Below are 57,671 nucleotides of genomic sequence, written 5' to 3'. Positions count from 1 at the left end.
CCTGGCCGCCGTCCCCGCCGACCGGCCGCTGACCGCCGTGGTCCACGCCGCCGGCGTCCTCGACGACGGCCTGGTCACCTCCCTCACCGCCGACCGGCTGGAGGCCGTCCTGCGCCCCAAGGTGGACGCCGCGCTCCACCTGCACGAACTGACCCGGGACGCGGACCTGTCGGCCTTCGTGCTGTTCTCCTCGGTCGCCGCGACCCTGGGCAGCGCGGGCCAGGGCAACTACGCCGCCGCCAACGCCTTCCTCGACGCGCTCGCCCAGCGCCGCGCCGCGGCCGGCCTGCCCGCCGCCTCCCTGGCCTGGGGCCCCTGGGCCGACAGCGGTATGGCCTCGGGCATGGACGCGTCCGGGCAGGAGCGGATGGCCCGCTCCGGGCTGGTCCCGTTCCGCGCGGCGGAGGGCCTCGCCCTCTTCGACGCGGCCCGGACCGGCGAGCAGGCCGTCGCCGTACCCGTCCGCTTCGCCACCGCGGCCCCGGCCGCCGCGGACCCCGACGCGGGGCGGTCCGTACCGGCGGTGCTGCGGGGCCTGCTGCGGCCGGCCGCCCGGCGGACGGTGCGGGAGCCCGTGCCCGGCGGCGGGCCGGAGGCCCTGCGCGAGCGGCTGGCCCGGCTGTCCGGGCCCGAACGGGACGCCGCCGTACTGGACCTGGTGCGCACCCAGGTGGCGGCCGTCCTCGGTCTCGGCGGCCCGCGCGAGGTGGACCGCGACCGGGAGTTCAAGCTGCTGGGCTTCGACTCCCTCACCTCGGTGGAGCTGCGCAACCGGCTGAACTCCGCCACCGGGCTGCGGCTCCCGGCCACCCTCGTCTTCGACTGCCCCACGTCCGTGGCGCTCGCCGCCCGCATCGGCGCCGACCTCGCCCCCGAGCCGGCACCGGCCCCGTCGGCCATGTCGGTCTTCGGGGAACTCGACCGGCTGGAGCGGGTCCTGGCCGCCGTCGGGGCCGACGACGACCTCGTCCGCTCGCGGATCCGGACCCGCCTGCAGGGCGTGCTCGCGGCCTTCTCCGAAGGCCCCGCCCCCACCGCCGCCCGGCCGGGCGGACCCACCCCCGACGAGACGTCCGACGAGCGGCTCCGGAGCGCCACCGTCGACGACATCTTCGCGCTCATCGACCAGGAGCTCGACGGCTCCTGAGCACCCCCGGAAGAGCCCGGACCAGCAGGTGCACACCACCGCGGCCGCACCACCGCACCCTTTCCTGACACTTCTTGACGGGTGAAGAAACATGCAGAACGAGCAGAACGAGAACGAACAGAAGCTGCTGGACTACCTCAAGCGCGTGACGGCGGACCTCAAGCAGACCCGGCGCCGCCTCCACGAGGTCGAGGCGAAGGACCAGGAGCCGATCGCCATCGTCGCGACGAGCTGCCGCTACCCCGGCGGCGTCGACAGCCCCGAGGCCCTGTGGCGGCTGGTCGACAGCGGATCCGACGCGGTCACCGGCTTCCCCGACAACCGCGGCTGGGACCTGGAGGGGCTCTACGACCCCGACCCGGGCGTCCCCGGGAAGTGCTACACCCGCGAGGGCGGCTTCCTCCACGACGCGGGCCGGTTCGACCCGGGCCTGTTCGGCATGTCCCCCCGCGAGGCCCTGGCCACCGACCCGCAGCAGCGGCTGCTCCTCGAAGTCGCCTGGGAGGCCTTCGAACGGGCCGGGATCGCCCCCACCTCCGTCAAGGGCAGCCGCACCGGCGTGTTCGTCGGCCTCGCCTACCAGGGGTACGCGGGCAGCGGCGACACCCGCGAGGAGCTGGAGGGCTTCCTGCTGACGGGCACCGCCCCCAGCGTCGCCTCCGGCCGCCTCTCCTACACCTTCGGGCTCGAAGGCCCCTCGCTGACCGTCGACACGGCCTGCTCCTCCTCCCTCGTCGCCCTGCACCTGGCCGTCCAGGCCCTGCGCCGCGGCGAGTGCACCATGGCCCTGGCCGGCGGCGCCGCGATCATGGCCGCCACCGGCATGTTCACCGAGTTCAGCCGCCAGCAGGGCCTGGCCGTCGACGGCCGCTGCAAGTCCTTCGCAGCCGGAGCCGACGGCACCGGCTGGGGCGAGGGCGTCGGCATGCTGCTCGTCGAGAGGCTCTCGGACGCCCTGCGCAACGGCCACCCGGTCCTCGCCGTGGTCCGGGGGAGCGCCGTCAACCAGGACGGCGCCTCCAACGGCCTCACCGCCCCCAACGGCCCCGCCCAGCAGCGGGTGATCGAGCAGGCCCTCGCCGGCGCCGGGCTCTCCGCGGCCGACGTGGACGTGGTCGAGGCGCACGGCACCGGCACCACCCTCGGCGATCCGATCGAGGCGCAGGCGCTGCTGGCGACGTACGGCCGGGACCGGGACGCGGAGCGGCCGCTGTGGCTGGGGTCCCTGAAGTCGAACATCGGGCACACCCAGGCCGCGGCCGGCGTGGGCGGGATCATCAAGATGGTCGAGGCGATGCGCCACGGCGTCCTGCCCCGGACCCTGCACGCCGAAGAGCCCTCCCCGCACGTCGACTGGACCTCCGGCGCCGTGCGCCTGCTCACCGAGCCCGTGGAATGGGCGGAGGACGGCCGGCTGCGCCGGGCAGCCGTCTCCTCCTTCGGGGTGAGCGGCACCAACGCCCACACCATCATCGAGCAGGCCCCGCCGGTCCCGGACGCCCCGGAGCAGCCCGCCACGGCCGGCGCACCCGCCGGCCCGCTGCCGGTGGCCTGGACCCTCTCGGGCCGCGACACCACGGCCCTGCGCGAACAGGCCGAACGCCTCCTGCGGCACGTCCTGGGCCTCGGCGACGTCAGCCCCGTCGACGTGGCGCACTCCCTGGCCACCTCCCGGGCCGTCCTGGAGCACCGGGCGGCCGTGGTCGGCACCGAGCTGCCCGAACTCGTCGCCGGGGTCGCGGCCCTGGCCGCCGCAGAGCCCGCCGCCCAGCTCGTCGAGGGCGCCGGCGGGCGCGAGAGCGCCACCGCGTTCCTGTTCTCGGGCCAGGGCAGCCAGCGCCTGGGCATGGGGCGTGAACTGTACGCGGCCCAGCCGGTGTTCACCGAGGCCTTCGACGCGGTGTGCGCCGCCCTCGACGCGCACCTCGAACGCCCCCTGCGCGAGGTGGTGTTCGGGCAGGACGCGGACCTGCTGGAGCGCACCGGGTACACCCAGCCGGCGCTGTTCGCCGTCGAAGTGGCCCTGTTCCGGCTGCTGGAGTCCTGGGGGGTGCGCCCCGACTTCCTGGCCGGGCACTCCGTCGGCGAGTACGCGGTCGCCCACGCGGCCGGAGTGCTCTCGCTCCAGGACGCGGCGAAGCTCGTGGCCCTGCGGGGCCGGCTGATGCAGGCGCTCCCGGCCGGCGGGGTGATGGTCGCCGTCCAGGCCTCCGAGGCGGAGGTGCGGGAGCTGCTGGCGGGCCTGGAGGACCGGGCGGGCATCGCCGCCGTCAACGGGCCCGCATCCGTGGTCGTCTCGGGCGCCGCCGACGCCGTGTCCGCGGTCGTCGACCGGCTCTGCGCCCAGGGCCGCAAGACCAAGGGCCTCGCCGTCTCCCACGCCTTCCACTCGCCCCTGATGGACCCGGTGCTGGCCGGGTTCCGGGCGGCCGTCGAATCCGTCGCCTTCGCACCCCCGAGGCTGCCGGTCGTCTCCGCCCTCACCGGCGGCCCGGTCACCGCCGAGGAGTTCTGCTCGCCGGACTACTGGGTCCGCCACGTCCGCGAGGCGGTCCGCTTCGCCGACGCCGTGGACCACCTCGCCGCCGAAGGCGTCGGCACCTTCCTGGAGGTGGGCCCCGGCGGCGTGCTGACCGCCCTCGCCCAGCACCTCCTCGACGACACCCGCGTCCTCGTCCCCCTGCTGCGCGGCGACCGCCCCGAGCACCTGGCCGTCACCACCGCCCTCGCCCGCCTCCACGTCCACGGCACTCCCGTCGACTGGGCCGCCGTCCACGCCGGCCGCGGCGCCCGCCGCATCGACCTGCCCACGTACGCCTTCCAGCGCCAGGACTACTGGCTCGAACCCGCCGCCCCCGCCGTCCGCCGGCCCGCGATCGAGGACTGGCAGTACGAGACCACCTGGAAGCCGCTGCCCGTCCCCGCCGCCGGTTCCGCCGACGGGCACTGGCTGCTGCTGGAGCCCGCCGCCGGCGCCGACCCCGCCGCCGCGGAGCTCGCCGGCGCGCTGCGGGAGGCGCTCGCCGCCCGCGGGGCCCGCACCTCCACCCTCACCGCGGACCCCGCCGAGGACCGCGGGGCCCTCGCGGCCCGGCTGCGAGAGGCCGCGGCCGGTGCCGCACCCCGTGCCGTCGTCTCCCTGCTGGCCCTGGACGAGCGCCCCGCCGCGGGCCTGGCCGCCCTCGGCGCCGGGGACGCCGCCACCCTCACCCTGATCCAGGCCCTCGGCGACGCCGGCGTGGAGGCCCCCCTGTGGTGCGCCACCCGCGGCGCCGTCACCACCTCGCCCCAGGACCCGCCGACCGCCCCCGCCCAGGCCCGGATCTGGGGGCTCGGCCGGGTCGCCGCACTGGAACACGCCGGCCGCTGGGGCGGCCTCGTCGACCTGCCGGCGCACTGCGACGCCACCGCCCTGGACCGGCTGCTCGGCGTGCTCACCGCCGACGGCCCCGAGGACCAGCTCGCCGTACGCCCGGACGGGGTGTACGCCCGCCGCCTCACCCGCACCCCCGACACCGAGGCGCGGCGCGCCGCCGAGTGGCGGCCCCGCGGCACGGTCCTGATCACCGGCGGGACCGGCGCCCTGGGCGGGCACGTCGCCCGGCTCCTGGCCGCCCGCGGCGCCGCCCACCTCGTCCTGGCCGGCCGCCGCGGCCCCGCCGCCGGGGGCGCCGCGGAACTGACCGCCGAACTGGAGGCGCTGGGGGCCCGGGTGACCGTCGCCGCCTGCGACGTCGCCGACCGGGACGCCCTCGCCCGGCTCCTGGGCGACCTGACCGGCCCGGACGCCGAACAGCCCCTCACCGCCGTCGTGCACACCGCCGGCGTCGACACCCCCGGACTGCTGGCCGACACCGACCCGGCCGCCTTCGACGCCGTCCTGGCCGCGAAGGCCGCGGGCGCCGTCCATCTCGACGCGCTCCTGCGGGACCTGCCCGAGGGCCACCCGCTCGACGCGTTCGTGCTGTTCTCCTCCATCGCCGGGGTGTGGGGCGCGGGCGGGCAGGCCGCGTACAGCGCCGCCAACGCCCACCTCGACGCGCTCGCCGCCGCCCGCCGCTGCGACGGCCTGCCCGCCACCGCCCTGGCCTGGGGCCCGTGGGCCGGCTCCGGCATGGCCGCCACCCCCGCGATCGCCGAGAGCCTGCGCAAGCGCGGCCTGGAACCCCTGCCCGCCGAGGCGGCGCTCACCGTCCTCGACCGGGCGGTCGGCCGCGGTGCGACCACCGTGACCGTCGCCGACGTCGACTGGGCCCGCTTCGCCCCGACCTTCACCATCGGCCGCCCCAGCCCCCTCCTCGCCGGCCTGCCCGAGGTCCGCGACGCCGCCAAGGTCCCCGGCACGGGCTCCGGTGCGGGCGACGACACCGCCCCGGCCCTGCGCCGCACCCTCGCCCAGGCCGACCCCGCCGACCGGGACCGCACCCTCGTGGAACTCGTCCGCACCGAGGCCGCCGCCGTACTCGGCCACCCCGGCCCCGAGGCCGTCGAACCCGGACGGGCCTTCCGCGACCTGGGCTTCGACTCCCTGACCGCCGTGGAACTGAGGGGCCGGCTGGTCCGCGCCACCGGACTGGACCTGCCCACCACCCTCGTCTTCGACTACCCCTGCGCCCTGGACCTCGCCGGCCGGCTCCTCGTCGAACTCCTCGGCACCCAGGAGCCGTCCGAGGCCTGCGCCACCCGGACAGCCGCCGACGGGGAACCCGTCGCGATCGTCGCGATGAGCTGCCGCTACCCGGGCGGCGTCCGCTCGCCCGAGGAGCTGTGGCGGCTGGTCGACGAGGGCACCGACGCCATGTCGGTCTTCCCCGACGACCGCGGCTGGGACCTCGACGCGCTCTACCACCCGGACCCCGACCACCCCGGCACCACCTACGCCCGCGCCGGCGGCTTCCTCTACGACCTGGCCGACTTCGACGCCGCGTTCTTCGGAATCTCGCCCCGCGAGGCCACCGCCATGGACCCCCAGCAGCGGCTGCTCCTGGAAACCTCCTGGGAGGCCTTCGAACGGGCCGGCATGGACCCGGCGGCCGCACGCGGCAGCCGCACCGGCGTGTTCGTCGGCTCCGGCTACCAGGACTACCTGCGGCGCGGCCTGGCCGTCCCCGAAGGCGTCGAGGGCTACCTCGGCACCGGCAACGCCGCCAGCGTGGCCTCCGGACGCATCGCCTACACCCTCGGGCTCGAAGGCCCCGCCGTGACCGTGGACACGGCCTGCTCCTCCTCCCTCGTCGCCCTGCACATGGCGGCCCAGGCCCTGCGCCAGGGCGAATGCGACCTGGCCCTCGCCGGCGGCGTCACCGTCATGTCCAGCTCCGGCGCCTTCGTCGAGTTCAGCCGCCAGCGGGCCCTGTCCGCCGACGGCCGCTGCAAGGCCTACTCGGCCGACGCCGACGGCACCGGCTGGGGCGAGGGCGTCGGCATGCTGCTGGTGGAGCGGCTCTCCGACGCCCGCCGCAACGGCCACCCCGTCCTCGCCGTCATCCGCGGCTCCGCCGTCAACCAGGACGGCGCCTCCAACGGCCTCACCGCGCCCAGCGGCCGGGCCCAGCAGCTCGTCATCCGCCAGGCCCTCGCCAACGCCGGCCTGTCCGGCGCCGACGTCGACGCCGTCGAGGGACACGGCACCGGCACCCGCCTCGGCGACCCCATCGAAGCCTCCGCCCTGCTCGCCACCTACGGGCAGGAGCGCGACGCCGACCGGCCCCTGTGGCTGGGCTCCCTGAAGTCGAACATCGGCCACACCCAGGCCGCCGCCGGAGCCGGCGGCATCATCAAGATGGTGCAGGCGCTGCGGCACGGCCTGCTCCCCAGGACCCTGCACGCCGACGAGCCCACCCCGCACGTCGACTGGACCGCCGGCGCCGTCCGGCTGCTCACCGCACCCGTCGCCTGGGAGCCGGACGCCGACGGCCGGCCGCGCCGCGCCGGCGTGTCCTCCTTCGGCATGAGCGGCACCAACGCCCACGTCATCATCGAGGAGGCACCCCGCCCCGACCCCGCCCCCGCGGCGGAAACCGCACCGGCCACCGTGCCCGCGCTCCGGCCCCTGCGGTCGGCGGCCACCGCGCTGCCGCTCGCCGCCCGTACCGTCCCCGCCCTGGAGGAGCACGCGGCCCGCGTCGCCGCCCTCCTGCGCGAGGACCCCGCCGCCGACCCGCGCGCAACCGGCCACGCGCTCGCCACCACCCGCACCCCCTTCGCCGAACGCGCCGTGGTCGTCGGCGAGGACCGCGAGGAGCTGATCGCCGCCCTCGACGCGCTCGCCTCCGGCGCCTCCCACGCCGGGGCCGTCCGCGGCACCGCCGCCGCCCCCGCCCAGCCCGTGTTCGTCTTCCCCGGCCAGGGCTCCCAGTGGCCCGGCATGGCCGTCGGACTCCTCGACACCTCCGAGGTCTTCCGCGGCCGGATCGCCGACTGCGGCCGCGCCCTGGCCCCCCACGTGCCCTGGGACCTCGAAGACGTCCTGCGCGGCGCGGACGGCGCCCCGGCACTGGAGACCCCCGACGTCGTCCAGCCCGTGCTCTGGGCCGTGATGGTCTCCCTCGCCGAACTCTGGCGCTCCTGCGGGGTCCGCCCCGCCGCCGTCGTCGGCCACTCGCAGGGCGAGATCGCCGCCGCCGTCGTCGCCGGATCCCTCACCCTGGAGGACGGCGCCCGCCTCGTCGCCCGCCGCAGCGCCCTCCTCCTGCGCCTGTCCGGACAGGGCGGCATGGTCTCCCTCCCGCTGTCGGAGACCGAAGCCGGGGAACGCATCGCCCCCTGGGACGGCCGTCTCGCCGTGGCCGCCGTCAACGGCCCCCGCACCGTGGTCGTCGCCGGGGAACGCGAGGCCCTGGCCGGACTCCTCGAAGCCTGCGCCGCCGACGGCGTACGCGCCAAGCGGGTCCGCGTCGACCTCGCCTCGCACTGCCCCCAGGTCGAATCCCTGCGCGAGGACCTCGCCGCGGAACTCGCCGCCCTGGCGCCCGCCGCCCCCGCGGTCCCGTTCTACTCGACGGTCACGGGCGAACCCCTCGACACCCCGCCGGACGCCGCCTACTGGTACGGCAACCTGCGCCGCACCGTCCGCTTCGAGCAGACCGCCCGCAGGCTGCTGGCCGACGGGCACCGGGTGTTCATCGAGATCAGCCCGCACCCCGTGCTGGTCTACGGGCTCCAGGACACCGTCGACGACACCCCCGCCGAGACCCCGGCCGCCGTCCTGACGACCCTGTCCCGATCCGAGGGCGGCGCCCGCCGCTTCCTCACCTCCCTCGGCGACGCCCACGCGCACGGGGTCCCGGTCGACTGGACGACCGTGCTGGACGGGGGCGCACCCGGCGGCGGCCCGGCCGCCGCCCTGCCCACCTACCCCTTCCAGCGCCGGCGGTACTGGCTCGACGCACCCGACGCGGCCGCCGACGCGCCGGCCACCGCCGCCGGATCCGCCGACGCCGGGTTCTGGGCGGCCGTGGAAGGCGAGGACCTCACCACCCTCGCCCGGGAACTGGGCATCGACGAGGACGCCAGCCTGCGCAGCGCCCTCCCGGCCCTGAACGCCTGGCACCGGGGCCGCAGCGACGAGGCCGCCGCACAGGCCTGGCGCTACCGCATCGCCTGGAAGCCCGTGGCGGACCCGGCACCCGCCGCCCCCGCCGGGGTCTGGCTCGCCGCCGTCCCCCGCGACCTGGCCGAGGACCCCGCCGTGGACCTGGCCCTGGACTCCCTCGCCGCGCACGGCGCCCGGATCGTCCGCCTGGACGTGGCGGGCGACGCCGACCGGCAGGGCCTCGCCGACGCCCTGCGCGCGGCCGGCCCCGGGGCGACCGGCGTCCTGTCCCTGCTGGCCCTCGACGAACGGGCCCACCCGGAGCACCCCGCCGTCCCGCTCGGCCTGGCCACCACCCTGCACCTCGTCCAGGCGCTCGGCGACGCGGGCCTGGACGCCCCCCTGTGGTGCCTGACCCGGGGCGCGGTCTCCACCGGCCCCACCGACCCCGTCCGCTCCGTCCGCCAGGCACCCGTCGCCGCCCTGGGCCGGGTCGCCGCCCTGGAACACCCCGGCCGGTGGGGCGGCCACATCGACCTGCCCGACGGGGTACGGGCCACCGACGGCCGCACCGGCCGCAGGCTGGTCGCCGCCCTCACCGCCGGCGGCGAGGACCAGCTCGCCCTGCGGGCCGACGGCCTCCTCGCCCGCCGGATGCTGCACGCCGACGGCGCCGGGGCCCCCGACGGCCCCGCCTGGCAGCCGCGCGGCACCGTCCTGGTCACCGGCGGCACCGGCCACATCGGCGGCCACGTCGCCCGCTGGCTCGCCGGCGCCGGCGCCGACCACCTGGTCCTGGCCGGCCGCCGCGGCCCCGACGCCGAGGGGGCCGCGGAACTCGCCGCCGAACTGGAGGCCCTGGGCGCCCGCGTGACCCTCGCCGTCTGCGACACGGCCGACCGCGAGGACGTGGCCCGGCTCCTGGACTCCCTCGACGCCCTGCCCCCGCTGAGCGCCGTGGTGCACGCCGCGGGCACCGGCACCCCCGCCATGCTCGCCGACACCACCGTCGCCGAACTCGGCTCCCTCCTGGGAGCGAAGGCCGCCGGCGCCGCCCACCTCGACGAACTCCTCGCCGACCGGGAACTCGACGCCTTCGTGCTGTTCTCCTCCGGAGCCGCGGCCTGGGGCAGCGGCGCCCAGGCCGGGTACGCGGCGGCCAACGCCTTCGTGGACGCACTCGCCGAGGACCGCCGGGCCCGCGGCCTGACCGCCACCTCCGTCGCCTGGGGGGCCTGGGGCGGCGGGGGCATGGTCGACCGGGCGGCCGAGGAACGGCTGCGGCTGCGCGGACTCGACCCCATGGACCCCGGCCTGGGAGTCCTGGCCCTGCGCCGCGCGGTCGAACGGGGCGACACCACCGTGGTCGTCGCCGCCGTGGACTGGACCCGGTTCGTCCCCGGCTTCACCGCCGCCCGCCCCAGCCCCCTGATCGCCGACCTCCCCGAGGTACGCCGGCTCCTGGCCGCCGAGGACGGCGCCGGGGACGCCCCGGCCGACGGCGAACCGCCCCTGCTGCGCCGCCTCGCCGCCCTCGCGGGGGCCGACCCGGCCCCGGCCGTACTGGAGTTCGTACGCTCCGAGGCGGCCGCCGTACTCGGCCACCCGTCCGCCGACGCGGTGGGGGAGCGGCAGGTCTTCCTGGAACTCGGCTTCGACTCGCTCACCGCCGTCCGCCTCGCCAAGCGGCTCGGCCGGGCCACCGGGACGAAGCTGCCCGCCACCCTGGTCTTCGACCACGCCACCCCCACCGCCCTGACCGCCCGCCTCCTCGACCTGCTGGCCCAGCGCCCCGGTCCCGGCGGTCCCGCCGCACCGGCCGGGGAGGGCGCCGCCGCCGAGGCCCCCGGCGAGGACCTCCTCGTCGGCCTCTACCGCCGGGCCGGCGAACTCGGCCGCCTGGCCGAGGGCATCGCACTGGTCACCGCCGCCGCCCGGCTGCGGCCCGTCTTCGACGCCGCCGGAGCCGACGCCCACCGGCCCGTCCCGGTCCGCCTGGCCCACGGCGACGAGGGCCCCCACCTGGTCTGCTTCGGCCCCTACATGGCGCCCTCCGGGGTCCACCAGTACGCCCGCTTCGCCGCGGCGTTCGGCGGCCGGCGCAGCATCTGGGGGCTGCCCGAGCCGGGCTTCGGCCCCGGCGAGTTACTGCCCCGGGACGTCGAGGCCCTCGTCGAGGTCCACGTCGGAGCCGTCACCGCCTGCGCGGGAGAGCAACCGGTCGTCCTCGTCGGCTACTCCTCCGGCGGCTGGGTGGCCCACGCCGTCGCCTGCCGGCTGGAAGAGCTGGGCTGGCCCGTCGAAGGCATCGTGATGCTCGACAGCTTCACCCGCGCCCAGGGCATGGGGGAGCGGTTCCAGGCCGCGGTGGTACGGGAGCAGTCCGACCGCTTCGAGTTCATCTCCGCACCCGGCACCCAGCTCACCGCCATGGGCGGCTACCTCGCCGTCTTCCAGGACTGGAACGCCCCCGAGGCGCAGGCCCCCACCCTCGTCGTCCGCGCCGCCGACCGGATGGCGCACGACGCGGACCCGGCCGCCGGCCGGACCGACGACCGGCCGCCGGCCCCCGAACACGCCCAGACCGTCACCGAAGTCCCCGGGAACCACTACACGCTGATGGAACGCCACGCCGAGTCCACGGCCACCGCCGTCGACGAGTGGATCCTCAAGCTGCCCTGAACCGCCCCCGCCCCTCACCCCCCTTCCGAAAGGACACGATCCGCTCCGTGAACACCCCGACCACCACCACCGACAGCAGCCTGTGGATCCGCCGCTTCGAGCCCAGGCCCGACAGCTCCGTCCGGCTGGTCTGCCTGCCCCACGCGGGCGGCTCCGCCAGCTTCTACCTGCCCGTGGCCCGCGCCATGCCGGACTTCGCCGACGTCCTGTGCGTCCAGTACCCCGGCCGCCAGGACCGGCGCGCCGAGCCGCTCGTCGACAGCATCCCCGAACTCGCCGACCAGGTCTTCACCGCCCTGCTGCCCTGGGCGGACCGGCCGCTGGCCTTCTTCGGGCACAGCATGGGAGCCTCCGTCGCCTTCGAGGTCGCCCGCCGCTTCGAACGGGAGAAGGGCATCGTGGCGGCGGCCCTGTTCGCCTCCGGCCGCCGCGCCCCCTCCGCGCACCGCCACGAGACCGTGCACCTGCGCGACGACGACGGCCTGATCGAGGAGATGAAGAGCCTCAGCGGCACCGACAGCCGGCTCCTCGGCGACGAGGAGGTGCTGCGGATGGTCCTCCCGGCCATCCGCGCCGACTACCGGGCCGCGGAGACCTACGCCCCCGAGCCGGGGGAGCGGCTGCGCTGCCCCCTGCTGGCCATGGTCGGCACCGGTGACCCCAAGGTGACCGTGGCCGAGGCCGAGGCCTGGGCCGAGCACACCGAAGGCCCCTTCGACCTGAAGGTCTTCTCCCCGGGCCACTTCTACCTGGTCCGCGACCACGCCGAGGTCATCGACGCCATGGCCGACGCGCTCCGCACCTCCCTGGGAAGGTGACGGAACGCCACGCCTACTTCCTGACCTGCCCGTTCTCGAAGTAGGCGGCCAGCTGCGGATCGAGCGGCGGGACCCTGCGCGGGGTCCCGCCGTCCCGCAGCGACTGCGTGGCCCCGTACCCCGCGGCCACGGCCATCCGCGCGGCGACCGGAGAGGTGTCGGTGGGCCCGCCCTCCCGGACGAACCGCAGGAACTCGTCGACCAGCAGCGGATCCGCACCGCCGTGCCCGCCCCCCGACGGGACCTCCGGCACGGGATGCCGCTCGTCCGGCTCGGCCCGGTAGGACGAACGCCGCGTGTTCCAGACCCTGACCTCGCCGCCCGGGCCGTCCCCGAAGTTCTCCAGCCGCCCCGCGTCCCCGATGACGGTGTAGTTGCGCCAGTAGTCGGGGGTGAAGTGGCATTGCTGGTAGGCGGCGAGGACCCCGTTGCCCAGGCGCAGGTTCATCAGCGACACGTCCTCGACGTCGATCACCGGGTTCAGGTCCCGCTGGCTGCCCGGCGGCCAGTGCCCCGTACCGGTGTACCAGTCGGCGGTCTTGGGCTCGCCCGGCGCCCGGCGGTGCGGGTTGGCGCCGTAGACCATCAGATCGCCCAGGGCCTGGACGTCCTCGGTGTAGGAGCCCGCCAGCCAGTGCAGGACGTCCAGGTCGTGGGCGGCCTTCTGCAGCAGCAGCCCGTGGGTGAAACGGCGCTCCGCGTGCCAGTCCTTGAAGTACCAGTCACCGCCGAAGCCCACGAAATGCCGGATCCACACCGTCTTCACGGTCCCGACCGCGCCCCGCGCGATCAGCTCCCGCATCAGCCGCACCACCGGCATGTGGCGCATGTTGTGCCCGACGTACAGGCGCGTGCCCGTCTCGTACGCCGTGCGCAGGACCGCGTCGCAGCGTTCCACGCTGATGTCGAGCGGCTTCTCGACGAAGACGGGCCGGCCGGCCCGCAGGGCGCGCCGCGCCAGCGCGGCATGGGTGTGGTCGGGGGTGAGGACCAGGACGGCGTCGATCCCGGGGTCCCCGATCACCTCGCCCGGGTCGGTGCGGATCCGCGCGCCCGGGAACGCCCCGGCCGCCCCCGCACGGGCCTGCGGGTCGGGGTCGGCGACCGCGGCCACCACGGAGCCCCGGCCCGGCCGGTGCGCGGTCCGCGCCAGGGACCCGCGCAGTCCGTAGCCGAGGACTCCGATCCTGAGGTCCGGCACGGCCGTCCCCTCCCTGCGCCGCCCGACGGTCACGGGTCTCCGGCAGCAGGTCTACCACCCCGCGCGGCCGGGGCGACAGACCGCACGGGGTGGCAGACCGGCTCAGCGGCCGGCGGCGCTGCGCCGGATCTCGAAGTGGTCGATCCGCTCGCCGGTCTCGGCCAGCGCGCTCACCTTCAGCTTCGGGAAGCGCCCCGTCTCCACCTCCACCGCGAGGAAGGAGTAGTTCGTGTACCGCACCCGCGACCACTCCACCGTCTCGGCCGCCTTCGCCGCTCCCTTGACCCACCGGAAGGTGTCCACGCTGTCCCGGTCGGCGACGTGCCCCTCGTACGAGTCGGGGACCGGGAAGGCGTACAGCGAGCGCCCGGCCGCGCCGGCCGTCACGTACACGATGCCGTCCCGGGTGGGATCCGTGCGCTCACCGATCGGCACCCTGCGCCCGACCTTGTTCCCCTTGATGGCGTCGGTCCGCTCGTAGACGTGGTTGTGGCCGTTGATGACCAGGTCCACCTGGTGCTTCTCGAACAGCGGCACCCACACGTCCCGCACCCCGCCCTCGGAGGCGTGCGCGCTCGTCGTGGAGAAGGCGCAGTGGTGGAAGAACACCACGATGAAGTCCACGTCGCGGTGGTGGCGCAGCTCACCCAGACGCCGGTCCAGCCAGGCGGTCTGCCTGCCGCCGCTGATGCCGAAGTTGACGGGGATCTCGTAGGAGACGTCGTTCGCGTCGAGCGCCACCACGCCGACGTTGCCGTGCACGAAGGAGTACGCGCCCGGCTGGTTCACCGGGTCGGGGCCGTTGTCCGGCAGCGACCAGCGGGCCTTCTGCCCGCCGTAGCCCTGCGGCGAGTACCAGGCCTCCATGTCGTGGTTGCCGGTGGTCACCATCCACGGCACGGTCTTGGCGACCGTCTCCGTCTGCGCGAGGAACTGGTCCCAGGCGCGCGCGTCGTAGGTGTCCCCGGTGCCGCCCGCGCCGGATGAGTTGGCGTAGCAGATGTCGCCGGCGTGCAGGTGGAAGGCGGGGTCCTGGGCGAGGAGCACCGCGTCGTTGCCCAGCGCGTGGTAGCTGACGCCCTGGTCGCCGAAGGCGGTGAAGGTGAAGTCCTCGGGGTGCGCGGGAGCCGTGGTGAAGGTGCCCAGCGTGCCCAGGTTGCGGTGGTCGGCCGGGTCGAAACCGTCGTGCCCCACCCCGTAGTAGTAGGTCTGCCCCGGCCGCAGCCGGTCCAGGGCCGCGTGCAGGTAGAACTGCTCCGCCGCGGCGATCTTGCCGCCGTTCAGGACCGGGGTGCTCAGGTGCCGCACCTCGGCGTCGATCTTCACACCGAGCGCCCAGGGGCTGGTGCCCACCCGCAGGTACGGCTTCTTCACCGCGAAGGGGACCTGCCAGGAGACCCGCATCTGCGTCTTCGGGTCGGCCCCGTACTGCAGGTGCCGGCCGAACGGCGCGGCCAGCGAGCCGTCCACCCCGCGCCGCGCGGAGGAGGCGAGCAGGGTGGGGGCGGCGTACGCGGGCGAGGCCGCCCCCGCGCCCAGGCCCAGCCCCGCCGCGGCCGCCGTCACCGCACCGGCGCGCAGCGCACCGCGCCGGGTGAACTTGGCGCGCAGGTACTCGTGCTGCTCGGCCATGCTCATCCGGGCGGCGAGCTTCCGGGGGATTCCGAAATCGGGTACGTCGAGGTCCATGGGGGCGAACTTCCTCTCCGGAGGCGACGGGCGGCCCACCACCGGGTGAACGGCGGGGGTACGGACCCCCATGAGAGTCCACGGAATTGCGCCCGCGCCGCCGCCCCGCCGTCCGCACCCGGCATTCGAGCCGTCCACCCGGCCCCTGCCCCGGTGTTCGGGCGATACTGGCGCGATGGACGACCTCGTGCGGTTCCTGCGCGCCTGCCTCGACGACGACGAGGCCGCCGCCCGCGCCGCCCTCGACGGCACCTGGGGCGCGTCGCGCCTGCTGGCCCAGGTCCATGCGACGCGGATGCTGCTCGACGCGTCGAACGCCTCCTGCCCGCCCCGGTGCGCGACGGAGCACTGCTTCACCGGAGGCTGCTCCCTCGGCCGGATGGGCCCGGTGCACGAGGCCGGCGGCGAGCGCTGGCTGTGCGACGACATAGGCCGCCGTTTCCCGGTACCGCCGGTGACCTCGGAGTGGGCCCTGCGCGTCCTGGCCCTGCCCTACGCGGGCCGGCCCGGCTACCGTCAGGCGTGGTGGCCCTGAACCACCCGGCCGGCCGGCTGCGAGGACCGGCGCCATGAGCGGGAGCGGCCATCAGCCGGACGACCGGCGGACCGTCGCGGCCGCGGCCGGCCACGGACACCGGGATCGGATCGACGCCCACCTCGCCCACGTCGCCTCCGGCCGCCTCGCCCCGGCCACCGCTGATCCCGGTGTGGGACCGCCGGCCTAGCGCGGTGAGCGGCCGGCGTCCTCGTCGCCGAGCTCCCGGACGATGTCCAGATGGCCGGCGTGGCGGGCGTACTCCTGCAGCACGTGGAAGAGGATCCAGCCCAGGGTGGGCCGCGGGGTCCCGTCGTCCGGGAAGCGGCCGCCCGCCGCGGCGACGGTGGACAGCGGGGTACCCGACGCGACCGCCCGGGTGTACTCGCCCCCGGCGTGGAGCGCGGCGAGCAGCCCGGCGGCCGTCTCGTCCGGGCCGACGTGCCAGCGGTCCGCCGGACCGCGCTCACCCCAGGGCGCCGGAACCGGCTCGCCGCGGAAGCCCCAGCGCAGCCAGCGGCGCTCCATGTGCACGAGGTGCTTCAGCAGTTCGAGGGCACTCCACCCGGACGGCAGCAGACTGCGGCGCAGCTCCGCGTCGGACATCCCCTCGACCCTCCCGCCGATCACGGACCTGTAGTGGTCGAGGTAGTCGAGCAACAGCACACCGGGGTCGCAGAGTTGCCGGTCCGGTTCGGGCACGGTGGAGTTCATGCCGCCGAGTCTGCCACCGCACCCGGTACCGGCGAGGCCGGGGCACCCGGGCCGGCGCGCGGCACCGGACCCCCGGGCCGACGGCGAACGGCGTGCGACGGCCGGCAGATGAAGGCTGGACACGACGAGGTCCGGACGCCCGTCGGCACACCGCGCCGCGGCGAGGGCGGCTTCCAGCACCTCCTCGCCCAGGTCCCTGCGCCCGGTCCGCCGTTCCTCGGCCCTCAACGCCTGGTAGGCGGGCCCGTGAACCCCGTGAACGGCGATTTCCCCGAAACCCGACCGCTCCGCCTCGGCGCGGAGCTCCGAGGGGGCGCGGTAGAAGGTGGCGGGGCCGTCGGGGCGCGGGCGCAGCCCCGTGGTCGCGATGCCGACGGCCTCGGGCGCAGCCGGGTCCAGGAGCCGGGCGTACCGGTTCAGGGCGGCCGCGGCGACCAGCCCCCCGGGCCTGACCACACGCCGGGCCTCCCGCCAGGCACGGGCTCGCCCCGCCTCGTCCGGCAGGTGGTAGAGAAGGCCGAGCATGAGCACGACGTCGAAGGAAGCGTCCGCCTCCCCGAGGCACCGGGCGTCCCCCACCCGAGCGGCCAGACCCTGAGCGCGGGCCTGCACCACGTGCTGCTCCACCGGATCGACGACGAGGACCCGGTACCCGCCGTCGGCGAGCCGGCGGGCGTGCACCCCCGGCCCGCTGTCGAAGTCCTGCTGCGGCCGGCGGGGACGGCCGACCGGGCTGCCGTTGGAACGGGCCGCCGACGTGGGCGCCCGGCACCGTCACCTGGGGCCGGAAGACCCCTGCTCGTACCGTGTGGGGCGCACGAGCGGGTCGATCTCCCGCAGCACCTCGTGCAGCCGTCGGGCTCCAAGGGCCAAGGGGGCGTCGGTGTCCCGCATCAGCTCCTCGCAGAGCCGGAGCGCCTCGTCCAAGTCGTCGGAGAAGACGCCGAACACGTCGAACGAGGCGGTGTCGATCCAGTCGCCGTGGTTCGGGCCCGCCTCGGCCAGCGCGGAAGCGACGACCGACAGCCCCGCCCTGTCCTTGCGCCGGAGCAGAGCCCGCGCGGTGTGCAGGGTGACGAAGGCGGTCGAGGAGCAGGTCGCGCAGCGGCCCGAGGGCCTCCGGCATCTCCGCGAACCCCGCCAGGCCGTGTCCGGCGTCCGCCCGGTCACGCCACTCCTGGCTCTGCCCGAGCGCGCCGAGCGCCAGCACCGCCGCATACCGCGTCCCACTGCCCACGTGCCACCCACCTCCGACGCGGTCAACGTAGCACCGGCTCCGACAAGGGGCGGGAGGAACCCGGGAGTCGGAGGGAACGGGCCGACCAGGGTTTCCCCCGAGCCCCCGTTATCGCAGACACGGCGGCGACCGATGAGTTTCTCCGGGGCCGGCAGTCACAATCCCTGTCCGGTGCACCGGCCGGACCCAGGCAGACCCGGACAACGAGATACCGAGGAACCCCACGATGCGTACCCTGATCAGCACCGCGTTCATCTCCCTCGACGGCGTCGTGGAGGCCCCGGGCGGCGAACCCGGCTACCGCAACTCCGGCTGGACGTTCAAGGACGTCGAGTTCCTCCCCGAGGCGTTCGAGATCAAGGGCCGGGAGCAGCAGGAAGCCACCGCCATGCTGATGGGGCGGGTCAGCTACGAGGCCTTCAGCCCGGTGTGGCCGGACATGGCGGACTTCGCCGGCTACAAGGCGATGCCGAAGTACGTCGTCTCGACCACCCTCACCGAGGACGACCTGGTGTCGAACTGGGGCGAGACCACGATCCTGCGCTCGATCGACGAGATCGCCGCGCTCAAGGAAGGCGAGGGCGGCCCGATCATCGTCCACGGCAGCGCGTCCCTGAACCGGGCCCTCTCGGACGCCGGCCTGATCGACCGCTACCACCTGCTGGTCTTCCCGCTGCTGCTCGGCGCGGGCAAGCGGCTGTTCAGCGCCACCGACAAGGACGCCCAGAAGCTGAAGCTGGTCGAGCACGAGGCCTACGCAAACGGCCTCCAGAAGAACGTCTTCGACGTCGTCCGCTGACCGGCGTGACGCCCCTTCCGCCCCCTGCCCCGCCGCCCGCCCGGTCCCCGGAAGGCGGACGGTCCACCCTGGCCGGGTGATCGACGAGGAGGACTTCCGGGTCGGCGACGTGCTGTTCGAACCCCACCCGGACCGTGAGCGTGCTGCGCCGGGGCCTGTCCCACCGCGAGTTCCCGGACGGAAGCCATCTCGACGGCTCGGGGTACGGCATCCACCCGGGTGACGGGATCCCCTTCACCTTCGACCTGCTGATGCGTCCGTACGCGTTCCTCCGGGCGGGCGACGAGGTCGCCGACGCCGGCCGGGCATGGCGGTTCGACGGCCCCTGGGACTGGACCGCCTTCGACGGGGAGCCGGCTGGCGCGGGTCCCGAGTGGCCGCTCGTGCTGCTCACCCGTACGGGAACACCGTGCTCCGTCGAGGACGCCGCGGCGGTGGCCGCCGGCACGGCGAGCGGTTCCCACCGGCAGACGATCCGGGACTGGACATCCGTCACCGAAGCCCCGCCCACACCCTGAACGAGGCTGCCGCCACGAGAGGGTGCGGCGCGGGACGGTCCCCTCAAGGGCGTTCGAAGGCCTGGAGGGTGCCGCCGATCGAGAAGCACAGCGCTCCGCACAGCGTGCCCCAGTTGGCGATGTCGGCGTTGACCAGGCTTCCGGTGGCCGGCCGGGTGAACGCCGCCAGCGCCGAGACCATGAACAGCACCGATCCGAGCTGGTTCACCGCCACCACCCACCAGCCCAGGCTGCGCGAGCGCAGGCAGGGGCGGCCCCGGTGGCAGATCTCGACGAACGCGAGGTGTCCCGACGCCAGGAACAGCACGCAGCCGACCACGTCCGGTGCCCAGATCAGCCGGTTGGCCTGCTGCACGCTGAGCCCCTGGAGGAAGGAGTCCAGCAGGTTGACGCCGAACACGAGCGTCCCGACGAACAGCAGGAACGCGCTCAGCCAGGCCACCCGCATCGGCTCGTACCCCCACCACCGCCAGCCCGCGGTGACCAGCGGGCCGCCCCCGGGGGTGTGGCGGGGCGCGTTCAGCACCTGGAGGAGCGAGGTGTAGCCGCCGGTGTTGAAGAACAGGCCGCCCGCGAAGTAGACGGCGGCGCTCTCCAGCGGGTCGCCCGAGCCGAACTGGGCCACGGCGGCGCCGAGGGCGAAGAGCAGGCCCCCGACGACGAACGCACCCGAGGCGAGGGCGTTGAGCCTGCGCAGCCGTCCGAGGGCTTCGGCATCGGCGGCCGGTGACAGGGCCGGCGTCCCTCCCGGCCCGCGCACCGACAGGGCTCCGCGCCGACGGGCCACCCGCGACTCCCACACCACCGTTCCCCCTTCGGGGCGGTGCCAGGTGAGCCGGGTGGTGAAGGGTCCCGCGCCTTCAGCGCGCTGCTCGGGCTGTCCCACGGCCCGAGCGTAGCTCCGAGGACGGCTCCGGGCGGAGCAGGCCCGCCGTGCTGTGTCCCGGCGCCGGTCGAGGACGGCGGGTCCGGGCCACCGGTTTCGGAATCTGCAATTCCGGGGACGGTGTCCCCGCATCCGCCGTGACCGATCTTGCGCCATGACGGCGCCCGACAGGACAGCAGAGGGAAACGATGGGTCTGAAAGGCGCGCGCCGGACGGTGACGTCGGCCGCTCTCGCCGCAGTGGCCGCCCTCGCACTGGCGGCTCCGCCCCCGGCCGCCGCCGTGCCCGGGACGGCCACCGCGCCGTCGTCCGCCACTGCGGCCGTGGGGCGGGAGGCCTCCCCGAAGCCGTCTCCGCCCCGCCTTCCCCGAGACTTCCGCGGCAAGGGCGAGTGGATCGTCCGCGACCTGGGCATCACGGTGCCGTTCACCTGGGAGGGACGGGGCGGCGACAGCCAGATGACGGCGGGCGGCCCCCAGTACCCGATCTGGTTCACCAACCTGATCCACCACGGCACGCTCTACACGCTGACGTACAAATGGCCCGGTCTGACCGAGCATCCCTGCTCCCGCATCCCCGGCTTCGACCTGGAGTCGCTGAACGGGCTGCTCGCGAAATCCCGCTTCGTCGGCCCGGAGACGCTGCGCCGCACCCCGCAGCGCAAGGTGAACCACTGGAGGGTGGGCGTCGTCCTCCCGGAACTGCCCCCGGGCAACCACCCCCGCCTGCCGCTCGGACTGGGAGACGTGTACGTCGACGAGAACGACCGGAGCACCTTCTGGCAGGTGCTGCAGTTCGGTGTCCAGAACCTCTACGATCCCGAGCTGGACGAGTGGCTGGTCATGGACACCTTCGAGCACCGGCCCGGGACCGTGACGCTTCCCCGGCGGTGCGAGCCGCCCCGCTGAACCCCGCACCGGCCGAGGTGATTCACCCGTTCGGGTCTCGCCCCCCGGGGTTTCCCGGTGCGGCGCGAGGGGATGATCCCGCGCGAGGCGCACTGCCTCGGACCGGCGAGGAAGGGTGTGAAGGGTATGCCTCAGCAGGGGACCGTGAAGTGGTTCAACGCGGAGAAGGGGTTCGGCTTCATCGCCGTGGACGGCGGGGGCCCGGACGTGTTCGTGCACTACAGCGCGATCCAGTCCTCCGGCTACCGGTCCCTGGACGAGAACCAGCGGGTGGAGTTCGAGGTGACCCAGGGGCAGAGGGGCCCGCAGGCCGACGAGGTCCGCCCGCTCTGACCCGCCCCCTCCGACCCGCCGGGTCTGACCCGCCCGCTCCGACCCGGGCGGACGGGCCCGGCGTACGCCGGAGTCCGGCCGGAGCCGGGGACGACCACGGCCGCCCGAGCCGGGCGGCCGTGCTTCGGCCTCACTTGTCGTACACGAGCAGGTGGTCGCAGGTGTCCGTCCCGGAGGGGAGGGACGAGTCGCTGTTGAGGACGTAGAAGGTCCCCGCGAATCCCGCCGCCGTCATCTTGGGCACGACGATCAGGGTCTGGCCCGCCATGTCCAGCCCGAACCTCCGCACCACGTACAGGTTCACCAGGTCGAAGAGGTTCTGCGTGAGCGTGCCGAGCCGCAGGACCCGGTAGGTGCGGTCGCCCGATCCGTCCGCTCCCGTGACGAGCGCCCGGAACTGGGGGTCTCCCCACTGCGACGGCTGGGGGGCGACGCGGCCGGCCGCCTCCAGGGCCTGCAGCCGCCGCTGCGTGCTCTCCCGGACGCCGGCCATGTGGATGTGCAGCTGGTTCATGCGCCGGGCCGCCTGGGAGTTGATCCCCAGACCGATGTTGTCGTACTGGACGGGGACGTCCCCTCCGCGGCGGGCGTTCTCCCACGCCTCGTGCCAGTAGTTCGCGACGGTCGTCGTCACCAGGAACGGGCACTCGATGCCGGTGATCCGGCAGCTCGGCAGGAGCAGGTAGTTGTGCGGGTTCTCCGGTTTGCCGTGCAGCACCACGTAGTTGGGCGTGGTCTTGAGGCAGTTCGGCTTCTGCCCCGACGGCGGGACGATGCCCTGGGTGCAGTACTGCACGTCCTGCCACAGCGGGTCGCTGTCGGTGGGGCTGCCGCAGAGGTTCTGCAGGTGGGCGGGAGGACAGGGGTTCTGCCCGCCTCCCGGTGGCGCCGGATCCGTGGGACAGGGGCAGCACGACGGATCCGCGGCGGCGGCCGCTCCCGCGCCCGTCGCGGCGGCCGCGCCGCCGCCGGCGCCGGTCAGCAGCGCTCCCGCGCCCAGGCCACCGAAGAGTGCCACGAACCGGCGCCGGGGCATGCCGTTCGTCGTGCGGGGCGTGTCGTTCACAGGCGAGCTCCGATGGTCGACGACCGCTGGTCCGCTCACAACGTAGGCGGTCGTCCGTCCTTTTCCCGGGAGGGAAAGGGGGGAACGGCGGCCATTACCCCGGAAGGCGGTCAGGCCGGCGGGCTCGGCCGGCTCGGCGGGCTCGTGGGGGAGGTGGTCCGGCCGCGCGCCGAGAGGCGGGCCAGGAGGCGTTCGCGGTGCCGGGGGTCGGTGGCCAGGGCGATCGTGGTCCACGCCATGGCCAGGCCGCCGTCCAGGACAGCCCGGTCGGCGCCCGCGCCGATGCCGTAGCGGGTGAACTCCGGGTTGTGCATGATCGCGGCGCCGCAGTCGTAGCCGATCATCGGGTGGATGGTGGGCACGACGTGGGAGACGTTGCCCATGTCGGTGGAGCCGCCCCTCAGCGTCGGGTCGCAGTCCTGGACGCGGCGGCCCAGGTCGCGGGCGGCCGCCAGGTAGTGGCGGCCGATCTCGAAGTCCTGGCGCAGGTCGGCGTAGTCGTTGCCGACGGACTCCAGGGCGAGTTCGGCTCCGGTGGCCAGCGCGCCCGCCTCGAAGCAGGCCCGTACGCGGGTCTGGAGTTCGGCGAGTTCCCCGGCGGTGACGGCCCGGCAGTCGTACTCGGCGCTCGTCCGGGCGGGGATCACGTTCGCGGCCTCGCCGCCGCCGGTCACCACCCCCGAGACCACCGCGCCGGGCCGCATCTGCTGGCGGTACGCGGCGATGGCCACCTGGGCGATCATCATGGCGTCGGCGGCGTTGACCCCGCGTTCGGGCATCGCGGCGGCGTGGGCGGCGCGGCCGGTGTAGCCGACCTTCCAGCTGCTGATGGCCAGCGAGCTCATGCCGACCGAGTCCGAGGGGGCGGCGTGGACCATCATCGCGGCGGCCACGTCGTCGAAGGCGCCCGCGCGGAGCATGTCGACCTTGCCGCCGCCGGACTCCTCGGCCGGGGTGCCGAGGAGCTTCACGGTGATGCCCAGCTCGTCGGCGAGCGGGGCCAGGGCCAGGGCGGCGGCGACCGAGGCGGCGCCGTTGACGTTGTGGCCGCAGGCGTGGCCGATGCCCGGGAGGGCGTCGTACTCGGCGCAGATCCCGACGACGAGCTCCCCGCTGCCGGCGGTGGCGTCGAGGGCGGTGGGCAGCCCGTACGCCTCCCGGGTGACGGCGAAGCCCCCGCGTTCGAGGAGCTCGGCGATCCGGCGGGCGGAGCGGTGCTCCTCGTAGGCGAGTTCGGGGTCGGCGTGCAGGGCGTGGCTGAGGCCGAGGACCTCGTCCTGGCGGGCCGTCAGGTGCGCGCGGGCCCGCTCGCGCAGGGCGTCGGGGGCGGTCATCGGGAGGACCTTCCGGTGGCGTGCGGGGAGCGGTAGAGGAGGCCGAGGGCGGCGCCGGCCAGGGCGACGGCGGTGCACAGGGTCCAGGAGACGGTGTAGGCGCCCAGTTCGGGGAGGGCCTGCCCGGCGGGGGTACGGGCGGCGAAGACCGTCAGGACGGCGGCGGCGCCGATGGATCCGCCGACGTTGATCAGCAGTTCGTTGATGCCGGAGCCGACCGAGGTCCGCTCGTGCGGCACGGACTCCACCGCCAGGGTGCGCGTGGAGTGCTGGAGGAAGCCGGTGCCCAGGCCCGCGACCGCCGTGCCGGCCAGGAACAGCGCCTGGTGGGTGTGGCAGGTGAGGGAGACCAGGTAGCCCGCGGCCATCAGCAGGGAGCCGCAGACCAGCGTGAGCCGGTCGGTGAAGGCGGCGGCGACGGCCGGTGCCAGGAGGGCGCCCAGGGCGAGGGAGAGCATGTTGGGCAGCATCGCCAGGCCCGTCGCGAACGGGTCCAGGCCGAGCCCGTAGCCGTGCTCGGCGGGGCTGGTCCCCATGAACACGGGGTTCGCCACCTGGAGGCCGATCATGCCGAAGGTGAAGGTGAGGGTGACCAGGGAGACGATCACGACGTTGCGGTGGCGGAACATCCGTACGTCGATCATCGGCTCGGCGGTGCGCAGTTCCACGCCCACCCACAGGGCGGTGACGAGGACGCCGACGGTCAGGACGGCGAGGGTGCGGGCCGAGGTCCACTCCCAGCCGGGGGTGCCGCCGAGGCCGAGGCCCAGCATCAGGGCGACCAGCCCGAGGCAGAGGAGGAGGCCGCCCGCCCAGTCGATCCGGCCGCCGGGCCGGTGCGCCGACTCGGGCAGCAGCGGCCAGGAGACGGCCAGGGCGAGGCCGGTGGCGACGGCCGGCACCCACAGGGCCGCGGTCGGACCGTCCACCGCCTCGGCGACGAAGCCGCTGGCGACCAGGCCGAGGGCGATGCCGCCGACCAGGGCGGCCACCATGAGGCTGATGCCCCGGCGGCTCTCGCCCTCACCCCCGCCGTCACCGCCGTCCCGGGCGCGGTTGCGCAGGATGCCCACGAGGAGGGGGAAGAAGCCCGCGAAGGCGCCCTGGAGGATCTGGCCGGCCAGCAGGGTGCCGAAGGAGCGGCTGAGACCGACCAGGACCGAGCCGAGCAGGACGATCGCCAGGTTCCAGCGGAGCACGCGCCGGTGGCCGTACAGGTCGCCCATGCGCGAGAGCACGGGGGTGAAGGCGACGCTGGCCAGCAGGTTGGCGATGCTGATCCAGTTCAGGTCGGCGGCGGAGACCCCCAGGGTGTCCGTGAGGCCGCGCAGCAGCGGGGAGAGGAAGCCCTGGGTGATGCCGCTGGAGAGCTCGACGAGCGCGACGGAGGCGATCACGGCGGCGGCGGGGGTGGCGTGTATGGCCGGTCCGAGGGTGGGCGCGTCCTGGGCGTCCGGGTGCGTCATACGTACCACCTGTTCGGGGAGCGCCCGGGCGGGGGGCCGGGGCGGGAAGGGGCGGAGGAAGCTCCGCCGGGGGAGGGGCCGCCGCACCCCCGTCGTCGGCCGGGGGAGCGGCGGAATCCGCACCACAATGTCCGGTGCGCGCCGCGCCCCGGGCAATACCGGCCCCCATAATCGGGTGAACGAGGCATGGGCGCGGCCGGCAGCGGCGGATTCCGGCACCCGTCCCCCGGCCGGGGTGCGGTTCGGACACCTCGCGCGTGCCGGTTCCGGCATGCCGTACGGTCGCCCGGCCCGCCCGCGCACGCCCTGGAGGCAGCCATGACCGCCGAGCCCCTCCCGGTGCTGGACGACGTCGACCACCAGGTGCTGCGCGCCCTGCACCGCGACCCGCGCGCCGGATTCGCCGAGGTCGCGGCCGCCGTCGGGGTGCACGAGCGGACGGTGGCGCGCCGCCTGGAGCGGATGACCGCGAGCGGGCACGTCCGGTTCAGCGCAGCCCTCGTCCCCGAGTACCAGGGCGAGGGGATCACCGCCGAGCTGGCCGTCCGCTGCACCCCCGGCCGGGTCCACGAGACGGCGCTGGCCCTGGCCCGGCGGACCGAGACCCGGTCGGTGGAGGTGGCCACCGGCGCCCTGGAGGTCTACGCGGAGCTGCACGCACCCGACCACGAGGCCCTGCTGGTCCTGGTGGACACGGTGGTCGGCCGGCTCGACGGGGTGGTCGACATCCACTCCAGCGTGGTGCTGCGGCTGCTGCTCACCGCCGCGGACTGGGCCCCGTACGACGACGAGCCCACACAGGCCCGCCGGCTGGCGATGGCGGGCGTCCCGCAGCCCGAGCCCCTGCCCGTGGACGAGCTGGACCGCGCCCTGGTGGCACTGCTGCACCGCGACGCCCGCATGTCGACGACCCGCCTGGCCCGGGAGCTCCGGGTCGGCGAGAGCACCGCGCGCCGCCGCCTGGCGCGGCTGATGACCTCGCACGTCCTGCACCTGCGACTGCACGCGGATCCCGCCGTGCTCGGCTACCCGGTGGAGGCCCGCTTCCGCCTCGGCGTGGCCCACAGCCGCCTGGACGCGGCGGTCCGGCGCCTCGCCCGGGAGCCGGCCGTACGGCACCTGGTGGTCACCACGGGCGCGGCCGCGCTGCTCGGCTACTCCAGCCACCGGGACATCGGCGACCTGCACGCCTTCACCACGCGGGTGTTCGCCGGGATCGAAGGGGTCAGCTCGGCCGAGACGGCCCTGCTGATGCGGACGTACAAGCGCGCGGGCATCACCGCCTGAGCCGACGGCCGGCCACCGGCCACCGGCCGCCGGGCGCACGGGCCGCGGCCTGAAGGGGCCGGGCCGGGGCGGTGCGACCCCGCAGGCCGGCACCGCGTCGGCTCCGCTCCGGGTCGCCCGAACGGCGCAAACGGTCCGCCACCGCACCCGGCGCCGCGTTCCACCTGTTCAGGGGCCGGTCGGGGCGGTGACCGGGCCGCTCCGTGCGGCGCGGCCCGGGAGGTCGGGCGGGCCGGTCCGGCCCTCCAGGCCATGCGGCGGGCCAACGGCACCGCGCGCTGGGCCGACCCACCGGAACCGGCAAGACCCACTACGCGTACGCCGTCCTCAAGGCCATCGCCGAAACAGGCCGCGGCCTCCGCGAAGCCGTCCGGACGCTCCGCCCCCGCAGCGGATAGCGAGACCGGCACCCGCTGACCGAACAGTCACAGAACAGCAACACGGTCGCCCCCCAAGCACCCCGAACGGCACCCTTGCACTCCACCCGCAGCACCACAGGAGACCAGCATGGGATTCCTCGACCAAGCCGCCCTGCAGCAAGCCAAGAAGAGCCAAGGCGAGACCAACGACCGCCTCGACGCCCTCCTCGCCGAACAGCAACAGACAAACGCACTGCTCACGCAACTCATCAGCCTGGTCGCCCCGCCCCCGATCCAACCCCCGCAAACCCCCGGCTGGGCCTGGAACCAGTCCTGGTCGGCCGCTCGAAAGGCACCCCGTCAAACGAGAAGGCCCCACCATCGACGGCGGGGCCTTCCTGCATCTCCGCGCTACGAGAGCCCGCCGCAGGGCGAGGTGCCGCAGCTACCGATGGCGGAACAGGCCGCGCCTGCACTGTCGGTTCGCTAGCCTGTCGCGCCTCGCACTGATCAGTCAGGGGGCCGTCGATGTCGGTCATCGAGTTCAACCTCGTTCTTGCCGGGTTTGCCATCGTCGTAGCGATCGTCAAGGAATGGTTCAAAGCCGCCGATCGGCGCGAGGAGCGCGATCGGCTTGAGAACGCCGCCGAGCACCTCAAAGAGAAAGCCAGCCTGGCGAGCCTGGTCAACCTCAACCGGATGCTCCTCGAGCGCTACCACGGCATCGCCACCAAGCAGGCCAACAAGGCCTTCTACAGCCGCATCGGGGCGATGCTCGTTGGCCTGGCCGTCCTGGTCGTGGCCTTCGGCGCATCCATGAGGTTCACCGCGACCGGCGAACGCCTGTTCATCGGCTCCCTCGCCGTGGTCTCCACAGCCTTCGTCGGCTACCTCAGCAAAACCTTCCTGGCCGTCTACGACCGCTCGCTCCAGCAGCTCAACCAGTACTTCAACCAGCCGGTACTCAACCAGTACTTCCTGTCGGCCGAACGAATCGTCGACCAGCTGGAGCCGCCCATGCGTGCCGAGCTTCTTGCCCAGATCGCCAAGGACGTCCTCGCGACCGGCAAGAAGATGCACGAGGCCAGCGCCACGACCTCCCCGGCGCGCCGGACGGGCATCGGACGACAGCGCACCGCGCCTGCACCGCAGCAGCAGCCGCCCGCACCGTAGTCACGCCAGCCGGGACCCGATCCGGAACCGCACCTCAGTTGCAGCCCGCCGCACATCCTCCGACGACGCCTCCTCCTCCGACACACCCGACAGCACCATCAGCGCCCGAGCCTCGTCACCGGTCGACAGCCGGAGACGAGCCTCGGGCGCACCGTCCAGCAACGCATCCAGCAGATCCGCACGCCCTCGTCCATGCCCGGACCAGCGCCGGCAGACTGCCGAGGTCACCAGTCCGCGAGGACCGCCTACCGAAATCGGTAGGTGCGCTACGGTGATATCGCAGCGATGGCTTGAGCAGTGAATCCAGCATGGAGGCGGGCGTGGGCGAGACACCGTGGACCATCGAACGGATCTGCGAGGCCCTGGGTAGCCCAGACCTCGCCCAGCGATTCCTCGCCGAGATCAACCGCGCGCCGGCGCACGAAATCCTCGCCGTCTTCGCCAAGTGGGAACGCATCGCCGCCAACACACTCGCCGCCGTCGACCGCGCGCGCAACCTCGCCGAGTACGACGAGCGCGGCGAACAACTCCCAGGCGAATGGATCGATGCCACCCACCGCATCCTCGACGAAACAGGCGCTGCACGCGGCGCGGCGTGAACTGACAGTATGGGCATGTGTACGCACTGAAGCTGAACCCGGCCGCCGAAGCCGTCTGGGATGCGCTCCCGTCACAGGCCGGCGACAACCTCGGCCGAGCCCTCGCCCTCGCCTGCGAGAGGCCGCTCGAAGCGACACACCCCTACGGCGTCGACGACAAAGTCGTCCGCCAGATCCTCACCCCGGAAGTACGGGCACTACTCCTCGTCGGGCAAACCACGAGGACTGTCGCCGTGCTCCAGATCGACTACCTCGGCTGAGGTGAAGCGTATGGCCGGCACTAAGATTCTGATCTCTCCGACCGGCTACGCACACCTGCCCGGCCAGTGCGTCCATTACGTCGAACACCCCGACGCAGCCAACTGGGGATGGATCAACGATGCCGACCTGCGCTACTGGGAACGCATCCACGAGAACAACCCCGCCCCCGCCACCAGCGGCAACCTAGACCTCGCGGCCACCCGCCGCTGCCGGCACTGCGACACCAAACTGCAAGCAGGCTCGCTGAACGACGAAGGCCCCGCCACCAGCCGGTGACGGATGCTTCCATGCCTCAGGGGCAGCGCACCCGCTTGCGCAGCAGCCCGAGCACGTCCATCAGGGCTATGCCTCGGCTGATCCCGCAGCCTCCGGGTCCCTGTGCGGCCGGGCTCCCTGTCGATAGCATCCTCGGCATGGACGACCCGCATCAGGAAGGGGAACTGATGAGTCGGGAAGCCCTGGTCGCCTTGGTCGCTGTCGTGTCGGCGTGCCTCATCTGGCTGGTGTGATACCTCCTCGCCCGGATCAACTCACCTGCGCGATCCGCACGCTCCTACCCTTCCCGTCGACCCGGGCGAGCCGGGACAGCCGACGCCAGGGACATTCACGTGAGTCGTGCTGATCTCAGGGAAGACCGCCGCGCTGGACCTTCCCGCAGCCCGGCTCCCGCCGGTCAAGTTCGCCATGCGGTCGCAGCGGGCGACGGTGCGATCGCAGCCGGAGGCGACATCGTCAACTCGATCGTGCTACCGGGACCCACCTTTGACTCCGGCCTTGGGCCCAGCACGACACTCCGCAGGCGCGGTGACCCACGGCGGCGCCCCCGAACAGGCGACACCAGTCGAGAGCAAGCCGCCCCTTTACCTGCCAACAGGGCGGGTGCCGACACCGACGCCGAATTGACCAAACTACGGGCGGAATTTCAAGCATTCGTCGCCCAAGCCCAGCTGAGGGCGACAGGGCACTGGATGGGACTCAGGGACCCCGAGCTCATAGCCCTGGCTGGAGACCCAGACGGCCCCGCAGCAATGGCCAACATCACCACCGCACTCAGCTCCCTCTTCGAAAGGATCGGCCCCCCGCCCGAACACCTCGTCAAGAAGACAGGACCAGGCGATGGGGGTGGCACGAAGTGATCGAAGAGAGCGCCGAGAGGAACGTACCCGCACAGGTGCCCAATGGCCTCGCCTATGCGCTGCAGTGGAGTCAGCTGCCAGTCGAGCACCTGCAGGCCGCCCTGAAAGCCATCGAGCCCGAGCTGAAGCGCGAGCATGAGCTCCGCGCCCTCGCCACCCTCTTCGTCCTCCGCAAGAACGACAGGACCCTCAACGCCGGCGCCGCACGAACCGCCGCACGCGCCCTCACCGCCGCCCAGCAACAGCAGGCGGTGCCGCCGCCCACGGTCAGCGGCCCCGTCGCGTAGGTCGGAGACGACGACGTCGCCGTCCGGGGCCAGCACCTCGCCGACGCGCGAGCGGGCGATGACCCACTCATTCCATTCCCGCTCGGCCACGGCCAGCTCACGCTGTTCCAGAAGCCCAACGGCCGACGGCATCCCCGACCTCCACCCAAGTGACGACACGACACGTCACCACTCCCACGAGACCGCCGAAACTACGCCTGAACAGCGAGAACGCAGTCCTCAAGTCCGGAACGACAACGGCCACTGAGAGCCGGCTGCCGTCGTACCCCCTGTCGCATCGGGCGCTGTGGCACCCTGCGACCTGCGCAGATGGGCGCTTACCCCCGTGCGAGGTCGGGGCGCGACAGAGTCGGCTCAGGGTCTCCTTGGACGGCATTCACCGGTGGGTTGCTATGGTGACGGCCGATCAGCGACGGCTTGGGCGGGGGGATCCGTGGGTTCGCAGTATGGAAGTGACCACGCAGGTTTCGGGTGCGCGGCTTGCTGCGCAGAGGACGCCCTGGTGGCGCAGGCGCACCATCAGAGCCACAACGGGGTCCGGGTCGAGAGGATGATTCAGGACGACTCGCATTTCATCGTCTCTGTCCAGCGCTGCGGCCTCTGTTCGCAGGCCTTCGCGAGCGTCTTCACCGAGTACGTTGACTGGGTCGCCTCACGGGACGCACAGTACCGGACCGTTCTGCCGATCACGGACGCCGAAGCGGACGACCTGGTGGCGGGGCGGTTGAGCCCACACCAGGTCGGAGCCCTCGGACACGGCCGCCGCCATCTGCAGAGCGACTGGCCGAGTGGGGCCGACGAGCCGTCCGTGTACTGGGGCAGCGGCGTCTTCCAGGTGCGCGAGGTGTACTGACCCGGATGGCCTCGCCGGCCTGGCTCCGCCCCGTCTGCGGCCGCACACCCCTGGCCGCTGACTGCAACGCGGCCCGTGTTGCACCCCTGAGCTGGGCTTTCGCCTCTTGGGACTGCGGCCGGGCCGCGTGGTAGAGGGCGTGTTGCCCCCCCTGCGCGCGGCTCCTGCCGCAACCGCCGCGGAGCTGGCCGCAGGCGCGAGGATGCGGTTGGCGTCCCCTGTCACATGCCTACCGCGGCCGGACCTGCGGGTTTAGGGTGCTGCCACCGGACCGTCCCGGGCCGGCGCCCCTCTCCGCTCCCCACGGGAGGGTCGTCGCGCGCCTACGGATCGCCGGTCTCCTGGTACAGGTGCGGCCGCCCGCCCTGCCAGGCGATGGCCTCCGAGTCGCCGAGCACCAGCTCGTCGGGATCCGGGACGCCGAGGCGCCGCAGGAACTCGATCAGGTCGGCGTCGGAATGGGCGACGCCGAGGACGGTGTCGATGCCGCGGATGCGGATCACCACCCGCCGGCCGCCGGTGGGGGAGATTCGGTGCACGAGGATCGGCGCCTGTTCCATCCTTCCAGCCTGTGGGGCCGCGGCCGGTCCAGCACGCCGAGCGCCGTGTCCGGCCGACAGTGGGTGCAGGCCTCGACGCCCTCGGCGAGTGCCCGGCGGGCGACGTCGGCGGTAGCCGACTTGCAGCGGGTGCGGGTGTCCCAGCGGTCGCCAACGTGGACGCGGACCGGCTGCCGCCCCGTACCGATGCCGTGCTCGAGGACCCAGTCCGGCGGCGGGGTCGGCGCCAGCCGGGGTGTCCGCTCGACCGCCGCGGCCTCCTCGACGGCGATCTGCTGCCGGACCCGGTCCAGGGTCATGGCGAGCCACGTCTCCAGGGTGCGGAGGCGGGGCAGGTCGGGCGGCGGATCGGACCGACGGGCGGAGCCGCGTCCATGCTTCGCGATGCCGGACGTGCTTCTTGAGCTCCTGCTCCACTTCGGGCTGCGGCACGGCCCTTCTCGGCCGCGTAGGCGATCACAGCATCCCGAGGGCGAACAGTTCTACCCGGGCCAGCCCCGCCGCCTGTACGACGCCCTCACCGCCTCCAAGGACCACCTCAAGCTGACGGCGGCCCAGGGCGCGCAACCGCACTGCTCCCCCTGGCCCCGCAACTCCACCGCGAGGTCGTCTTCGACTGGCTCACCAAGACCCTGAACACCTGGCGCCCGGCCGTCCTGCCTCCCCCTGTCCCTCCCGCTCGTGGCCGAAAAGGGCTCCGGCCCTCCGCGTCCGGCCGAGACTGGTGGAAGATGATCATCAGAGTGAGCAGGAAGCCAGGGTCCCCATGAATCCGTACGAGTACGTGCCCGCCGACGATCCGCTCTTCGGCGCGGTCCGGATCGAACTCGACCACGAGGCCGGGACGCTGGGCGTGAGCGGGGACGGCATACCACCGGTCGAGATCCGGCGGGCCCCGCACACCGTGCCGGACGACCACGTGCCGATCGGGACGCGGGACCCCGAGCGCCTCACGCTGCTCGTCGACGGCACGGAGGAGACCCTGCGGCCCTCCAAGGGACACCTGACCCGGCGCTCGTACCGGGTCGAGGTCGTCTCCGGAGCCCGGGAGTGCCGCTACCTGCTGGTTCCGGACTCTCTCGCCACCAGTCGGCTGCTGCGCGACGAGCGGCCGCTCGGCGTGTTCACCTCGAGCGGTGACGGGCGCGTGTCGGCCGACTGGGAGGCGGAGAGCGGGTCCGAGGGTGCCCGGGACCCTTATGACGCGTCCGTGGGGTACGGGCTGGCCGCGGCATTCGGCACGGGTGCCGAACCGATGTGGCAGATCACGCTGAACGCCGCGCTCGAACTGTGGCCGTGAAAGCGTCCCGGTCCTGCGCCGGGAGCAGCGGGTGGGAGCAGGTCGAGCGTGCCACGCACGCGATGCCGTCGTAGTCCTCGGCCGGGACGGGCGGGGCCGTGTTCCCACGTGGATTCGGCCGGCCGTGCGGCGTCCGCCCGCCCGCCCCGGGCCCTGGTGGGCGGGGGCGGAGCGGGCGCCGGGGCGGGGGTCAGGGGGTGCGGAGGGCTACGGCGGCGTGGTGGCCCTCGGGGACGGAGACGTCGAGGAGGGACCAGCCGGGGACGGCGGCGGGGAGCGGGCCGGAGCCGACGTAGTCGGCGGCCGGGTCGGCGGAGAGGCCGACCCCCAGGCCCTTGAGGTAGGCCTCCTTGCGGGTCCAGACCCGGGTGAAGGCCAAGGGGCGGTCCGCGGCGGGCAGCAGGGCGAGTTCGGCGGCTTCCCGGGGGTGCAGGACCGAGGCGGTCTCCGCGATGGTGGCGGTCGGCACCAGTTCCTCCACGTCCACGCCGACCGGGGCGGTCGCGAAGGCCAGCAGGCTCAGGCCCGCCCCGTGGGAGAGGGAGAAGTGGAGGGTGCCGCCGGGCAGGACGGGCCGCCCGTGGGGTTCGTCGCAGTGGGCGCAGGGGGCCCGTTCCACGGTGACCTCGCGGGGGGACAGGCCCAGGTAGGCGCCGAGGAGGCGGCGCAGGGCCACGTGGGCGCAGACGTAGGAGTCCCGGTCGCGGTCGCGGACGAACTCGGCGGCGCGGGTGAGCTCCTGGGCGTCCAGGGTGGCGGGGGCCCGGCGGTGGGCGTGGTCGCGGTACTCGGTGGTCTCCACCAGCCACACCTCGGGTCCCGGGGCGGGCCGGGCGGTCACGGTGATGCCGCGGGTCCCGCTCCCGGTGGCCCCTTCCCCGTCGCCGGGCACCGGGTCGGGGCCCGGGTCGGCCAGCCGCTGCGGGACCAGGAGCCGGGGGACGGTCAGGACGGACATGACGGTCATCGGGGTCCCCTTCAGACGGCGGCGGGCACGGGCAGGTTGGCGGCGGAGGCGGGCTCCTCGGCGCGGGCCGGGTGGCGCAGGGCGAGGACGGCGGCGACCGGGGAGGCGAAGGCGATGGCCCCGCAGATCAGCCAGGTGGTCTGGACGCCGAGCCACAGGGAGAGGGAGCTGAAGACGGCGATGGAGAGGGGGGCGGTGCCGATGCCGGCGAGGGACAGGGTGGACATCGCGGCGCCCATCCGCTCCTCGGGGGCGGACTGCTGGTAGAGGGTGACGATGGCGGGGCCGTTGAGGCCGGAGAGCAGGCCCACGGCGGCGGCGACGGCGGTCAGGGAGACCACGGAGGGCATGAGGGCCATGACCAGGATGCCCGCGGCCAGCCCGGCGCCGGTGACGACGAGGCGGACGTACATGGGGATGCGGTGCGCGAGGGCGGCGCCGAGGGCGCTGGAGCCGAGGGCCCCGATGCTGAAGGCGGCGAGGACCACGCCGACCGCGCCGACGCCCCAGCCCCGTTCGGAGACCAGCAGGGGCAGGGCGACCTCGGCGGGCCAGGAGAAGGCGAGGTCCAGGCAGAGCGAGGCGATGAACATCCAGCACAGCCGGGGGTGGCGGGCGAGGAGCCGGAAGCCGTCGCCGGAGCGCTTGACCAGGCAGACGCCGGGCTCCGGCTCGGGCCGGGTGAAGCCGTGGGTGACGTGGAGGAGGCAGCCGAGCCAGACGGCGCCGGTGAGGGCCGCGACGGCCAGGGCAACCCACAGTTCGCCGACGGTGATCAGGAAGGCTCCGGCGGGCGCGCCGAGGATGGGGGCGACCCGGAGGACCATCGCGTAGAGGGAGTTGGCGCGGGCGAGCTGGTCCCCGCGGGCGAACATCGGCAGCAGGACGCCCGAGGCGGGTCCGGCCAGGCCCAGCAGCACCCCTTCGACGAGGGCGATCACCACCAGCGGCCACAGGGTGTGGGTGCCGGCGACGACGACGGCGCCCGCGGCGAGGACCGCCACGCGGGCACTGGTGGTGCGCAGCAGGACGAACCGGGGCCCGAGGGTGTCGGCGAAGGCCCCGCCGAAGATCAGCATCAGGGCCCGGGGGACGGTGGCGGCGAGCATGAGCAGGGTGACGGCGCGGGTGCCGCCGATCTCGACGGCGGTCCAGTTCATCGCGATGAGCAGGGCGAAGCCGCCGAGCTGGACGGCGGCCTGCCCGCTGACGAGGGAGGCGACGCGGCCCCAGGGGACCGGCGGCCGCTGCGGGGCGGCGGAGCCGGCGGTGCCGGTGCCGGGGGCGTCGGTGGTGTCGGTGGTGGTCATGGGCGGAGTACCCGTTCTCTGGCAGGAGTGGGAGGCAGGTCTGGGGCGGGGCGGTCTCGGGCGGGGCGGTCTCGGGCGCCGGGGCGGGCCCGGTCAGGCGGCGAGGGCCCGGTGGACCGCCCGCCGGGCCGCGTCGGCGGCGTCCTGCGGGCGGGGCGCCGGTCCGTAGGCGCGCAGTTCCAGGTGTCCGCCGAGGTGGCCGTGCCCGGCCTCGGCGAGGGCGCGGGCGGCGGCCGCCGCGGCGGGGCCGGAGCCCGGTCCCGGGCGGACGGTGAGCACGGGCGGGCCGTCGGGTCCGGCCGGCCGGAACCGGGCGCGGACCAGGGCGCGGCGCAGCCGGGCCGGGCCCGGTGCGGCCCGCTTCACGGCCGGTCCCCGGCGGGCAGGGCGGCGCCGCCGGGTGCGGGTGCGGCGGCCGGGTCCCACAGGTCGGCCGGGTCCAGGTCGCCGGTCCGGTACTTGCCGAGGGCGCCGACCAGCAGCCGCAGTTCGAGGGCGAGGGCGTCGACGAGGCGTTCCAGCCCGTGCCCGGGGTCCTCGTCGACGGCGAGCAGGGCCGCCCGGCCCAGGCCGACGGCGCGGGCGCCGAGGGCGAGGGCGCGTACCGCCCGGCCGCCCTCCCAGATCCGGCCGGTGGCCAGCAGGTCCCCGGCCGGGGTGCCGATCCGGCGCAGGCACTCGCCGAGCGGCAGGCCCACCTGGTCGAGGAAGACCCGGGGCGCCCAGCCGGTGCCGCCCTCGGCGCCGTCGACGGTGACGGCGTCGGCGCCGGCGGCCCAGGCGGCGGCCGCGGCCCGGCCGATGTCGCGGCCCGGGTGGAACTTCACCCAGGTCCGGGCCAGCGGGAAGTTGTTCCGCATGAACCGCAGCTGCTGGCGGACGATCTCCTCGGTGAAGGTGCCGGGGGTGGCGCAGCGCAGCCACCGGTCCGGGTCGCCGAACACGTCGTGGACGGCGAACCGCCCGGCGAGCCGCCCGGCTTCCCCGGCGCCGACCACGGTCATGCCGCCGAGGCCGGGCTTGGCGCCCTGGCCCACCTTCAGTTCGAAGCCGAGCCGCCCGGAGTCGCGCAGGGCGCGGGTGCCGGGGTCGCTGTAGAGGAGGTTCCACACCTCGGAGTCGGCGTCCTCGGTGGACTGCTGGACGACCACTCCGCCGAGGCCGTCGGGGACGGTCTGCGCGTAGACGGCGATGCGTTCCAGGAGGGCGGAGCGGACGCCGTCGCCCTCGCCTCGGCGGTAGCCGTGCACCGGGACCATGTTCTCGCCGATGACCACGGGGAGGCCGAGCCGGGCGGCCTGCCGGGTGGCGGCGAGGGCCAGGTCCCCGCTGCCCGCGCGGGTGGAGCCGAAGGCCGACAGGTACAGGGGGAGCGCGGTGGTGAAGCCGCCCGTGGTGCCGCCGAGTTCCACGTCCTCGTAGGAGGGTTCGCGGCCCAGGTCGATCAGCTTCTCCAGGCGCCGGGGCATGAACACCGGCGGTACGATCCGCAGCCGGTCCAGGGCGTCCGGCCCGTGCGGGGGCTGCCCGCCGGGGGCCGGGGAGGCGCCCGCGCCCGCGCCGTAGAGCCCGCCGCCGTCGCCGTAGCCGTCGGGGGCGGGGAACACCTCGGCGGTGCCGGCGCGGGCCCGGGCCCGCACCTCCCGCTCGGGGAAGCCGTCCGCGTACAGGGTGCTCACGGCGCGATCACCCCCGGGAGCTTCGGATAGGCGCTGACCTGCCACAGGGCGTCCAGGCCGGTGAGGAAGCGCACCAGGCGCTGGAGGCCCATGCCGAAGCCGGCGCTGGGGGAGATGCCCTCGCGGGCCAGGTCCAGGTACCAGGCGTACTTGGCGGGGTTCTCCCCGCTCTCCCGCATCCGGGTCACGAGGGTGGCGTAGTCCGACTCGCGTTCGCTGCCGCTGACGAGCTCGCCGTAGCCGCCGTGCGCCAGGAGGTCGAAGTTGCGGAGCACGCCGGGGCGTTCGGGGTCCTCGCGGTCGTAGAAGCCGCGCGAGCCCTTGGGGTAGTCGTCCACGAAGAAGGGCCGGTCGGCGGCGAGGGAGAGGATCCGCTCGCCCGCCCAGTCGATCTCGGCGTCGGGGCTCTGCGGGTGGCCCTCGGCGATCAGCTGCCCCACCGCCTCCCCGTGGGTGCGGACCTCGAACTTGCCGGCGCGCAGCTCGGCGAAGTCCAGCTCGTCGCGGCCCAGTTCGCGCAGCAGCTCGGGGACGGCCGTCCACACGTGCTCCACCACGTGGGTGAGGAGCCCGGCGGCGATCTCCTGGGCGTCCTCGCGGGTCCCCCCGGCCATCTCCACGTCGATCTGGTGGAACTCCACCAGGTGCCGCCCCGTGGCGGCGGTCTCCGGGGGCTCCACCCGCACGTTCGGGGCGATGTAGAACAGCCGCGGGAAGCCCTTCAGGGAGGCCTGCTTGTACAGGATCGCGCTGGTCATCAGCTTGTACGGGCGGCCGTAGTAGTCCACGTCCAGGGCCTTCGCCCCGCGGCCGCCCGGGTCGGTGACCGGGCCCACCAGCGGCGGCAGCAGCTCCGTGAACCCCTCGCCGCGCAGGAACTGCCGTGCCGCGTACAGGGCTTCCTGCTGGACCAGCATCGCGGACCGCAGCTGCGGTGAGGCCAGGTGTTCGCCCAGCGGGGGCGGGGTGGTGAGGTCCATGTCGACTCCTTGTACGAGGGATGGGGAAGACGGCGGGGCGGGCGGGGTCACGAGGGGCTCGCGGCGGTGACGGCGTCCGGCTCCCGGGCGGGCCGGGCCCGGGCGGGCGGGCCGCCCGGGCCGTCGTAGCGGCCGGCCACCGCGTACAGGGCCCGCAGCAGCCCGTCCGAGGTCATCGGGGTCCGGCCGCCCGGGGGGACGTACGGGACCACCGGCATGGCGCCGGTGTCGGACCAGCGCAGCCGCCCGGCCGCGTCGAGGAAGCTGCGGCTGCGGCCCGCGTTGTCGGGGTGCAGGCAGAACGGGACGTCCAGCACCCCCCGCGCGAAGGCCGCGCGCAGGGCGCGGCCCGGGTCCGCGGAGAGCTCCAGGACGGCCTCCACGAAGGCCCGGGCCTCGCGGTACACCTCCCCGTCCGCCTCCTCCGGGTCCGACCCCGCGGGCCGCCCGGCCAGGGCGGACGCGGCGGCGGCCGTCTCCAGGGCCCGTACGTTCTCCCGGACGGAGGGGATGCGGTGCGCCTCCGCGGTGGTCTTGACGATCAGGCGCTGCGCCCCGGCCCGGACCGCGAGCTGCGCGGAGTCCTCCAGGAGCCGGGTGGCGCCCCGTTCGGTGTGCGGGAACACGCCCATGTACGTGTACAGCACCACGTGCCGGTCCACCTCCGCGGGCAGGAACTCCCGCGCCAGCCGGCGCAGCGCGCGGACCGCCTCGGCGTCCTGGTCGGGGTGGGTCTGCTGGGCGTAGCTCAGGGAGACGCTGCGGATGCCGTGCCGGACGAAGAACACCGCCTCCAGCAGGCTGAGGGCCACGAGCAGGCCGGGCGGGCACAGCTGGCCGAGCATGCAGCCCCCGAAGGTCTCCAGGTGCGGCCTGCGCGGGGCGGGCGCCAGCTCGGCCAGCAGCTCGCAGCCGCGGGCCCAGTTGTCCACGGACTCGGCGAGCGGGGTGCGGCCGTAGGGCAGGCAGTATGAGACGGGGCCGCCCTCGGTGGCGTCCAGCCCGGCCGCCGCCGAGGCCCGGATGATGGCCTCCGGGCGGGAGGAGCCGTGCCGCACCTGCACCGGGAAGGAGGCGTCCCGGACCCCGTCGAGCAGGTCCCGGGTGACGGCGGCGGGGTGGCTGGCGATGGGGTAGCCGTTGAGGCGGGCCCCTTCGGCCAGGGCGGCGCGGGCGCCGGCCAGGTCCCCGACGCGGGTGTAGCTGTCGATGGTCAGGGTGCCGACGGTGGTGGCGACGGCCCCCCGGGTGCGGGAGAGGCCGTGCCGCATCAGGGCGGGGTCCGCGAAGCCCATCCGGGGCTGGACCACCAGCCGGCCCGCGGCCGCGGCGGCGGCGACGAACCCGCCGAAGGACGGGTGCGGCGGGGCCGCAGGGGAGGCCGGGGCCTGCGCCGCGGGGCGCGTGGCGGCGGTGCTCACGCGACGGCCCGCCGGTCGAAGGCGGTGTCCAGCCAGGTGCGCAGGGCGCCGGTGTCCCCGTCGTCGAACACGGCCGCGCAGCCCGCGTCGAGCAGCCGTCGGCGCTGCACCGGGTCGGGCCGGCCGGCGGTGCTCAGCTTGCCGCCGACGACGACGGGGGTGCGCAGCCCGGCCCCGCGCAGGGCGCGCACCGCGCCCAGCCCGTCGCGGTAGCCGTGTCCGTTGACGCTGCTGACGACCACGAGGTCCGGCCGGTCCGCGGCGCAGGCCGCGGTCAGCAGTTCGTCGGTGACGCACGGCCCGAGGTTGCGGACCGGGTGCCCGAGCTCCTCCAGGAACAGCTGGAGGCAGACGAGGTTCCAGGTATGGGAATCCGAGGCCGTACCCGTCAGCAAGATGTTCATATTCCGTCGTCGCATGCTCAGAAATATAGGAACCGCCGGGCCTTCCGAGGGGAAGTTCCGGCGGCAGTATGAGGGCAGCAGAATGCGGGTGCGGGAATGCGGAAGGCCGTGCCCCGCACCCGTGCGGGGCACGGCCTTCCGGTGTTCTCCGGGGAATTTCCGGGGCTGGTTCAGGAGTGCTGGGCCACGAGGCTCAGCGGGCGGATGTCGGTCCAGTTCCGCTCCACGTAGGCCAGCGCGCCGGCGTGCTCACCCGGACCCCAGACCACGTCCCAGCCTGCGGGAACGTCCGTGAACACGGGCCACAGGGCGTGCTGGCCCTCGGCGTTCACCACGACGTGGAAGGTGCCCTCGGTGTCGTCGAAGGGGTTGGTCATGACAGGCTCCTCAGTTTCTCGGAAAGGATGCGGCCGATCTGGGAAAGCGGTTCCGGTTCACCCATTCTGGTGTGCGGAACTCCGATCACATGGTTTTCCACGGTGCCGTCCACATAGGGAATCCAGTGCTGTGTGAGGGTGTTCTCCGTTTCCCCGTCCTCCAGGGCTCCGAGGAACAGCATGTCCGTTTTCACGGGCTGCGGGGAATAGAGGTTCATGATTTCGGCGTGGTTGATGGAGGCGCCGATCACCGAACGGATCTCCTCGTCGGAGAAGGCGCCGAGCACCGGGTCCTTGAGCCGGACCAGGCCGATGAGGGCGTCCGTGTCGAAGGGCGCGTCCTCGGGCTCGTCCGAGGCGTCGCCGACCAGCATGTCCCGCTTCTGCGCCGGGGTCATCCGGCGCCGCTCGGGCTCCGTCGGCAGCAGGTGCACGTCCATCATGGCCAGCAGCTCGGTGCGTTCGCCCAGTTCGGCCAGGCGCACCGCCAGGGCGTGGGCGACGGTCCCGCCGAAGGACCACCCCAGGAAGCGGTACGGGCCGTGCGGCTGGACCTCGCGGATCAGCGGCAGGTAGTCCGCCACCATCTCCTCCACCGACTCCGGGGAGTGCCCCAGCTCGCTCAGCGCCCGTGCCTGGATGGCGTACAGCGGCTGGTCCGGGCCCAGGTGCCGGGTGAGGCCGGCGTAGGTCCAGCCGACGCCCGTCCCCGGATGGATGCAGAACAGCGGGTTCCTGCCGCCCTCCGCGTTCAGCGGCAGCACCACGCCCATCGGGTCGAAGCCGGTGGGCTCGTCCCCGAGCAGTCCCGCCACGGTCGGCGTCCGGAACAGGTCCCGCACGCCCAGCTCCAGACCGAGCACCGCCCGCATCCGGCTGACCAGCCGCACGCCGAGCAGCGAATGCCCGCCCAGGGTGAAGAAGTTGTCGTCGATGCCGACCTCCGCCACCCCCAGCACCTCGCGGAACAGCCCGCACAGCAGCTCCTCGCGCGGAGTGCGCGGGGCCCGTCCGGCGGTGCGCTCCGCCGGGGCCGGGGCGGGCAGCGCCCCGCGGTCGGGCTTGCCGTTGACGGTCAGCGGGATGGCGTCCAGCAGGACCGCCGCCGAGGGCACCATGTGTTCGGGCAGCTCGTCCGCGGCCCACCGCAGCAGGCCCTCCGCGGTCAGCCCGTGCCCGGCCCGCGGCACGGCGTACGCCACCAGCCGCTTCCCGCCGGGGCCCTCCTCGAAGACCACCACCGTGACCTGTCCGACCCCGGGATGGCGGGCCAGCGTGGCCTCGATCTCGCCGGGCTCGATCCGGAACCCGCGGAGCTTGATCTGCCCGTCCGCCCGTCCCAGGAAGCGCAGTTCGCCCCCGGCGGTCCAGTGGACCAGGTCGCCGGTGCGGTACATCCGGCCGCCGTCCGCCCCGAACGGGTCCGGCAGGAAGCGCTCCGCGGTGAGCCCGGGCCGCCCCAGGTAGCCGCGCGCCACCTGGCTGCCGGCGATGTACATCTCCCCGGCCACGCCCCGCGGGACCGGCCGCAGCCGCTCGTCCAGCACGTACACCCGGGTGTTGTCCAGGGCCGCCCCCAGGTACACGCCGTGCACGGTCCGCTGCCCGGTGGAGAAGCGCTGCCAGTGCGAGGCGAAGGTGGTCTCGGTGGGGCCGTAGCTGTGCACCAGCACGGTGTCCGGGCAGTGGGTGAGCACGCGCTGGAGGGCGCTGGGGGAGGCCACGTCCCCGCCCGTCCACACCTCGTCGAGCAGCTTCAGGGTGTCCAGGCCCTCGTCGGCCATGATGTGGAACAGACCCATCGTGAAGTAGGCGGCGGTCACCCCCCGGCTGCGGACCGTGTGGTCGATCTCCGCGAGGTCGGTGCCGTCCCCGGGGCAGACCACCAGCTCGCCGCCGCCCAGCAGGGGCACCCACAGTTCGTAGGTGGAGGCGTCGAAGCCGATCGCCGAGTGCACCAGCATCCGCCGGTGGTGGTCGAGGTCCCAGCAGCGGTCCGTCACCAGCTCGGTGACGTTGCGGTGGGTGACCCCGACCCCCTTGGGGCGCCCGGTGGAGCCCGAGGTGAACATCACGTACATCAGGGCGTCCTCGCCCACCGCGACGCCCGGGTCCGCGGTGCGGGACTCCCAGCCCACGTCCCCGTCCGGTTCGCCGTCCGCCGCGTCCGCGGCCAGCACCAGCACCCCCGCCGCGGCCTCCTGCACCGCCGCCGCCGAGCCCAGGTGCTCCGCCCGGGTGAGCAGCACCCGCGCCCCGGTGTCCTCCCGGATCATGCGGACCCGGGCCTCGGGCAGCCGCGGGTCCAGCGGCACGTACGCCGCCCCGCACTTGAGCACCGCCAGCGCCGCCACCAGCAGCAGCGGGGTGCGGTCCATGAGCACGCCGACGGCGTCCTCCCGGGCGACCCCGGCCGCCACGAGGCGGTGCGCGAGCGCGTTGGCACGGGCGTCCAGCTCGGCGTAGGTCACCCGCTCCTCGCCGAAGGACAGCGCCGTGCGGTCGGGGGTGCGGCGGGCCTGCGCGGAGAACCGCTCGTGGACCAGGCCGGGGGCGGCCCGCGGGACGGTGGTGTCGTTGTACTCCGCCAGCAGCCGGTGCTCCTCCTCGGCGGAGAGCAGCGGCAGGTCCCCGATGCGCCGTGCCGGGTCCTCGGCCACCGCGCGCAGGGTGCGCTCCAGGTGGACGGCGAGCATCGCGGCGGTGTCCGCGTCGTACAGGTCGGTGGCGTACTCCAGCACGCCCGCCAGGCCGCCGGCCGTTCCGTCCGGGGTCCGGGCCTCGCGCAGGGACACCGTCAGGTCGAACTTGGTGAACCCGGACTCCGTGCCCAGCGGGGTGCCGGTGAGGGCGGTGCCCGGCGGGGTCTGCGGTTCGGCCGGGTGGACCTGCACCACTGTCTGCACCAGCGGGTGGCGGGCCGTGGAGCGCGCCGGGTTGAGGCGTTCCACCAGCAGGTCGAAGGGCAGCTCCTGGTGGGCGAAGGCGGCCAGGTCGGTGGCGCGGACCCGGTCCAGCAGCTCGGCGAAGGCCGGGTCGCCGGAGGTGTCCGTCCGCAGCACCAGCGTGTTGACGAAGAAGCCCACCAGGTCCGACAGGGCCTCGTCCTCACGGCCCGCGACCACCGTGCCCAGCGGCAGGTCGGTGCCGGCCCCGTGCCGGGTCAGGAGGGCCGCGACGGCCGCCTGCACCACCATGAACAGGGAGGCGCCGTGTGCCAGGGCCAGTTCCTCCAGCCGGGCGTGCACCCCGGCGTCCAGGGCCACCGGCACGGCCGCGCCGCGCCGGGAGGCGTCCGCGGGCCGGGTCCGGGCCGGCGTGGGCTCCAGCACCTCGGGGGCGCCCGCCAGGGCCGTCCGCCAGAACTCCACGTGTTCCCCGGCCGCCTCCCCGGTCAGCGCCGCCCGCTCCCACAGGGTGTAGTCGGCGTACTGCACGGGCAGCGGCCGCCAGCCGGGTGCGGTGCCCGCGGCCCGGGCCGCGTAGGCGGCGGACAGGTCGGACAGCAGCGGGCCGGTGGACCAGCCGTCGGCGGCGATGTGGTGCACCACCAGCACCAGGACCTGTCCGGGACCGTCCGGGCCGGTGCCCTCCGGGGTGATCAGCGCGGCCCGTACCGGCAGGTCGGCGGCCAGGTCGAAGACCCGGCCCGCGGCCGCGTCCACGGCGTCGGCGACCTCCCCGGCCGGGCAGGACACGGTCTCCAGCTCCGGCCGGGCGGCCGGGCCGGACAGCACCCGCTGGTACGGCTCGCCCTCCACCGCCGGGTAGACGGTGCGGAGCACCTCGTGGCGTTCCGCGACGTCCGCGAGGGCGTCGGCGAGCACCTCCGGGTCCAGCGGCCGGTCCAGGCGCAGGGCGAAGGGGATGGTGTACGAACGGCTCGGGCCCTCCAGCTGGTCCACGAACCACAGCCGGCGCTGCGCGTACGACAGCGGCATCCGCCCGGGCCGCAGCGCCTCCGGTACGGGCACCGGTCCGGGCCGTCCGGAGGGGGCGGCCGCGCGCAGCAGGCGGGCGGCCAGCAGGGCGGGGGTGGGGGCGAGGAACAGGTCGCGGATGCGGGCCTCCGTCCCGAGGGCGGCGCGGATCCGGTTGACCAGGCGCACCCCGGACATGGAGTGCCCGCCCACGGAGAAGAAGTTGTCGTCCCGGCCGACCGCCGCCACCCCGATCACCTCGGCGAACAGGCTCCGCAGCAGGGTGACGGCGGCCTCCTGCCCGGCGTCCGGGCCGACGGCGGCCTCCCGGGCCGCTTCGGCGCGCCGCTCCTCCTCCGCGCGGGCCAGCCCGGCGCGCAGGGCGGCGATCCGGTCCGCCTCCCGGTCGGTGAGCAGGGCCCGCGCGTCGGTGACGGCGTGCGGGTCGGCAGCGGCCCGCTCCAGGGCGCGGACGAACAGGTCCAGCAGCAGCCGGGCGGTCTCCGGTTCGAAGCGGTCGGCCGCGTACTGCCACCACACCCGGAGCCCGCCGTCGCCGGGCAGCGCCACGCAGGAGGCGCTGAGGTCGAACTTGGCGGCCTCCAGGCCCGGTTCGGCGAAGGTCCCGGCGAGCGGGCCGGCGGCGCGCAGGCCGGATCCGTCCTCCTCCTGGGCGGTGAGCATGACCTGGAAGAACGGGTTGACGGCGAGGCCGCGTTCGGGGGAGAGGTGCTCGACCAGCAGGTCGAAGGGCAGGTCCTGGTGGGCGTAGGCGGCGAGGTCCGCCTCCCGGGCCCGGTCGACGAGTTCGGCGTAGGTGGCGGGGCCGGCCACGTCGGTGCGCAGCACCAGCGTGTTGACGAAGAAGCCCACCAGTGCGTCGAGGGCCTCGTCGCCGCGGCCCGCGACGGGGGTGCCCACGGCGATGTCCTCCCCGGCCCCGGCCGCCGCCAGGGCCAGGGCGAGGGCGGGCTGGAGCACCATGAGGAGGCTCGCGCCCCGGTCCTCGCCGAGCGCCGTCAGACGGCGCAGCGCCTCCGGTTCCAGGCGGGCGGTGACGGTGGCTCCGGTGCCGGTGGGCTCGGCCGGGTGCGGCCGGTCCGCGGGCAGGTCGAGCACGGTGGGCATGCCGTCCAGGGCGGCGGTCCAGTGCTCCAGCAGGGCCGCCGGGTCCGCGAGGAGGTCCTGCTGCCAGAGGGTGTAGTCGGCGTACTGGACCGGCAGGGGCTCCCAGTCGGGCGCGGTGCCCGCGCGGCGGGCCGCGTACGCGGCGGCGAGGTCGGCGAGCAGCGGGCCCACCGACCAGCCGTCGGTGGCGATGTGGTGGGTCAGCAGCGCCAGGGTGGCGGCCGGCTCCCGGCCCGGCTCCCGGCCCGGTTCCCCGCCCGGTTCCCCGCCCGGTTCCCCGCCCGGTTTCTCCCCGGTGAGGAACAGGGCGGCGCGCAGCGGGAGCTGGGCGGCGAGGTCGAAGGTGCCCGCGGTGAACCGGGCCACCTCGGCGTCGAGGGCCCCGGGGGCGGGGCGGCGCACGTCCAGCGGGACCGGCGGCGCCTCCAGGACGTGCTGGTAGGGCTCCCCGGCCACGGCCGGGTACACGGTGCGCAGCACCTCGTGCCGCTCCACCAGGTCGGCGAGGGCGGCGGCCAGCGCCCCCTCGTCGGGCACCTCGTCGAGGCGCAGCACCAGCGGCAGGTGGTAGGTGGCGGAGGGGCCTTCGAGTCCGGCGAGGAACCACAGGCGGCGCTGCGCGTACGACAGCGGCACCCGGTCCTCGGCGGGCAGCGGCTCCCCGGCGAACACGTCGTACGCCGGGTCCGGGGCGGCGGGGGCGGCGGGTGCCGTCCGTTCCGCCGCGGCCCGCAGGGCCTTGCGGTCGATCTTCCCGGAGGAGGTTCGGGGCAGGGCCGCGACCAGCTCGAAGCTGCCGGGCACGGCCGCGGCGGGCAGCGCCAGCCGGGTGTGCTCGCGCAGGGCGGGCCCGTCGGCGCCGGGGCCGGCCACCACGAAGGCGGCCAGCCGCCTGCCGCCGCCGGGCGCGGCCACGGCGACCACGGCCGCCTCGCGGACGGCGGGGTGCCCGGAGAGCACCGATTCCACGGAGGCCGGGTCCACCCGGTGGCCGTTGATCTTCACCTCGTCGTCGGCGCGGCCCTCGAAGCCCAGCAGGCCGTCCTCGCGCACCCGCACCAGGTCGCCGGTGCGGTAGGCGCGCTCGCCGCCGAGCCGGGCGAACCGGCGCTCCGTCAGCTCCGGCCGCCCCAGGTAGCCCCGGGCCAGCCCGCCGCCGAGCAGCCACAGCTCGCCCCCGACCACGGCGGCCCGCACCCCGGGCAGCGGGGTGCCGATGGGCACCGGGCCGCCCGCGTACCGGGACAGGTCCGCGACGGTGGCGACCACGGTGGCCTCGGTGGGCCCGTACGTGTTCAGCAGCCGGACCCGCTCCGGGTCCACGGCCGCCGCCCACCGCGCCACCCGCTCGGGCAGCGCGGCCTCCCCGCCGATGACGACCGTCCGCAGGGAGGGCGGGAGTTCGGCGAGCCCGGCGGACACCGCGTGCGCCAGCTCGTGCCAGTAGGCGGTGGGCAGGTCCAGGACGGTGACCCCGTGGGCGGCGCAGCCCGCCAGCAGACCGGGCACGTCGAGCATCTCGTCCTCGCGCAGGACCAGGGTGGCGCCGGCGCCCAGGGTGCAGAACACCTCCTCGACGCTGGCGTCGAAGTGCAGCGGCGCGAACTGCAGCACGCGGTCCTCGGCGGTGATCCCGTAGACCTCGATGGCCCCGGCGGTGAAGTGGGCCAGCGCGTCCTGCCCGACGACCACGCCGTTCGGGGTGCCGGTGGAGCCCGAGGTGTAGATCACGTACGCGTCGTCCGGGCCGACCCCCGGGCCGGGCAGCACGGTCTCGCCCTCGGGGGCCCCGGGCTGTGCCGAGCCGGTGCAGTCGGCGAGGACGGCGGCGGTGCGGGCGGCCGGGGCGGCCGGGTCCAGGGGCAGGTAGGCGGCGCCCGTCCGCAGCACCGCGAGCAGGCCCACGACGGCCTCGATGCCCCTGGGCCGCCGCACGGCCACCAGTCGGCCCGGACCGGCACCCAGGGCGGCCAGCTCGTCGGCCCGGAACGCCACGGCGAGGGCCAGCTGACCGTACGTCATCCGCCGGTCGCCGTGGACCAGGGCGACCCGCTCGGCGTCCTGCCCGGCGATCCGGTCCAGGACGCGGGGCGCCGGACCGGGCGCCGGGCCGCCGTCCAGGACGGCGGAGGCGGTGGGGGCGGTCGAGGGCATCGCGGGGCCTCCAGGCGAGGGATCGGGGGCGGAGCGGGTGACGTGCCCCCACGCTAGGCACCCGCCGGGCCCCCGGCGGGCAGTCCCCGGGGCAGCTCCACCGCCCCCTCTGCCCCCGAACTGCCGCCGGCTACTGCCGCCTCACCCGGCCTGCGGGTCCGCCTGCCGCCGGGCTCCGCCGGGGTTGGGAGCCCGGCGGCCTTCCGCGCATGCCGCCGGGCTTCCGCACGGGCGCCCCGCCTGGGGCCCCGACCAGGCACCCCGCCCTGGGCACGGCCCCTGTCGCCCCGCCGGGCACGGGGGTTCTGCCGGGGTGGGCCCTGTGGCGGTCTTGCGTGTATGCCGCCAGGCTCCCGCGCAGGCGCCACGCCCCGCTGGGCGCGCGGGGGCCGTCCAGGGCGGAGGAGCCGGGGACTTCCGCGTATGCCGCCGGGCTCCCACCCCGCCCGGCCAGGCAGGCGGGGCCGGGGAGGCGGCCCCCCGGGCAGCGGCACGGTGAGGAGGCCCGCCCCCACACAGGGGGGCGGGCCTCCTCGGGCCTCCTCGGGCCTCCTCGGGGTCGGCGTACCGCACCGGCCCGCTACGGCTGCCGGACGCGGGTCCCGGCGCGGGTGCGGCGGCGCAGCGGGGGCGGGGTGGGCGGGACCGGCGGTACGACCAGGAGCGGGCCGGCCGGGACGGCCGCCGCCGCGAGGTACGCCGCCAGCTTCGCGGGCGTCGGGTGCCGGAACACCTCCCGCAGGGTCAGTTCCCGGCCCAGCTCGGTCCGGACCCGGTTGACCAGCCGTACCGCGAGCAGCGAATGCCCGCCCGCCTTGAAGAAGTTGTCGGCCGGGCCCACGTCCCGCCCGTCCAGGACCTCAGTGAACAGCCGCAGCAGACCCGCCAGCAGCAGGTCCCCGGGAGCGGCCGCCCCGCCCCCTGCGCCACCCTCCGACGCGGCCCCGACGGCCCCGGCCCCGGCCGCCCTGGCACGGGACCCGGCCGTTCCGGCAGCGGCCCCGGCGGCCCCGGCCGTTCCGGCAGCGGCCCCGGCGGCCCCGGCAGGGGACCCGGTCGTTCCGGCTCCGGCACCGGCCGCCCCCGTACCGGACCCGCCCGGACCCGCGGCCCCCGGACCCGCTGCCCCCGGGAGCGCTGCCCCCGGACCCGCGGCCCCCGGACCCGCGGCCCCCGGACCCGCGGCCCCCGGGACCGGCTCCCCGGTCACCGTCACCGCCGCCGGCACCGCGTACTCCGGCAGCCGCTCCGCCGCCCAGGACTGCAGCACGGCCTCCGTGACCCCGGACTCCGCCGCCCCGGCCACCGCCACCTCGGCCAGCATCCGGCCGCCCTCGGCCCGGACCCGGGCCCAGCGCACCGCCGGATGGGCCGACAGCACCTCGGTGACGTGCGCCGGGTCGATCCGGTACCCGCCCACGAGCGGCCGCTCCCCGCGCCGGTCCGCCGGGGCCGCCAGGTCGCCGACCCGCGCCGACGGGTCCGCCGCGAACAGCTCCAGCGCCGCCCCCAGCAGGGACGCCAGCCGGGCCGCGCCCGACGGCCCGTAGAGGTCCGTCGCGTACTCCAGCACCCCGGCCAGCGAGCCGTCCTCCCGCTCGGTCAGCGCGAAGGTGAGGTCCGACTTGGCCGTGGCCGACCCGAACGGCAGCTCCGCGCCGGCGAGGGGGCCCGTCAGCGGCCCGCCCGCCCCCGCCAGCGCGTTCACCTGGAGCATCACCTGCACCAGCGGGTGGTGCGCCGAGGACCGGTGCGGGTTCAGGTGCTCCACCAGCCGGTCGAAGGGCAGCTGCTGGTGGTCGTAGGCCGCCAGGTCCGCGTCCCGGACCCGCTCCAGCAGCGTCCCGAAGTCCGGGTCCCCGGAGGTGTCCGTCCGCAGCACCAGCGTGTTCACGAAGAACCCGACCAGCCCCGACAGCGCCTCGTCGCCCCGCCCGGCCACGGTCGTGCCCACCGCCAGGTCCGTGCCGGCGCCCAGCCGGGTCAGGCAGGCCGCCAGCGCCGCCTGCACCGCCATGAACAGCGTGGCCCCCCGCGAACGGGCCGTCCGCACCAGGGCCTCGTGCACCCCGGCGGGCACCGTGAACCCGGTCAGCCCGCCCCGCCCCGAGGGCAGGGGCGGACGCGGCCGGTCCGTCGGCAGGTCCGTCAGCGGCGGCAGCCCCGCCAGGGTCCCCTCCCAGAACCGCAGCTCCCGGTCCGCCCCGTCCCCCGCCAGCAGCTCCCGCTGCCACAGCGTGTAGTCGGCGTACTGGAGCGGCAGCGCCGCCCCCTCCGGGGCCCGGCCCCCGGCCCGCGCCTCGTAGGCGGCGGACAGGTCCGCCAGCAGCGGCCCGGTGGACCAGCCGTCCGCCGCGATGTGGTGCAGCAGCAGCACCAGCGTCTGGCGCCCCTCGCCCTGCGGGAAGAACAGCCAGGCCCGCAGCGGCAGGTCCCGCGCCAGGTCGAAGACGTGGCCCGCGGCCGCGTCCACCGCCGCCGCCACGTCCGCCGGACGCCCCAGCTCCAGCTGCGGCCGGGCCTGCGCCAGCACCTCCTGGTACGGCTCCCCGCCCTCGGCCCCGTACACCGTGCGCAGCACCTCGTGCCGCGCCGCGACGTCCGCCAGGGCGTCCGCCAGCGCCATCGGGTCCAGCGGCCGCTCCAGCCGCCGCACCAGCGCGATGTTGTACGTCGCGGACGGGCCCTCCAGCTGGTCCACGAACCACAGCCGGCGCTGCGCGTACGAGAGCGGCAGCCGCCGCGGCCGGTCCGCCGCGGGCACGGCGGCCGGCACCGGCCGGGCCGTCCCCGCCGCACCGGCCGCTCCCAGCCGCCGGTGCAGGGCGGCCGGGGTCGGGGCCAGGAACAGGTCCCGGATGCCCGCCTCCACGCCCAGCACCGACCGCACCCGGTTGACCAGCTTGCTGGCCAGCAGCGAATGCCCGCCCGACTTGAAGAAGTTGGCCTCCGGTCCGTGCTCCTCACGGCCCAGGGCCTGCGCGAACAGGGTGCACAGGATCTCCACCCGCGGGGCCGCCGGACCGGCCGCCGAGGCCCCGCCGGCCGCGGCCGCCCCGGCCTCCGCCCGCGAGGCCGCCTCCGCCAGCCGCTCCCGCCGCCCGGCCAGGTCCCGCGCCTCGGCCGCCGTCACCAGCTCCAGCTCCGACAGCCGCGTCCCGGTCCCGGTCCCGTCGCCGGCCGCCGCGGCGAAGGCCCGCAGGGCCCGCCCGAACACCGACAGCAGCAGCTCCGCCGTCTCCGCGCCGAACAGGTCCTCGGCGTACCCGAGGTACAGGTCGAGGCCCGCGGGGGCGCCGTCCGGGGACCGCCGCACCGCGCAGTGGAAGGACAGGTCGAACTTGGCCGCGCCCAGGTCGGTGCTGCCGGCGCCGGCCGTCAGCGGTCCCAGCCGCACCGGCTTGTCAGCGGCCTCCTGCACCGTCAGCATCACCTGGAAGAAGGGGTGTTCACCCAGCGCCCGGCCCGGCTCCGCCAGCTCCTCGACCAGCACGTCGAAGGGCAGGTCCTGGTGGTCGAAGGCGGCCAGGTCGGCGTCCCGCACCCGGTCCACCAGCTCGCCCACCGCCGGGTCCCCGGCCAGATCGGCCCGCAGCACCAGGGAGTTGACGAAGCAGCCCACCACCTCGTGCAGGGCCTCGTCGGAGCGGCCCGCCACCGGCGTGCCCACCGCCAGGTCGGTCCCGGCGCCAGCCGCGGACAGGGCCGCAGCCAGCGCCGCCCGCGCCACCATGAACAGGCTGGCCCGCCGCTCCCGCGCCAGCCCCGCCAGGCCCCGGTGCGCCTGCGCGTCCAGCGCGGCCGTCACCGCCGCCCCGCGCCCCGTCGGCTCGGCCGGACGCGGCCGGTCGTACGGGAGGTCCGTCCGCCCGGGCAGCCCGTCCAGGGCCTCCTTCCAGAAGCCGAGCAGCCGGTCCCGGGCCGGTCCGGCCAGCAGGGCCCGCTGCCACAGCGCGAAGTCCGCGTACTGCACCGGCAGGGCCCGCCACGCCGGTGCCCGGCCCGCCAGCCGCGCCCCGTACGCCTCCCCGAGGTCCCGCAGCAGCGGGGCCAGCGACCAGCCGTCGGTGGCGATGTGGTGGACGAGCAGCACCAGCACGGCCGTGCCGTCCCCGGGCAGGAACACGGCGGCCCGCAGCGGCCCCTCGCCCGCCAGGTCCAGGTGCTCCCGGCCGTACGCCTCGACGGCCGCGTCCAGACCGGCGGCCGGTACCTCCCGCCACTCCGGCACCGGGGCCCCGGCGAGGGAGCGCACCCGCTGGTACGGCTCCCCGCCCTCCGCCCCGTACACGGTGCGCAGCACCTCGTGGCGGCCGGTGAGGTCGGCCAGCGCCGCCGCCAGCGCCCGCCGGCCGGGCACCCCGTCCAGGCGCAGCACCAGCGGGGCGTTGTAGGCGGCCGTGGCCCCCTCGATGCGGCCCAGCAGCCACAGGGCGCGCTGCGCCGCTGACAGCGGCAGCAGGGCGGGCCGCTCGCCGGCCGGTACGGCGGCGAGGGCGGGGCGGTCCGGTCCGTCCGCCGGGTCCGCGGCGGCCAGCCTGCGGTGCAGGGCCGCCGGGGTCGGGGCGAGGAACAGGTCACGGATGCCGGCGGGGACGCCGAGCGCGGCCCGGACGCGGTTGACGAGCTTCCCGGCGAGCAGTGAATGACCGCCGTTGCGGAAGAAGTTGGCGTCCGCGGGCAGTGCGTCCAGGCCTAGGATCTCCGCGAACAACCCGCACAGGATCTCCTCGCGGGGCGAGAGGACGTCGGTGCGGACCGGGGCGGGCGCCGCGGCGGCCGACCGCTCGGCGGCCGCCCGCTCCAGGCGTTCGCGGCGCCCGGCCAGCGCCGCCCGCTCGGCGGCGGTGAACGGCTCCAGCGCGCCCACCGGGCGCAGCGGGGCGTCGGCGAACCCGGCGAGGGCCTTGAGGTAGCCGCCCAGCAGCAGGCGGGCGGTGTCCTCGTCGAACAGGTCCTCGGCGTAGGTCAGCGCCACGTCCAGGCCGTCGGGACGGCCGTCGGCGGTGTGCCGTTCGGCGCAGTACCAGGTCAGGTCGAACTTGGCGGCGTCCAGACCGGTGTCGGCGGTGGTGCCCGTGATGCCCCCGGCGAGCCGCAGCGGCCCGGAGTCCGGGCCCTCGGCGGCCACCGTCAGCATCACCTGGAAGAACGGGTGGCGGCCCAGGGCCCGTTCGGGGGCCAGCTGCTCCACGAGCACGTCGAAGGGCAGCTCCTGGTGTTCGTAGGCGGCGAGGTCCGCCTCGCGGACCCGGTCCAGCAGCTCCGCGGCGGCCGGGTCCCCGGACACGTCGGTGCGCAGGGCCAGGGAGTTCACGAAGAACCCGACCAGCTCGTACAGGTCCTCCTCGGGGCGGCCCGCGACGGGCGCCCCGATCACCAGGTCCTCGCCCGCCCCGGCGGCGGCCAGGGTGGCGGCCAGTGCGGCCCGGGCCGCCATGGTGAGGCTGGCCCGGCGGCCCCGGGCGAGGGCCAGCAGCCCGCCGTGGGCCGCCGCGTCGAGGCGGCCGGTGACGGTGGCGCCGCGCCCCGAGGGCTCGGCGGGGCGGGGGCGGTCGGCGGGCAGGGCGGTGAGCGCCGGGGCGCCCGCCAGGACCTGCCGCCAGTGGGCGAGCTGCTCCGCGGCCAGGCTGCCGGGGTCGGCCGGGTCGCCCAGCAGCTCGTGCTGCCACAGGGTGTAGTCGGTGTACCGGACGGGCAGCGGCTCCCAGCCGGGGGCGGTGCCGGCGAGCCGGGCCGCGTACGCCGTGGCCAGGTCCCGCAGCAGCGGCCGGACCGACCAGCCGTCGGTGGCGACGTGGTGGACGAGCAGGACCAGGACCGAGGTCCCGTCACCGGACCGGAACAGCCGCGTGAGCAGCGGCGGCCGGGCCGTGATGTCGATCGCCTGCCGGACGAAGGCGGCCACGGCCGCCCCGCGGGCCCCGGGCGCGCAGTCCTCGACGGTCAGCGGCGGCACGGCGGTGGCGTCCAGCACCCGCTGGTGCGGTTCTCCGTCGGGTCCGGCCGCCAGGACCGTGCGCAGGACCTCGTGCCGCTCCGCCAGGTCGGCGAGGGCGCCGCGCAGGGCGTCGGGGTCCGGCACCCCGTCCAGGTGCAGGACGACGGGGGCGTTGTACGCGGCGGAGGGTCCGTGGAGGCGGCCCAGGAACCACAGCCGGCGCTGGGCGAACGACAGCGGGATCACGGTCATCGGTCCTCTGCGTCCTGGCCCGGCGCGGCGGCGACGAGCGTGTCGATGTGGGCGGCGAGGTCGCGCAGCCGGGGGTTGGCGTAGACGGCCTTCACGGGGAGGGCGACGCCGAGTTCGGCGCGGACCCGGGACACCAGCTTGATCGCGAGGAGGGAGTGCCCGCCCAGCTTGAAGAAGTTGTCGTCGGGGCCGATCCGGCTCGCGCCGAGGACGGTGGCCCAGACCCCGGCGATCAGCGCCTGGGAGCGGGTCAGTCCGGGGGCTCCGGCCGTGGTGTCCCCGGCGGCGGCCGGGCAGGGGTCCGGCAGGGCGGCCCGGTCCAGCTTGCCCTGGGTGGTGGTGGGGAAGCGGTCCAGGGCGACGAAGGCGGCCGGGACCATGTAGGCGGGCAGCGAGGCCGCCAGGCGGGTCCGCAGCTGCGCACTGTCGGCGGGGGCGGCGGGGTCCTGGGGGCGGTGGTAGGCCACCAGGCCGGGGGCGCCGTTGACTTCGTCGCGCAGCAGCACCACGGCTTCGGCGACGGCCGGGTGGGCGGTGAGCGCGGCCTCGATCTCGGGGAGTTCGATGCGGTGGCCGCGGAGTTTGACCTGGCCGTCGGCGCGGCCGAGGTAGCCGAGTCGGCCGCCGGGCAGCAGCCGCACCAGGTCGCCGGTGCGGTACATGCGGGCGCCGTCGCCCTGCGGGTCGGCCACGTACCGCCCGGCGGTGAGCGCGGGGCGGCGGCGGTAGCCGCGGCCCACGCGGGGGCCGGCCAGGTACAGTTCGCCGCTGCCGCCGGGCTCCACCGGGTTCAGCTTGTCGTCGAGGACCCGCAGGGCCAGGCCCGGAAGGACGCCGCCGATGTGCGGGGCGTCCGCGGCGTCGATCCACCCGGCGGTGGAGTCCACGGTGCACTCGGTGGGCCCGTACAGGTTGACCGCGCGGAGCACCCCGGCCGCGGCCCGCTCGCCGATCCGCCGCCACAGGGCGGGGCCGATGGCCTCGCCGCCGATGAGGAGCGTCAGCGGGCGCGGCCCGCCGTCCTCGGTGAGCAGGTCGAGGAGGGACTCGGCGTGCGAGGGCGTGATGTCGAGGTCGGTCAGGGCCTGCTCGTCGACGAACCGGGCCAGCAGCGCCGGGTCGGCGCGGGTCTCGTCGTCCACCATGACGAGGGTGTCGCCGCGGCAGAGCCGTACCCACTGCTGCACGGAGGCGTCGAAGGACGGGGAGGCGTTCCAGCCGACCCGGCCGTGGCCGGGGGCGGCGATGCCCTCGGACTCCAGAGCGGCGAGCAGGGCGGAGGCGGCGCCGCGGTGGATCTCCACGCCCTTGGGGAGGCCGGTGGAGCCGGAGGTGTAGATGACGTACGCCAGGCCGTCGGCGGCCACCGGCACGGGCCGGTACTCCGGGTCGGGGGTGCCGTCGGGGGCGGTCAGCTCGCCGACGGCCACGTGGGCCGTGCCCGGGGCGAGGACCCCGGTGTCCCCGTCCGGGGTGACCACCAGGTCGGCACCGGAGTCCTCGACGAGGTGGCGGCGCCGGTCGGCGGGCAGCTTCGGGTCCACCGGCAGGTAGGCGGCGCCCGCGGTGAGGGTGCCGACGAGGGCGGTGAACAGGGCGGAGCCGCGGGGCAGGGCCAGCGCGACCACGCTCTCGGGGCCGATGCCGCGGGCGGCCAGGCGGCCCGCGAACCGCATGGCCTCGGTGCGCAGTTCGGCGAAGGTCAGCTCGCGGTCGGCGGTGACCACGGCGGTACGGCCGGCCGGGGCCTGCGCCAGCCGGTCCAGCAGGTCGGTGACGGCGGCACGGGCATCGGGGGCGCAGGCAGCGGCGGTGTGGGGGCGCTCGGGGAGGACGGCGGTCATGGAGGTGGTCACTTCCCGGTGTAGACGCTGGTGGAGGGCTGGGAGGCGGGGGAGCAGTCGGCCAGCGCGACCGGCTCGCCCATGGCGACGAGGATCTTCCGGTCGCCCTTGTAGGACTCGCGGCCGTGCGCGCACAGCAGGTTGTCGACGAGCATCAAATCGCCCGCCTGCCAGGTCTCGCGGACCGTCACCCGGTCGTAGACCGCGTTGATCGCGTCGACCTCCTCGTCGCTGAGGCGGCTGCCGTCCCCGAGGTAGGTGTTGAAGGGCAGTCCGTCCTCGCCGTAGGTCTCGACCAGCACCTCGCGGACGTCCGGGTCGAGGGTGCGGCTGTTCCAGAAGGCGAAGTGGTTGAACCAGCTGCGCTCGCCCGTCACCGGGTGCGTGATGATCGCCGAGCGGCGCTGCCGGGTCACCATCGAGTCGTCGTCGAGCCATGCGAAGCCGACGGTGTTCTGCGTGCAGTACGCCTCCGCGACCGCCTTGTCCTCCGTGGCGAAGGTCTTGTACCAGGGCAGACCGGCCAGCTCCGAGTAGTTGCGGACGAGCAGCCAGCCGGCCTCCTCGAAGCGGGCGACCAGCTCCGGCGGCAGCAGCCGCAACGCCTCGCGCATGTCGCCGACGGTGGTGGCGCCGCCCTCCTCGGGGGCGGTCACGCAGCCGAAGAGCAGCACGCCCGGGAAGTCCAGGGTGTAGCTGTTCTCGTTGTGCAGGCGGATCGGCTGCACGGCCGGGAGGTCCGTGGAGGAGAACACGCCCTCGCCGAAGTCGGTGCGCGGGGTGGCCTTCTCCTTGTACCCGGCACGCTGCGAGACGAGGGCGTCGCGGGCGGCGGCGAAGCTCGCGGCGTCCGTGACGGGCAGGCCGCGCAGCAGGACGGCGCCGGAGCGGTGCAGCTCGGCCTGGATCTCCTCGCGGTGGGCGGTCAGCCAGGACACGGCCTCGGCCAGTCCGGCCCCGGCCGGGGTGTGCACGACGGCGGGCTTGCCGGCCTCGTGGACGGGGACCACCGGGTGGTCGGCGACGGGGGCGGCCGGGGCGGGGGCGTCTGCGTAGACGGTCATGGGAATCCTCGCGGTGGGTGCGGACGTTCGGGTGTCCGGCGGTACGTCGCCGCCGGGGAGCGGAGGGGGACTGCGGACGGGGACTGCGGACGGGGACTGCGGACGGGGACCGGGGGAGGGCGTCAGGCCGCGGCGGGGGCCGGGGTGCGGCCGCCGACCACCGTGGCCAGCACCTCGAAGAACTCCGGAAGCCGGTCCTGGAAGTAGAAGTGGCCGCCGGGCAGCGTGTGCGCGGCGAACGGGCGGCCGGTGACCTCGGCCCAGCGGCCGAGGGAGGCGGCGGGGGCCACCGGGTCGGCGTCCCCGCCGATCACGGTCACCGGGCAGTCCACCCGGGCCTCGTCCCGCGGGCACCGGTACACGTCGTCGATGGCGAAGTCGGCGCGGATCGACGGGATCACGATCTCGCGGAGCTCGGGGTCGTCGAGGATGCCGTCGTCGGTGCCGCCGCGCACCTTGATCGCCGCGACCAGCTCGTCGTCGTCCAGCCGCTCCGGGCGGACCACGGCCGGGTTGTCGAGGAACGGGGCCCGGCAGGCGGAGGCCACCAGGGCCCGCGGGGTGCGCCCGGCCGCCTGGAGCAGCCGCACCACCTCGAAGGCGACCAGCGAGCCCATGCTGTGCCCCAGCACCACCAGGTCGTCGGCGGCGCCCTCGGGCAGGCAGGCCGCCACCGGGCCGGCCAGGTCGGCGATGTCGCGCGGCAGGTCCTCGGCGAAGCGCGCCCCGCGCCCCGGGTACTGGCCGATCAGCAGCCGGACGTCGGCGGGCAGGTGCTCGCGCCATCCGGCGTAGGCGTGGGCGTTGCCGCCGGCGTGCGGCAGGACCAGCAGGGCGGTGCGCTGCGGTCCCTCGCCGGGCAGGTCCCACACCACGTCGTCGGGGGCGGGGAAGGCGGCGTCGTGCTCGTTCATGAGGTACTCCGTTCCTGGTCGGTGGTGCGGCGGCGCAGGGCGGGCCGGGTCCGCCGGGGCGGGGCCGCACCGGCCGACAGCCGGGCTTCGAGGCGTTGGGCGAGGGCCGCCGGGGTCGGGTACTGGAACACGTCCCGCAGGGTGAGGGAGACGTCCAGCGCGGTCCCGAGGCGGTGGGTGAGGCGCGCGGCGAGCAGGGAGTGCCCGCCGTGGTCGAAGAAGTCGTCGTCGATCGACAGCCGTCCGGTCACCGCCAGGACCTCGGTGAACAGGCCCAGCACGGTCTCCTCCAGGGGAGTGCGCGGGGAGCGTCCGCCGGCGGCGGTGACGGGGCGCGGTACGGGCAGCGCCCGCTTGTCGATCTTCCCGTTGGGGGTGAGCGGCAGCCGTTCCATCGGCACCACGAACGCCGGGACCATGTGGTCGGGCAGCCGCTCGCGCAGCCACAGCCGGACCTCCTGCGGCGCGGGGCCGGATTCCCCGGCAGCCACCACGTAGGCGGTGAGCCGGGGGGTGCCGTGCCGGTCGGTGTGGGTGGCCAGGGTGGCCTGGGTGAGGTCGGGGTGGGTGGTGAGGAGGGTTTCGATCTCGGTGGGTTCGATGCGGAAGCCGCGGATCTTGATCTGGGTGTCGG

42 protein-coding genes (1 of these 42 running past the window's edge) are annotated in these 57,671 nt (G+C 75.4%); 18 read left to right on the top strand and 24 right to left on the bottom strand.

Annotation, left to right across the window (positions count from 1 at the left end; all coding sequences use genetic code 11):
- From AB0469_RS36355 to AB0469_RS36345, 3 genes are all read left to right on the top strand, one after another.
- Positions 1-1,147, top strand: the end of a protein-coding gene (locus AB0469_RS36355) for an SDR family NAD(P)-dependent oxidoreductase (RefSeq protein ID WP_366455831.1). It extends 2,750 nt beyond the left edge of the window; 1,147 of the gene's 3,897 nt are visible here — the last part of the coding sequence; the start codon falls outside the window, past its left edge; it ends in the stop codon at positions 1,145-1,147.
- 91 nt (positions 1,148-1,238) lie between these two features.
- The gene (locus AB0469_RS36350; RefSeq protein ID WP_366455830.1) at positions 1,239-11,363 is read left to right on the top strand and encodes a type I polyketide synthase; all 10,125 of its coding nucleotides are present in this window, start codon (positions 1,239-1,241) and stop codon (positions 11,361-11,363) included.
- 47 nt (positions 11,364-11,410) lie between these two features.
- Positions 11,411-12,181, top strand: coding sequence for an alpha/beta fold hydrolase (locus tag AB0469_RS36345; protein ID WP_366455829.1), 771 nt, complete (start codon positions 11,411-11,413; stop codon positions 12,179-12,181).
- 13 nt (positions 12,182-12,194) lie between these two features.
- Here the strand turns inward: AB0469_RS36345 and AB0469_RS36340 are convergent, their stop codons facing one another.
- Both AB0469_RS36340 and AB0469_RS36335 read right to left on the bottom strand, forming a co-directional pair.
- Positions 12,195-13,382 (bottom strand): Gfo/Idh/MocA family oxidoreductase, encoded by a 1,188-nt coding sequence (locus AB0469_RS36340; RefSeq protein WP_366455828.1) that lies wholly within the window; start codon positions 13,380-13,382, stop codon positions 12,195-12,197.
- A 102-nt stretch (positions 13,383-13,484) separates the two neighbouring features.
- Positions 13,485-15,071 (bottom strand): metallophosphoesterase family protein, encoded by a 1,587-nt coding sequence (locus AB0469_RS36335; RefSeq protein ID WP_366455827.1) that lies wholly within the window; start codon positions 15,069-15,071, stop codon positions 13,485-13,487.
- 175 nt (positions 15,072-15,246) lie between these two features.
- Here AB0469_RS36335 and AB0469_RS36330 point away from each other — a divergent pair, with 175 nt between their 5' ends.
- A complete protein-coding gene (locus tag AB0469_RS36330) occupies positions 15,247-15,606 on the top strand; it encodes a DUF6221 family protein (protein ID WP_366455826.1) in 360 nt (119 codons plus the stop codon).
- Positions 15,607-15,640: 34 nt separating this feature from the next.
- On the top strand, positions 15,641-15,796 hold the full coding sequence (locus AB0469_RS36325) for a hypothetical protein (protein ID WP_366455825.1): 156 nt from the start codon (positions 15,641-15,643) through the stop codon (positions 15,794-15,796).
- Here the strand turns inward: AB0469_RS36325 and AB0469_RS36320 are convergent.
- The gene (locus AB0469_RS36320) at positions 15,793-17,001 is read right to left on the bottom strand and encodes a DUF664 domain-containing protein (RefSeq protein ID WP_366455824.1); all 1,209 of its coding nucleotides are present in this window, start codon (positions 16,999-17,001) and stop codon (positions 15,793-15,795) included. The two genes, AB0469_RS36325 and AB0469_RS36320, sit on opposite strands and share 4 nt — an antisense overlap.
- Before the next feature lie 93 nt (positions 17,002-17,094).
- Complete coding sequence (locus tag AB0469_RS36315) at positions 17,095-17,490, bottom strand: hypothetical protein (RefSeq protein ID WP_366455822.1); 396 nt, start codon at positions 17,488-17,490, stop codon at positions 17,095-17,097.
- A 293-nt stretch (positions 17,491-17,783) separates the two neighbouring features.
- Between AB0469_RS36315 and AB0469_RS36310 the strand changes: the two genes are divergently transcribed.
- Positions 17,784-18,356: a dihydrofolate reductase family protein gene (locus AB0469_RS36310; RefSeq protein WP_366455821.1), complete on the top strand. Its 573-nt coding sequence runs from the start codon at positions 17,784-17,786 to the stop codon at positions 18,354-18,356.
- A 134-nt stretch (positions 18,357-18,490) separates the two neighbouring features.
- The gene (locus AB0469_RS36305; RefSeq protein WP_366455820.1) at positions 18,491-18,874 is read left to right on the top strand and encodes a hypothetical protein; all 384 of its coding nucleotides are present in this window, start codon (positions 18,491-18,493) and stop codon (positions 18,872-18,874) included.
- Between the two features lie 43 nt (positions 18,875-18,917).
- On the opposite strand, the gene AB0469_RS36300 is transcribed toward AB0469_RS36305, so the two are convergent.
- Positions 18,918-19,760, bottom strand: coding sequence for a hypothetical protein (locus tag AB0469_RS36300; protein WP_366455819.1), 843 nt, complete (start codon positions 19,758-19,760; stop codon positions 18,918-18,920).
- A gap of 215 nt (positions 19,761-19,975) precedes the next feature.
- Here AB0469_RS36300 and AB0469_RS36295 point away from each other — a divergent pair, with 215 nt between their 5' ends.
- Together AB0469_RS36295 and AB0469_RS36290 are read left to right on the top strand one after the other, a co-directional pair.
- Positions 19,976-20,668, top strand: a complete 693-nt coding sequence (locus AB0469_RS36295; RefSeq protein WP_366455818.1) for a hypothetical protein — start codon at positions 19,976-19,978, stop codon at positions 20,666-20,668.
- Positions 20,669-20,794: 126 nt separating this feature from the next.
- A complete protein-coding gene (locus tag AB0469_RS36290) occupies positions 20,795-21,001 on the top strand; it encodes a cold-shock protein (RefSeq protein ID WP_366455817.1) in 207 nt (68 codons plus the stop codon).
- 130 nt (positions 21,002-21,131) lie between these two features.
- Here AB0469_RS36290 and AB0469_RS36285 read toward each other — a convergent pair whose 3' ends face one another.
- The 3 genes from AB0469_RS36285 to AB0469_RS36275 all read right to left on the bottom strand — a co-directional run bounded on the left by AB0469_RS36285 (position 21,132) and on the right by AB0469_RS36275 (position 24,867).
- Positions 21,132-22,067 carry a CDP-diacylglycerol diphosphatase gene (locus AB0469_RS36285; protein ID WP_366455816.1) on the bottom strand — a complete coding sequence of 312 codons (936 nt, stop codon included), beginning with the start codon at positions 22,065-22,067 and terminating at the stop codon, positions 21,132-21,134.
- Between the two features lie 110 nt (positions 22,068-22,177).
- Positions 22,178-23,401, bottom strand: a complete 1,224-nt coding sequence (locus AB0469_RS36280) for an amidohydrolase (protein WP_366455815.1) — start codon at positions 23,399-23,401, stop codon at positions 22,178-22,180.
- A complete protein-coding gene (locus AB0469_RS36275; RefSeq protein ID WP_366455814.1) occupies positions 23,398-24,867 on the bottom strand; it encodes an MFS transporter in 1,470 nt (489 codons plus the stop codon). Before AB0469_RS36275 ends, AB0469_RS36280 begins: the two co-directional genes overlap by 4 nt.
- Before the next feature lie 318 nt (positions 24,868-25,185).
- On the opposite strand from AB0469_RS36275, the gene AB0469_RS36270 reads away from it, so the two are divergent.
- The 8 genes from AB0469_RS36270 to AB0469_RS36235 all read left to right on the top strand — a co-directional run bounded on the left by AB0469_RS36270 (position 25,186) and on the right by AB0469_RS36235 (position 30,822).
- On the top strand, positions 25,186-26,154 hold the full coding sequence (locus tag AB0469_RS36270; RefSeq protein ID WP_366455813.1) for an Lrp/AsnC family transcriptional regulator: 969 nt from the start codon (positions 25,186-25,188) through the stop codon (positions 26,152-26,154).
- 507 nt (positions 26,155-26,661) lie between these two features.
- Positions 26,662-27,003 (top strand): hypothetical protein, encoded by a 342-nt coding sequence (locus AB0469_RS36265; protein ID WP_366455812.1) that lies wholly within the window; start codon positions 26,662-26,664, stop codon positions 27,001-27,003.
- Between the two features lie 38 nt (positions 27,004-27,041).
- Positions 27,042-27,686: a hypothetical protein gene (locus AB0469_RS36260; RefSeq protein ID WP_366455811.1), complete on the top strand. Its 645-nt coding sequence runs from the start codon at positions 27,042-27,044 to the stop codon at positions 27,684-27,686.
- Positions 27,687-28,006: 320 nt separating this feature from the next.
- A complete protein-coding gene (locus tag AB0469_RS36255) occupies positions 28,007-28,285 on the top strand; it encodes a hypothetical protein (protein ID WP_366455810.1) in 279 nt (92 codons plus the stop codon).
- A 17-nt stretch (positions 28,286-28,302) separates the two neighbouring features.
- Entirely contained in the window at positions 28,303-28,545 is a 243-nt protein-coding gene (locus tag AB0469_RS36250; protein WP_366455809.1) for a hypothetical protein, read from the top strand.
- Positions 28,546-28,555: 10 nt separating this feature from the next.
- Complete coding sequence (locus AB0469_RS36245; RefSeq protein ID WP_366455807.1) at positions 28,556-28,822, top strand: hypothetical protein; 267 nt, start codon at positions 28,556-28,558, stop codon at positions 28,820-28,822.
- 856 nt (positions 28,823-29,678) lie between these two features.
- Entirely contained in the window at positions 29,679-29,969 is a 291-nt protein-coding gene (locus AB0469_RS36240) for a hypothetical protein (RefSeq protein ID WP_366455833.1), read from the top strand.
- Positions 29,970-30,471: 502 nt separating this feature from the next.
- A complete protein-coding gene (locus AB0469_RS36235) occupies positions 30,472-30,822 on the top strand; it encodes a hypothetical protein (protein WP_366455806.1) in 351 nt (116 codons plus the stop codon).
- A gap of 323 nt (positions 30,823-31,145) precedes the next feature.
- On the opposite strand, the gene AB0469_RS36230 is transcribed toward AB0469_RS36235, so the two are convergent.
- Positions 31,146-31,382, bottom strand: coding sequence for a hypothetical protein (locus AB0469_RS36230; RefSeq protein ID WP_366455805.1), 237 nt, complete (start codon positions 31,380-31,382; stop codon positions 31,146-31,148).
- On the bottom strand, positions 31,322-31,681 hold the full coding sequence (locus tag AB0469_RS36225; protein ID WP_366455804.1) for a DUF6233 domain-containing protein: 360 nt from the start codon (positions 31,679-31,681) through the stop codon (positions 31,322-31,324). The genes AB0469_RS36230 and AB0469_RS36225 overlap by 61 nt, the downstream gene beginning before the upstream one ends.
- 467 nt (positions 31,682-32,148) lie before the next feature.
- Here AB0469_RS36225 and AB0469_RS36220 point away from each other — a divergent pair, with 467 nt between their 5' ends.
- A complete protein-coding gene (locus AB0469_RS36220; protein WP_366455803.1) occupies positions 32,149-32,682 on the top strand; it encodes a hypothetical protein in 534 nt (177 codons plus the stop codon).
- A 190-nt stretch (positions 32,683-32,872) separates the two neighbouring features.
- Here AB0469_RS36220 and AB0469_RS36215 read toward each other — a convergent pair whose 3' ends face one another.
- The 14 genes from AB0469_RS36215 to AB0469_RS36150 all read right to left on the bottom strand — a co-directional run.
- Positions 32,873-33,649: a 4'-phosphopantetheinyl transferase superfamily protein gene (locus tag AB0469_RS36215; protein ID WP_366455802.1), complete on the bottom strand. Its 777-nt coding sequence runs from the start codon at positions 33,647-33,649 to the stop codon at positions 32,873-32,875.
- 11 nt (positions 33,650-33,660) lie between these two features.
- On the bottom strand, positions 33,661-34,959 hold the full coding sequence (locus AB0469_RS36210; protein WP_366455801.1) for an MFS transporter: 1,299 nt from the start codon (positions 34,957-34,959) through the stop codon (positions 33,661-33,663).
- A 93-nt stretch (positions 34,960-35,052) separates the two neighbouring features.
- Complete coding sequence (locus tag AB0469_RS36205; RefSeq protein ID WP_366455800.1) at positions 35,053-35,325, bottom strand: hypothetical protein; 273 nt, start codon at positions 35,323-35,325, stop codon at positions 35,053-35,055.
- Complete coding sequence (locus tag AB0469_RS36200) at positions 35,322-36,638, bottom strand: glutamate synthase-related protein (protein ID WP_366455799.1); 1,317 nt, start codon at positions 36,636-36,638, stop codon at positions 35,322-35,324. Before AB0469_RS36200 ends, AB0469_RS36205 begins: the two co-directional genes overlap by 4 nt.
- Positions 36,635-37,618 carry an asparagine synthetase A gene (locus tag AB0469_RS36195; protein WP_366455797.1) on the bottom strand — a complete coding sequence of 328 codons (984 nt, stop codon included), beginning with the start codon at positions 37,616-37,618 and terminating at the stop codon, positions 36,635-36,637. Before AB0469_RS36195 ends, AB0469_RS36200 begins: the two co-directional genes overlap by 4 nt.
- 47 nt (positions 37,619-37,665) lie before the next feature.
- Positions 37,666-39,039: a methylaspartate mutase gene (locus AB0469_RS36190; protein ID WP_366455796.1), complete on the bottom strand. Its 1,374-nt coding sequence runs from the start codon at positions 39,037-39,039 to the stop codon at positions 37,666-37,668.
- Positions 39,036-39,443, bottom strand: a complete 408-nt coding sequence (locus tag AB0469_RS36185; protein WP_366455832.1) for a cobalamin-dependent protein — start codon at positions 39,441-39,443, stop codon at positions 39,036-39,038. Before AB0469_RS36185 ends, AB0469_RS36190 begins: the two co-directional genes overlap by 4 nt.
- 170 nt (positions 39,444-39,613) lie before the next feature.
- Entirely contained in the window at positions 39,614-39,820 is a 207-nt protein-coding gene (locus tag AB0469_RS36180; RefSeq protein WP_366455794.1) for an MbtH family protein, read from the bottom strand.
- Positions 39,817-47,022 carry an amino acid adenylation domain-containing protein gene (locus AB0469_RS36175; RefSeq protein WP_366455792.1) on the bottom strand — a complete coding sequence of 2,402 codons (7,206 nt, stop codon included), beginning with the start codon at positions 47,020-47,022 and terminating at the stop codon, positions 39,817-39,819. The genes AB0469_RS36180 and AB0469_RS36175 overlap by 4 nt, the downstream gene beginning before the upstream one ends.
- A 580-nt stretch (positions 47,023-47,602) precedes the next feature.
- Entirely contained in the window at positions 47,603-53,215 is a 5,613-nt protein-coding gene (locus AB0469_RS36170; RefSeq protein WP_366455791.1) for a condensation domain-containing protein, read from the bottom strand.
- Entirely contained in the window at positions 53,212-55,071 is a 1,860-nt protein-coding gene (locus tag AB0469_RS36165) for a non-ribosomal peptide synthetase (protein ID WP_366455790.1), read from the bottom strand. The genes AB0469_RS36170 and AB0469_RS36165 overlap by 4 nt, the downstream gene beginning before the upstream one ends.
- Positions 55,068-56,123, bottom strand: a complete 1,056-nt coding sequence (locus AB0469_RS36160) for a TauD/TfdA family dioxygenase (protein WP_366455789.1) — start codon at positions 56,121-56,123, stop codon at positions 55,068-55,070. The genes AB0469_RS36165 and AB0469_RS36160 overlap by 4 nt, the downstream gene beginning before the upstream one ends.
- Positions 56,124-56,245: 122 nt before the next feature.
- On the bottom strand, positions 56,246-57,037 hold the full coding sequence (locus AB0469_RS36155; protein ID WP_366455788.1) for an alpha/beta fold hydrolase: 792 nt from the start codon (positions 57,035-57,037) through the stop codon (positions 56,246-56,248).
- A partial coding sequence (locus AB0469_RS36150; RefSeq protein ID WP_366455787.1) for a phosphopantetheine-binding protein occupies positions 57,034-57,671 on the bottom strand: 638 nt, incomplete at its 5' end. The genes AB0469_RS36155 and AB0469_RS36150, both read right to left, overlap by 4 nt.

This window comes from Streptomyces sp. NPDC093801 (assembly GCF_040701585.1).
Taxonomy (GTDB): domain Bacteria; phylum Actinomycetota; class Actinomycetes; order Streptomycetales; family Streptomycetaceae; genus Streptomyces.
The sequence above is the reverse complement of the archived record's forward strand: the minus strand, read 5'-3'. Positions and strand labels throughout refer to the sequence as shown.

Coding starts and splice junctions, on each gene's coding strand:
- AB0469_RS36195 (WP_366455797.1), bottom strand. CDS start 37,618: ATGGACCTCACCACCCCGCCCCCGCTGGGCGAACACCTGGCCTCACCG.
- AB0469_RS36170 (WP_366455791.1), bottom strand. CDS start 53,215: ATGACCGTGATCCCGCTGTCGTTCGCCCAGCGCCGGCTGTGGTTCCTG.
- AB0469_RS36310 (WP_366455821.1), top strand. CDS start 17,784: ATGCGTACCCTGATCAGCACCGCGTTCATCTCCCTCGACGGCGTCGTG.
- AB0469_RS36325 (WP_366455825.1), top strand. CDS start 15,641: ATGAGCGGGAGCGGCCATCAGCCGGACGACCGGCGGACCGTCGCGGCC.
- AB0469_RS36265 (WP_366455812.1), top strand. CDS start 26,662: ATGGGATTCCTCGACCAAGCCGCCCTGCAGCAAGCCAAGAAGAGCCAA.
- AB0469_RS36185 (WP_366455832.1), bottom strand. CDS start 39,443: ATGAACATCTTGCTGACGGGTACGGCCTCGGATTCCCATACCTGGAAC.
- AB0469_RS36210 (WP_366455801.1), bottom strand. CDS start 34,959: ATGACCACCACCGACACCACCGACGCCCCCGGCACCGGCACCGCCGGC.
- AB0469_RS36270 (WP_366455813.1), top strand. CDS start 25,186: ATGACCGCCGAGCCCCTCCCGGTGCTGGACGACGTCGACCACCAGGTG.
- AB0469_RS36260 (WP_366455811.1), top strand. CDS start 27,042: ATGTCGGTCATCGAGTTCAACCTCGTTCTTGCCGGGTTTGCCATCGTC.
- AB0469_RS36245 (WP_366455807.1), top strand. CDS start 28,556: ATGGCCGGCACTAAGATTCTGATCTCTCCGACCGGCTACGCACACCTG.
- AB0469_RS36155 (WP_366455788.1), bottom strand. CDS start 57,037: ATGAACGAGCACGACGCCGCCTTCCCCGCCCCCGACGACGTGGTGTGG.
- AB0469_RS36290 (WP_366455817.1), top strand. CDS start 20,795: ATGCCTCAGCAGGGGACCGTGAAGTGGTTCAACGCGGAGAAGGGGTTC.
- AB0469_RS36175 (WP_366455792.1), bottom strand. CDS start 47,022: ATGCCCTCGACCGCCCCCACCGCCTCCGCCGTCCTGGACGGCGGCCCG.
- AB0469_RS36215 (WP_366455802.1), bottom strand. CDS start 33,649: ATGACCGTCATGTCCGTCCTGACCGTCCCCCGGCTCCTGGTCCCGCAG.
- AB0469_RS36220 (WP_366455803.1), top strand. CDS start 32,149: ATGAATCCGTACGAGTACGTGCCCGCCGACGATCCGCTCTTCGGCGCG.
- AB0469_RS36160 (WP_366455789.1), bottom strand. CDS start 56,123: ATGACCGTCTACGCAGACGCCCCCGCCCCGGCCGCCCCCGTCGCCGAC.
- AB0469_RS36230 (WP_366455805.1), bottom strand. CDS start 31,382: ATGGAACAGGCGCCGATCCTCGTGCACCGAATCTCCCCCACCGGCGGC.
- AB0469_RS36335 (WP_366455827.1), bottom strand. CDS start 15,071: ATGGACCTCGACGTACCCGATTTCGGAATCCCCCGGAAGCTCGCCGCC.
- AB0469_RS36330 (WP_366455826.1), top strand. CDS start 15,247: ATGGACGACCTCGTGCGGTTCCTGCGCGCCTGCCTCGACGACGACGAG.
- AB0469_RS36275 (WP_366455814.1), bottom strand. CDS start 24,867: ATGACGCACCCGGACGCCCAGGACGCGCCCACCCTCGGACCGGCCATA.
- AB0469_RS36350 (WP_366455830.1), top strand. CDS start 1,239: ATGCAGAACGAGCAGAACGAGAACGAACAGAAGCTGCTGGACTACCTC.
- AB0469_RS36280 (WP_366455815.1), bottom strand. CDS start 23,401: ATGACCGCCCCCGACGCCCTGCGCGAGCGGGCCCGCGCGCACCTGACG.
- AB0469_RS36225 (WP_366455804.1), bottom strand. CDS start 31,681: ATGACCCTGGACCGGGTCCGGCAGCAGATCGCCGTCGAGGAGGCCGCG.
- AB0469_RS36180 (WP_366455794.1), bottom strand. CDS start 39,820: ATGACCAACCCCTTCGACGACACCGAGGGCACCTTCCACGTCGTGGTG.